The following is a 57,671-nucleotide window of genomic DNA, read 5'->3' on the forward strand; positions in this document are numbered from 1 at the left end:
CTCCAGCACTTGCTGGTGGCGTTTCTGCCAGTCGGCCTTGATCTGGGCAATCTGCTCAGGGGTCGGGTCTTCCAGCGAAGCAACTTCCACTTCCCAGTTACCGCCCAACAGGATGTCGGTACCACGACCGGCCATGTTGGTGGCGATGGTCAGTGCGCCCGGGCGACCGGCCTGAGCAATGATTTCGGCTTCTTTTTCGTGGAACTTGGCGTTCAGAACCTTGTGTTCGATGCCTTCCTTCACGAGCAGGCTGGACATGTGCTCGGACGTTTCGATGGTGGCGGTACCCACCAGCACCGGACGGCCCTGGGTCATGCACTCCTTGATGTCGTTGATGATCGCCGCGTATTTCTCTTCGGCGGTCAGGAACACCAGGTCGTTGTAGTCTTTACGCGCCAACGGTTTGTTTGGCGGGATGACCATGACCTGCAGGCCATAGATCTGGTGGAATTCGAACGCTTCGGTGTCCGCGGTACCGGTCATGCCGGACAGCTTGTTGTACAGACGGAAGTAGTTCTGGAACGTGGTCGACGCCAGGGTCTGGCTTTCGGCCTGGATGTTCAGCCCTTCCTTCGCTTCGATGGCCTGGTGCAGGCCTTCGGACAAACGGCGACCCGGCATGGTACGGCCGGTGTGTTCGTCGACCAGGACGACCTGACCGTCCTGCACGATGTATTCGACGTTGCGGTTGAACAGCTTGTGTGCGCGCAGACCGGCATAAACGTGGGTCAGCAGGCCGAGGTTATGCGCCGAATACAGGCTCTCGCCTTCAGCCAGCAGGCCGACGCGGGTGAGCATGTCTTCGATGAACTGGTGACCGGCTTCGTTGAGTTCGACCTGACGGGTCTTCTCGTCCACGGTGTAGTGGCCAGCCTTGGTGACTTCGCCTTCGACTTCTTCGACGTGCAACTCCAGCTGCGGGATCAGTTTGTTGATCTCGATGTACAGCTTGGAGCTGTCCTCGGCCTGACCGGAAATGATCAGCGGGGTACGGGCTTCGTCGATGAGGATGGAGTCGACTTCGTCGATCACGGCAAAATTGAGTTCGCGCTGGAATTTTTCTTCCATGCTGAACGCCATGTTGTCGCGCAGGTAGTCGAAACCGAATTCGTTGTTAGTGCCGTAGGTGATGTCGGCGGCGTAAGCAGCGCGCTTTTCTTCCGGCGGCTGGAATGGGGTGACCACGCCGACCGTCATGCCGAGGAATTCGTAGAGCGGACGCATCCAGTTGGCGTCACGGCGGGCCAGGTAGTCGTTCACCGTCACAACGTGCACGCCCTTGCCGGACAGCGCGTTGAGGTAAACGCCCAGTGTCGCCACCAGGGTCTTGCCTTCACCGGTACGCATTTCCGCGATCATGCCTTCGTGCAAGGTCATGCCGCCGATCAGCTGGACATCGAAGTGACGCATCCCCATGACACGCTTACCGGCTTCGCGGGCGACCGCAAAGGCTTCTGGCAGCAGCTTGTCGAGGGTTTCCCCTTTGGCGAGGCGGGCCTTGAACTCGTCTGTCTTGGCACGCAATTGATCGTCCGAAAGGGCCACCATTTGCTCTTCGAAGGCATTGACGAGCTGCACCGTCTTGAGCATGCGCTTGACTTCACGCTCGTTCTTGCTTCCAAAAAGTTTCTTTAACAAAGGCGCAAACATATCGGCAGGATCTTCCACACTAAAGGGATGGAGGGCGGCCCCGTGAGTCGCCCGTGCAGCCCTCATGGCCGCATGCGAACGAGTATTCTACCCGGAAACGATGGTGAGGAAAGTGGCGTTATTCCACGATGCATGCACTGCGCTATGACGGGGCTCACTTAAAATAAGGGCATTTTGCTGAACTTCAACCCATCAAGGGCACAAGTTACTTGTTGATTTAATGGGTAAAGCGCTCGCAAAGCAATGGGTCGGGGGCAGCGGGTGCTTTCTGTTACCATGGCCGCTCTGTTACTTCAGGTGTCTGATCATGGCATTTCGCCCTCTCACGGCCAGAGCACCCGCCGTTCTGCTTCGCGAAGCCAAACCGCTGAAAGCCATTTTTGGCCACGCTCAACGCCTGGGTCATTTACAACGTCTGGTGGAAAGTCAGTTGCAGCCAGCAGCCCGCGAGCATTGCCATGTGGCGTCGTGGCGCGAAGGCAGTTTATTGCTGATTGTCACCGACGGTCACTGGGCCACCCGCCTGCGTTATCAACAAAAGCGTCTGCAACGGCAGTTACAGCTGTTCGACGAGTTCGCCAGCCTGACGCGGATTCTGTTCAAGGTTCAGCCGCCTACCGTTCAGCAAGGGGCTGCGGGGCATACGATAAATTTATCGACCGATGCGGCGGCGACCATTCAGGCGACGGCCGATGGTATTACCGACCCGAACCTGCGGGCGGCCCTCGAACGGCTGGCGGCTCACGCCAAGCCCAAGGTGTGACATAGAACCCATGTGGGAGCGGGCCTGTGGCGAGGGAGCTTGCTCCCGCCGGGCTGCGAAGCGGCCCCAAAATGGGACTGCTTCGCAGTCCAACGGGAGCAAGCTCCCTCGCCACAAGCCAGCCCCCACACTATCGGCGTTTGCTGCCACCGAGCAATGAGCCCATCAACCCGCGTACCAATTGTCGGCCCAATTGATTCGCCGCCTGTCGCATCGCTGATTTCAATGCCTGGCCTGCCGCTGTGCCGAGGAATTCCCCGGCCTGCTCGGTGAAACTCGGCTCTTCAGGTGCAGGTTTGCCCGGCACGGCTTCGGGATCCGGCGCCAGGCCTTTGCGCCCCATCAGCACTTCATAAGCCGATTCGCGATCGACCGGTTTGTCGTAACGCCCCTTGAACGGCGAACCGGCAATCAGCACGGTGCGCTCGGTCTCGGTCAGCGGCCCGATCCGCGATTGTGGTGGTGCAACCAATACACGCTGGACCATCCCGGGTGTGCCCTTGTCCTGCAAGGTGCCGACCAGTGCCTCGCCGATCCCCAACTCGGTCAAAACCGACAAGGCTTCAAATGCCGGGTTCGGCCGGAAACCGTCGGCCACCGCGCGCAGGGATTTCTGCTCTTTGGCAGTAAACGCACGCAAACCGTGCTGAATGCGCAGGCCCAGTTGAGCCAGTACATCATCCGGCAAGTCGCCCGGCGATTGGGTGACGAAATACACCCCCACGCCTTTCGAGCGAATCAGTCGCACCACTTGTTCCAGACGCTCCTGCAACGCCTTGGGCGTACCGGCGAACAACAAGTGCGCTTCGTCGAAAAACAGCGCCAGCAGCGGTTTCTCGGCATCGCCGCGCTCCGGCAGTTGCTCGAACAGTTCGGCCAGCAGCCACAGCAGGAACGTCGCATAGACCTTCGGTGCTTCATGCACCAGACGGCTGGCATCGAGCAAGTGAATGCGCCCGCGACCATCCACGGCCGGTTGCAACATGTCTTCCAGCTGCAGCGCCGGTTCGCCGAACAACGCTTCAGCGCCCTGCTGTTCCAGCGTCGCCAGACGGCGCAACAGCGCCTGGCTGGAACCAGTGGTCATCAACGCGGCGTCATCCCCCAACAACTCGGGGTTGTCGCGCAGGTGATTGAGCAGCGCCTTCAAGTCCTTCAAATCCAGCAGCAGCAACCCCTCGCGGTCGGCCACTTTGAACGCGGCATAGAGTGCCGACTGCTGGCTGTCGGTCAGTTCCAGCAGGCTACCGAGCAACAACGGGCCCATTTCGCTCAAGGTCGTGCGCAGTGGATGACCGGACTGACCGTTAATGTCCCACAGGGTCACCGGATACGCCTGAGGCTTATGGTTCAGCCAAGGCATGCCGGCGATCCGCTCGGCGACTTTGCCTTGAGGGTTGCCGGCAGCGCCCAGGCCGCACAGGTCGCCTTTGATGTCTGCCGCGAATACAGCCACGCCGGCATCGCTGAAGGCTTCGGCCAGGCGCTGCAAGGTGACGGTTTTACCAGTCCCGGTAGCGCCCGCTATCAGGCCGTGACGGTTGGCCAGGCGCATGGCCTGGGCGATGGACTGGCCCGCGAGATCGGCGCCGATAACGAGTTGCAATGAGTCAGGCATTTTGTCACCCATGGTTAATCTTTGATCCTTCATGGCCGATAACAAGCGAGAGACCAGACTGAAAATAGCGTCGGTAATTCCCTAAGGAGAGGTGGAAATATCAGCTTACTTTCAACACTGCCCATTTTGCGCGCCTTTATAAAAGCACGCCCTGGACATTAAGACTTTAGCGGACCCCCAAGCCATGAATAAAAATCTGCGCTTCAGCCATAAAATACTGCTTGCCGCCGCCCTCATCGTTATTGCTGCCTTCGCCTCGTTCACACTGTACAACGACTATCTGCAGCGTAATGCGATACGCAACGACCTGGACAACTACCTGCAAGAAATGGGCAGTGTAACGGCCAACAATATCCAGACCTGGCTGGCCGGACGCAGCCTGTTGATCGAGAACCTGTCACAAAACGTCGCACTGAACGCCGACACCGACAACGTCTCCAAACTACTCGAGCAGAAGGCGGTAACCTCGACTTTCATGGGCGCCTATCTGGGCAACAAGGATGGCACCTTCATCATCCGCCCTGACAGCAAGATGCCTGATGGCTATGACCCTCGCGTCCGGCCTTGGTACAAGAGCGCCCAAAGCACCGGCGGCTCGGCACTGACCGAACCGTACATCGACCTGGCGTCCGGTCAACTGGTCATTTCCATCGTCAACAGTGTGCTCAAGGACGGTCAAAGCATCGGCGTGGTCGGTGGCGACTTGAGCTTGCAGGTGATCGCCGACAGCCTCAACGCGCTGGACTTCGACGGCATGGGTTACGCCTTTCTGATCAGCGCCGATGGCAAGATTCTGGTGCACCCGGACAAATCCCTGGCGATGAAGTCCCTGAGCGAGGCGTACCCGAAAAACACCCCGCGCATCAGCAGCGACTTCAGTGAAATCGACGTCGACGGCAAGACCCGCATCGTCACGTTCACTCCGATCAAAGGCCTGTCTTCGGTCAATTGGTACATCGGCCTGTCGGTGGATAAAGATAAAGCCTTCTCGATGCTCAGCGAATTCCGTACCTCGGCGGTCATTGCGACCATAATTGCCGTGGCGATCATCATCGCCTTGCTCGGCATGCTGATCCGCTTGCTGATCCAGCCGCTGCACGTCATGACCCGCGCCATGGAAGACATCGCCGACGGTGAAGGCGACCTGACCAAGCGCCTGACCATCCAGAATCAGGACGAATTCGGCATCCTCGGCACGGCGTTCAACCGTTTCGTGGAACGGGTTCATACCTCGATCCGCGAAGTGTCCTCGGCCACCGGCCAAGTCAACGAAGTAGCCCTGCGTGTAGTGGCCGCCTCGAACTCGTCGATGTTCAATTCCGACCAGCAAGCCTCGCGCACCAGCAGCGTTGCCGCGGCAATCAACCAACTCGGCGCCGCCGCCCAGGAAATCGCCCGCAACGCCGCGCAAGCGTCAAGTCAGGCCAGCGACGCGCGCAGCCTGGCCGAAGATGGTCAGCAAGTAGTGGATCGCAGCATTGCCGCGATGAATCAGCTGTCGACCATGCTCAGCGCTTCGAGCACCAACATCGAATCGCTGAACAGCAAAACCGTGAACATCGGGCAGATTCTCGAAGTCATCACCAGCATCTCCCAGCAAACCAACCTGCTGGCGCTGAACGCCGCCATTGAAGCGGCACGGGCCGGTGAAGCCGGGCGCGGTTTTGCCGTGGTGGCCGACGAAGTGCGCAACCTGGCGCACCGCACACAAGAGTCGGCGCAACAGGTGCAAACCATGATCGAAGAGCTGCAAGTCGGCGCCCGGGAATCGGTCAGCACCATGAGCGACAGCCAGCGCCATAGCCAGGACAGCGTGGAAATCGCCAACCTGGCCGGCGAACGCTTGAACAGCGTGACGCTGCGCATCGGCGAAATCGACGGCATGAACCAGTCCGTGGCTACGGCGACCGAGGAACAGACGGCGGTGGTTGAATCGATCAACGTGGATATCACCGAGATCAATACGCTGAACCAGGAAGGCGTGGAAAACCTGCAATCGACGTTGCGGGCATGCTCGGACCTTGAACAGCAGGCTTCGCGATTGAAGCAGTTGGTAGGCAGTTTCCGCATCTAGCGTCTGATTACGGACACTGTGGCGAGGGAGCTTGCTCCCGCTGGGTCGCGAAGCGCCCCCAAAATCGGGATCAAAGGTGTGTCAGATTGAACACACCGGCTGATTTGCGACTGCTTCGCAGCCGAGCGGGAGCAAGCTCCCTCGCCACACCCCCATCCAAAGCCCTTGGCTTCGCCGCAAAACCCCAACCGAACATCTATCCTTCATATAGGTCAACCAAAGGGAGAACAACGGTCCCGGAGGGATGTTCATCGTGCATATCGCTGACATAACCATGTTCTACGCCCCTGCCAGCGGTGGCGTGCGCACTTATCTGGATGCCAAACACCGTCGCCTGGGCAGCAAGCCAGGCATTCGTCACAGTTTGCTGATTCCTGGGGCTCATTTGAGTGAACAGGATGGCATTTACACGGTTCCGGCCCCTGCCCTGCCCTTTGGCAAGGGTTATCGCTTCCCCCTCCGCCTCGCGCCGTGGCGCAATGTCCTGCAGGATTTGCAGCCTGACCTGATTGAAGCCGGCGACCCTTACCTGACTGCCTGGGCCGCTTTGGACGCCAAGCGGCAGCTCGATGTGCCGGTGATCGGTTTTTATCACTCGGATCTGCCGCTGCTGGTCAGCAATCGCATGGGCAATTGGGTTACACCCAATGTCGAAGCTTATGTCAGCAAGCTTTATAGCAACTTCGACCGGGTTCTGGCACCGAGTCAAATCATGGCCGATAAACTGATCGGGTTGGGCGTAAAAAACGTTTTCGTACAACCGCTGGGCGTCGACCTGCAAACGTTCAACCCCAGTGCACGGGATCCAGGTTTGCGGGCCGAATTGGGCATCGATGAAAATACGTACCTGCTGATCTTCGCCGGCCGTGGGTCCAAGGAAAAAAACCTGCCTGTGCTGCTCAAATGTATGAAACGCTTGGGTCGTCGTTACCATCTGTTACTGGTGGGTTCATCAATGCCGACCCTGGTACCGCGCAATGTCACCGTCCTCGATGAGTTCTACCCGGCGGCGCAAGTCGCGCGCTTGATGGCCAGTGCCGATGCGCTGGTGCATGCCGGTGATCAGGAAACCTTTGGCCTGGTGGTCCTCGAAGCCATGGCCAGTGGCATTCCGGTGGTGGCCGTGGCGGCCGGGGCTTTTCAGGAAATTGTCACCGATCAATGCGGCCTGCTTTGCGCGCCGAACAATCCAGCAGCGATGGCCAACGCGGTGCGCGAACTGTTCAGTCAGGGCAGCACCGCACTGGGCAAACAAGCCCGCCGCCATGTCGAGCAGCATTACGCCTGGGATATCGTGGTCGACAGCCTGCTGGGGCACTATCACGCGGTACTCGGCACTCAATGGCCGCTGATCGCCAATGGTTGAGCCCATGAACGCGCCCAGCCTGTTACTGGTATTGCACGACGTTGCACCGCAAACCTGGCCCGATTACCAAGCCTTTGTCGAATCCGTCGACGCACTGGGTGAAGTGCCGATCACCTGGCTGGTGGTGCCAAATTTCCACAAACATAACGACCTGGCCGCGTATCCGGCGTTTCGACGTTTGCTGACCCATCGCGTCGCTCGCGGCGACGAACTGGCACTGCACGGTTACTTTCATTGCGATGAAGGGCCAATCCCCATCACTCCCCGAGACTGGTTCATGCGCCGAATCTACACCCATGAAGGCGAGTTCTACGACCTGCCTCTGGAAGCCGCCCTCTCCCGCCTGCATGCCGGAATCGAGGTGTTTCACCGTTATAACTGGCCACTCGAAGGTTTCGTCGCCCCCGCCTGGCTGATGAGCGAAGGCACCCGCCAGGCCTTGCGCCAGTTACCCCTGCGCTACACCAGCGACTCGCAGCATCTGTATCGTTTGCCGGATTTCACCGCGATCGATGCCCCCGGTCTGGTCTGGAGCGCGCGCAGCGCCTGGCGCCGCGGCCTGTCGAAAATCGTCAGCGATCAGCGCGAGCAACGTTGGCGCCAGGCGCCGGTGATTCGTCTCGGCCTGCACCCCGTGGACATGCGCCATGAGTTTTCGCGTCACTACTGGCTGCACACCCTCAAACGCTTGCTCGACGAGGGACGTGTGCCGATGACCAAGGCCAACTGGCTGGCACAGCAACGCGACGTCGTCGGTCGCGCCGCATGAGCCGCGGGATTCTGCTGGTCGTCGCCCTGCTCGCTGCGGTGCTCATCCCGTCGTTACTGGGCGGCGGCGAGACATGGTCGCGGCTGCAAAGCTTTCCGCTGAAATGGTTGTTGGTCATGTTCGGCATGATCCTGCTGTGCTGGATGCTCAACACCCTGCGCTTGCGCCTGTTGCTGGGAGATCAGCGCGGCAAGATCAGTCACGTCAAAAGCCTTGGGGTGGTGATGTCCGCCGAATTCGCTTACTGCGCCACCCCCGGTGGCAGTGGCGGACCGCTGACCATCATGGCCCTGCTGGCACGCCACGGCGTACGACCGGCCAGGGGCAGCGCCGTGTTCGCCATGGATCAGTTGAGCGATCTGCTGTTTTTTCTCTGCGCGCTGAGCGGGATTCTGATTTATGCACTGTTCCAGCACCTCAGTCAGCGCATGGAATGGCTGCTGACCGTCAGCGCCATCTCGATGTTCGGAGGACTGTTCAGCTGCGTATTGGCGGCTCGCTACCACCGCTCGCTGATTCGTCTGAGTGGTCGGTTGCTCGCTCATCTCAATGTCAAAGGCACCACCCGGATGCGCTGGGCACGAAAGCTCCTGCACTTCCTGGCGGCGTTCACTGACACACTGAAGTTGCCCTTTCAGACATTGATCACGGTATTTGCACTGACCTGCCTGCATTGGCTTTTGCGCTATAGCGTGTTGTATCTGGCGTTGCGTGGGCTGGGCATGGACTTGCAGTGGGCCTGGTGTTTTCTGATCCAGATGCTGTCGCTGAGTGCAGGGCAGTTCAGCCTGTTGCCGGGCGGGGCCGGAGCGGCGGAATTGACATCGGCGGCGCTGCTGGCGCCTATGGTCGGGAAGTCCACCGCGGCGGCGGCGATTCTGATCTGGCGGACAGTGACTTATTACTTCTACCTGGTGGTCGGTGGTCCGGTGTTTTTGCTGATGCTCGGGCGGCCATTGCTCAGGAAGCTGATGAAATTCAAACGGGCTTAAAAGATCGCCTGTGGCGAGGGGGCTTGCCCCCGTTGGGCTGCGAAGCGGCCCCCGGCATTCCTTCAGGTATACCTTGTGAGCTGATCTTGCGACGGCTGCGCCGCCGAACGGGGACAAGTCCCCTCACCACAGTCCTGCAACTGCTCCCACAACTCGGCGGCACCGGGGAACTCCGTGCCGTCTTCGGCGCTCAGGTCATCCGGGTCATAGCGACTCAAACAGCCCTCACCCAATGTGGCGGGTGCTTTGGAAGTGGCTTTGTCCAATGGATCGGCCATGGTCATGTTCTCAGTGCAAAAAACGGCGAAGGGCCTGCAGCGATTGAACGCCCAGGCCCTTCGAATTTCAACCGTATGGCTATCAGAACACCACGGTTTTATTGCCATGCACCAGCACCCGGTCTTCCAGGTGATAACGCAGACCACGGGCCAGCACCATTTTCTCGACATCACGGCCGAAGCGCACCATGTCTTCAATACTGTCGCTGTGACTCACGCGCACGACGTCTTGCTCGATGATCGGACCGGCGTCCAGCTCTTCGGTGACATAGTGGCAAGTGGCGCCGATCAACTTCACACCGCGCATCGAAGCCTGGTGATACGGCTTGGCACCGACGAACGACGGCAAGAAGCTGTGGTGAATATTGATGACTTTATGAGCATATTCGCTGCACAACTCGGGCGGCAGAATCTGCATATAACGGGCAAGTACCACCACTTCGGCCTCGTGCTGTTTAACCAGACGCGAGACTTCGGCGAAGGCCGGCTCCTTGTTCTGTGGATTGACCGGGACATGGTAGTAAGGAATACCGTGCCACTCGACCATGCTGCGCAAATCATCATGGTTGGAAATCACGCAGGTGATTTCACAGTCCAGTTCGTCGCTGTGCCAGCGGTGGAGCAAGTCGGCCAGACAGTGAGATTCACGGCTGGCCATCAACACCACGCGTTTCTTCTGCTCGGTGTCGGTGATGCGCCAATCCATCGAGAACTCTTCGGCGATCGGTGCAAACGCTTCGCGAAAGGCTTCGATACCGAAAGGTAGCGAATCGGCACGAATTTCGTGACGCATGAAGAACCAGCCACTGAGATTATCCGAGTGATGGCTCGCTTCAGTGATCCAGCCATTATGTGACGCCAGAAAGTTACTGACTTTAGCAACGATGCCGACGCGGTCCGGGCAAGCAATCACCAGCCGAAAAGTGCGCATGAGGGGGAAACTCCAGAACTTCGCAAAGGCCGCCATTCTAGCGATTGCGCAGCAAAACTGCAGTATTGATGACGTATGGCGTTGCCTGCAGGTCCCGTACAGGTTCTGCAAGCAGACGCGGCCCCACGCGATGGTGTTCTTGCGGGCATTCTTCAAGAGGTCAACTGAGAATATTTGTGACGCTATTTAACTATCACTCCAATGTGTGTCCTATTCCGCAACTAATTTAAATAAAACTCCGGTTAAATGTTTACTTGATGAAACACCCTGACTATTATTGTCGCACTGTCACCTGCCATCCAGCGCCCAACATAAGGTAGTCCTCATGTCCTTGATCAACGAATATCGCGCCACCGAAGAAGCTATCAAAGAGCTGCAAGCCCGTTTGAAGAATCTGTCCCAAGACGACAAACTGCAAACCGAGCTGGAATTCGAAGGCAAACTGCGCACCCTGATGGGCGAATACTCCAAATCCCTGCGCGACATCATCGCGCTATTGGATCCAGAGTCCAAAACCAAGGCTCCACGTGGCGGCGCAGTAAAAACTACTGGCACCAAGCGTGCTCGCAAAGTTAAACAATACAAAAACCCGCACAATGGCGAAGTCATCGAAACCAAAGGTGGCAACCACAAGACTCTGAAAGAGTGGAAAGCCAAGTGGGGCGGTGATGTGGTTGAAGGTTGGGCTACCCTGCTGGGCTAAGCCGCAAGCGTGTCGCAGACTGATCCGCGACCAAAAGAACGCCAGCAAATGCTGGCGTTTTTTTATGCCTGAAATTCAAGCGCGGATTATTTTCGTTTTCAAAGATTCAAACGTTTGCGTAATGACTGGACATGATTCTGCCATTCATCCAGAACCTCTCGCTGAAACGATGTAGCACTAGTCATCAATTGAGCAGCCGCCTCCAGAAAACTATCCAGCGTATTTGGCGCGCCCCACTCAGGTGCACACAAACGTTTCTGACAGAATATTCGCCAGCGTTCTTGCTCTTCCAGGCTCAACGTATCGGGAAAGTTGCGTGCGCGATAACGAAACAATAATTCAGGCAAACGTTCATCATCGAAAGGCCACTGTTCATGTGCTAATTGCGCAGGGTCGGCAGCTCTGACTTGCTCACATAGACGCCGGTCCCGATCACCGATAAAACCGTCGTATAACTGTTGCTCGGGGTCTTGGCTCGGAGAAAAATCGTCGCTGGCGTAAATGTCTGCCACTTTATCTCGCCAAACTTGTTGTGCGTCACTTAGCCGCAGCGCCCGCTCCTGATAAAGCGCCATATCCAGCCCCAGACGTTGCTGATCTACAGGACGGAGTACCGATAACGGCGCCACTACCGGGCACTTGTTTATGTGTATGAGCTTGAGCGGCACCGGCAGTTCGCCTTCGGCCAAGTCATCGCGGCGGGTATAAAGCCGCTGACGCAAGGTTTCGGCATCCAGATCAAGCAGCCCCTGAGGGTCCAGGTGCAAGTCACAGACAATCAGCGCGTTGCGATTACGTGGATGCCAGGCCAATGGCAGTACCACACCCACATAGTTGCGGGCCGCCGAGAAGCGCCCGGAAATATGCACCATCGGCTGCAACAGCCGAATTTGATCCATGACCTTTTGTTTACTGCGCAGTTGAAACAGCCAGTCATATAACTTCGGCTGTTTTTCCCGAATCAGGCGCGCCAAAGCGATAGTGGCGCGCACATCCGACAGCGCCTCGTGCGCATGCCCATGATCGATACCATTGGCGGCAGTCAGACGCTCGAGTTTGAGCGTGACCCGCCCTTCGTCGTCCCTGGGCCAGACGAGGCCATCGGGACGCAAGGCATAGGCCGCGCGCACCACATCGATCAAGTCCCAGCGGCTGTTGCCGCCCTGCCACTCCCGTGCATAAGGATCGAAAAAATTTCGATACAGGCTGTAACGGGTCATCTCGTCGTCAAAACGCAGCGTGTTGTATCCGGCCCCACAGGTGCCGGGCGCCGCGAGCTGGGCATGAACCCGTGTCATGAAATCGGCTTCGCTCAAACCTTGTTCGGCCAGACGCGCGGGCGTAATACCGGTGATCGCACACGCCGCCGGATGCGGCAGGATGTCCTCGCTGGGCTGGCAATAAAGGTTGACCGGTTCGTCTATTTCATTGAGATCGAAGTCGGTGCGAATCCCCGCCACTTGCAGCGGGCGGTCGCAACGGGGGTTGATGCCAGTGGTTTCATAGTCGTACCAGAAGATCGAGGTCACGGGCTGTTCCTGAACTGAAGACCGGCGAAGTCTAGGCGCACATAGGCCGCCCCGACCAGAAATCTTGTCATTCAATCACCTCTGACCACGCACCGTGCAATACATAGTTATGTCGTTTTCCCCCGAGAGGCTGCTAGCATCCGACGGACCAGGCCACATCAAGGTTGCCCATGCTCGACACCACAGCACTGCCAGGGAAAGCGACGCTGTCCCGGCCACTGGACACGCGGTATCACGTCGAAACGCCCGAAGGCATCGACTTGCCGCTGCGCCCGGCCGGGTTGATAGTACGTGCGCTGGCGTTCGCCATCGACCTGGGCCTGCGCGGGGTGATGCTGGGCCTGCTGTTCATTGTGTTGGCGTTCCTGGGAAAACTGGGCGCCGGGCTGGGTTCGATTCTGCTGTTCGTGGTGAGCTGGTGGTACATGGTGCTGTTCGAGGTGCTCAATCAAGGCCGCTCGCCGGGCAAGCAATGGATGGGATTGCGCGTAGTACATGACGATGGCACGCCGATCGGCTGGTCCGCGTCCTTGCTGCGCAACCTGCTGCGATTTGTCGACATGTTGCCATTCGGCTACTTTCTCGGAGCAATCAGCTGCCTGCAACATCCCACCTTCAAACGCCTCGGCGACCTGGCCGCCGGTACGCTGGTGATCTACCGCGAACAACCGCTCACCCGACCGCAACTGCCCGACGTCCCGCCACGGCGCGTAGCCTTCGCGTTGACGCTGACCGAGCAGCGCGCCATCCTCGGGTTTGCCGAGCGCCAGGGTGAACTCTCCGAAGCACGGGCCAACGAGCTCGCCTCGATACTCGCGCAACCGTTGCAGGTATCGAAGCCGCAGGCGGTGGCCGAACTCAACGGCATCGCCCGCGGACTGTTGGGCCCGACATGAAGCAAAGCCTTTTCGAAAGTCGCCACAGTGCCGAATGGGAGCAGTTTGCACTCATGCTTGAACGGCTGGAACGCGACAAGGACGCCTCTGGAGTCGCCAGTTTCCCCAGTGATTATCGACGGCTCTGCCAACACCTGGCCCTGGCTCAGGAACGCGGTTACAGCAGTTTCCTGATCGATTCATTGCAACAACAGGTACTGCGCGGACATCAACAGCTTTATCGGCATCGCAGTCGACTGGGTGCCAACGTGTTGAGTTTCATCCTCGCCGATTTCCCGCGACTGGTGCGTGAGCAATGGCGTTTCGTGCTTGCCGCCAGCCTGATGTTTTTTGGCAGCCTGATCGGCTTCGCGTTGCTGGTGTATCTGTTCCCGGACCTGATCTACAACCTGATCCCGGCCGAGCAGGTCAGTGAGATGCAAAGCATGTACGACCCCGTCGCCGGCCACCTGGGACGTTCGGCCGAACGGGCGGCCAGTGAAAACTGGGTGATGTTCGGTTACTACATCATGCACAACATCGGCATCGCGTTTCAGACCTTCGCCAGTGGTTTGCTGTTTGGCCTGGGCAGCGCGTTTTTCCTGTTCTTCAACGGTTTGATGATCGGTGCGGTGGCCGGGCATCTGACGCATATCGGCTATGGCCAAACCTTCTGGTCGTTCGTGATCGGCCATGGCGCCTTCGAACTGAGTGCCATCGCCCTGGCTGGCGCCGCAGGCCTGCAACTGGGCTGGGCCTTGATCGCGCCGGGGCGTTTGCCTCGCGCCGAAGCCCTGCAGTTGGCGGCGCGCAAAAGCGTGTTGCTGATTTGCGGGGTCATGCTGTTTCTGCTGATTGCGGCGTTTATCGAAGCCTACTGGTCGTCGAGGACCGGGCTCGCGCCGCTGACCAAATACCTGGTCGGCGCGGCGCTCTGGTTGTTGGTGGCGACTTATCTGCTGTTTGCCGGACGGACTCGCCATGCGCCTGAGTGATGCCAGTGTGGTGATCCGCCCGCGCACGACCTGGGAAGCCATGGACCTGGGAGTGCTGCTGAGTCAGCGCCATCGACGCCTGTTGATGACCAGTTGGGCCATCGTGACCTTGCCGATCTTCGCTCTGCTCACCTTGCTGTTGTGGGATTCGCCCTCCCTCGCCGTGTTCCTGTTCTGGTGGCTCAAACCGGCGTTCGATCGGCTGCCGCTGTACATCCTGTCCAAAGCCATGTTCGGCGAAACGCCCACACTGAAGCAGGCCCTGCGCCAATGGCCGCGCCTGCTCAAACCGCAATTGCTGGCCAGCCTGACCTGGCGTCGCCTGAGCCTGAGCCGCAGTTTTCTGATGCCGGTGGTGCAACTCGAAGGTCTGGCGGGCGAAGCACGCCAACAACGTTTGCGCGTGCTGCTGCAGCGCAACGCGGGCGCCGCCCAATGGCTGACGATCATCGGCGTACATCTGGAAACCGCGCTGTGGATCGGCTTGATGGTGCTGTTCTACATGCTCTTGCCGCAACAGGTCGAACTCGACTGGGGCTGGCAGACCTTGATTACCGCCGCCACCCAAGACTGGCGCTGGCTGGAACACCTGACCAATACCTTTTACGTTCTGGTGCTGATTGTCTGGGAACCGATCTATGTGGCCTGCGGTTTCAGCCTTTATCTGAACCGACGCACGCGGCTGGAAGCCTGGGATATCGAACTGGTGTTTCGCCGATTGCGCCAACGCTTGACCAGCACGGTCGTCACGCTGCTGCTGGCCGCGATGCTGCTGGTGCCGACGGCGAAAAGTGGCTGGGCCGCCGAACCGAATACTTCACCGGAATCTGCCCGCCTGTTGGAGCAACCACTGACCAGTCAGGCATCCCGGGACAGCATCAAGGCCATCCTCGATCAGCCCCCCTTCAAGAACAAGGAAACGGTCACGCGCTATCGTTTTGGCGAAGACAAACCCGCCGCCAACAACGCGGACGAAGGTCAAACACCCGCCTGGCTGAAGGCGCTGTTCAGCTTGCTGGACAGCCAACGCTTTGGCGTATTGGCCAGCCTGATCGAAGTGTTGCTGTGGGGCACAGTGATCGGCGCCATTGGGCTATTGATCTGGCGTTACCGCGACTGGCTGCAGGCCTTTGTCAGCCGTCGACCCACGTTAAATCGCAAAGTCGCGCGGCCATCACCGCAGCAGGCGTTCGGCCTGGACCTCAACCGCGAAACCCTGCCTGCCGATATTGCAGCCAGCGCCGAAAGCCTCTGGCAAACCCATCCCCGTGAAGCCCTCGGGTTGCTCTATCGCGCCCTGCTCAGCCACTTGCTGCACGACTTCAACATGGCGCTCAAGCCCGCCGACACCGAAGGCGAAGTTCTGCAGCGCGTTGAACAACTGCAACAACCTGCCTTGCTGGCCTTCAGTAAAAACCTCACCGGGCACTGGCAGAACATGGCCTATGGGCATCGTCTGCCACCGGCGCATTTGCAGCAGGAACTCTGTGACGGCTGGCGCGCGTTATTCGGCCCGGGAGCGGCCCGTTGAACCGGCGTTTGTGGCTTTCGGCCGGCGCGTTCATCGCCCTGCTCGTGTGTGCGCTGAGCGTTTACCTGTATTTCAAGGCCATGCCCTATCAGGCAGAAATCGATCACGGCCCGTCCCCCGAAGCCCAGGCCAACCCCTATCTGGCGGCCGAGCATTTTCTGCGTAAACAGGGCCTGACTGTCAGCCACGCCAACAGCCTCGACATCTTGCCGACGCTCGAGCCTCACCAGCACAGTTTGTTGTTGCTCGGCGATCGGTCGAACATGTCACCGCGACAGGTGGATCAGGTGTTGAACTGGACCCGGGCCGGTGGACGTCTTTTGTTCGTCGCCGAAGCCCTGTGGGATGAGAAGACCGGTCAGAGCAATGACCTGCTGCTCGACCGGGTGCAGGTGCACCAGTCCCTGAGCAAAGACCTCAAGGAACCGCCGCCCGATCTCCTCGACGACCCCTACCCCAAACTGACCAAGCTGTACCTGGAAAACGAAGAGGCGCCGGCCTACGCCGGCTTCGATACCGCGTTCCACCTCGACGACCCGAAAAACCTCGCGCAGGCCTGGGCCAACAGCGGCAAGGCCACGCACATGATGCAACTGGCTCACGGGCTGGGTTCGATCACCGTGGTCACCGACGCCGACCTCTGGAAAACCCCGGCCATCGACCAGTACGATAACGCCTGGCTGCTGTGGTACCTGACGGCCGACACAGACGTGACCCTGCTGTTCAATACTGATCACGACAGTCTGCTGACCTTGCTGTGGCGCAACTTTCCACAAGCACTGGTGGCCCTGATTGCCTTGATCGCCTTGGGGTTCTGGCACGTTGGCGTGCGCAACGGCCCATTGCTCGAACCTGCCCCAAGGGCGCGTCGTCAACTTCAGGAACACCTGCGTGCCAGCGCCGATTTCATGCTGCGTCGCAACGGCCAGCACAGCCTGTTGCAAGCCTTGCAACAAGACATCCTGCGTCGTGTCCGTCACCGTCATCCCGGTTTTGAACAACTCGGCGTTGCCGAACAATGGCTGGTGCTCGCACGCCTGACTGGCCAACCCACACGCGCCATCAGCCAGGCCATGAGCCCGCGACCGAAGCAGCGGCTGTCCAGCGCTGAATTCAGCCGTCAGGTCGCCCAGCTGCAAACCTTGAGGAACGCCTTATGAGTGAACAGATCGAGCCCGGCACACAGACCCACGCCGCCCAGCAGCGCCAGCGCGCCAGTCAGTTGGCCCAAGCGGTAAGAACAGAATTGCAAAAAGCCGTGATCGGCCAGAACACTGTGATCGACGACGTGCTCACCGCCCTGATCGCCGGCGGCCATGTGCTGCTCGAAGGCGTGCCGGGGTTGGGCAAGACGTTGCTGGTGCGCGCCCTCGCTCGCTGCTTCGGCGGTGAGTTCGCACGCATCCAGTTCACCCCGGACCTGATGCCCAGTGATGTCACCGGGCACGCGGTGTACGACTTGCAAACCGAGCAATTCAAACTGCGCAAAGGCCCGCTGTTCACCAACCTGCTGCTGGCCGACGAGATCAACCGCGCCCCGGCGAAAACCCAGGCGGCGCTGCTCGAAGCCATGCAGGAACGCCAGGTCACCCTCGAAGGCCGCGCCCTGCCGATCGCGCAACCGTTCATGGTACTCGCCACCCAAAACCCGATCGAACAGGAAGGCACTTACCCGTTGCCGGAAGCCGAGCTCGACCGCTTCATGCTCAAGGTGCGCATGGACTACCCCGATGCCGAGCAGGAACTGAACATGGTGCGCCAGGTTAGCCGCTCGACCCGCGCCGACATGCTCGACGTGCAACCGTTGCGCACCGTGTTGCAAGCCAAGGACGTGCTGGCCTTGCAACGCATTGCCAGTGATCTGCCCATGGACGATCAGGTACTCGATTACGCCGTGCGCCTGGCCCGCACAACCCGGACCTGGCCGGGGTTGACCCTGGGCGCCGGGCCACGCGCTTCAATCGCGCTGGTACGTTGCGCCCGCGCCCGGGCCTTGTTGCGCGGTGGCGAGTTTGTGATTCCCGATGACATCAAAGGTTGTGCGCTGGCCGTTCTGCGTCACCGTGTGCGAATTGCCCCGGAGCTGGACATCGAAGGGCTGGAAGTCGATCAGGTACTCCGGCAGTTGCTCGACCAAGTGCCGGCGCCGAGGCTGTGACCGACACTCCCGTGGCGAGGGGGCTTGCCCCCGTTGGGTTGCGGAGCAGCCCCAAAACCCATCGACGCATAATGTCAGATAAAACGCGTCTACCTGTTTTACGACTGCTTCGCAGCCGAACGCGGGCAAGCCCGCTCGCCACAAAGGTACTGTGCCAGATGGTTGAACGTAGCCCTTACCAAGGAATCGCGACGCAATGAAACCCTCGCGCCTGCTGCTGATCTGGCTCGCGGCCCTACTGGCCATCGGCATCGTGCTGGGCACGTTGCGAGCCTTGGACATCGCCATTCCATCCAGCCTGTTATCGATCAACTGGGGATTGCTCCTGGCGCTGCTGGCCCTGGCGATACTCGATGCCATCCGCCTCAAACGACTGCCCTCGCCTCGTGTGCAACGGCATATGCCCGGCAGTCTGGCGCTTGGTCGATGGGGCGAAGTACGGCTGGAGGTCGAGCATGATCTTGCCCAGCCCTTGAGCATTCAGCTCTTCGACCATGTGCCGGACGGCCTGAGTTTCGAAAACCTGCCACTGCCAGTCGAGCTGCAACCCGGCCAGCGCAGCCACATCGGCTATCGGCTACGCCCCCTCAAACGCGGCCACTTCACCTTTGAACACTGCGAAATCCGCCTGCCAAGTCCATTGGGTCTGTGGCTCGACAAACGCATTCTGAACCTGACTCACCACACCCGCGTCTACCCCGACTTCGCCCACCTCTACGGCGGCCAACTGTTGGCGGTGGACAACTGGCTCAGTCAACTCGGCGTGCGTCAGCGTCAACGCCGTGGTCTGGGTCTGGAATTTCACCAGTTACGGGAGTTCAGAGAAGGCGACAGCCTGCGTCAGATCGACTGGAAAGCCACCGCGCGCCAACGCACGCCAATTGCCCGGGAGTACCAGGACGAACGCGATCAACAGATCATGTTCCTGCTCGATTGCGGCCGGCGCATGCGCAGCCAAGACGGTGAACTGTCGCATTTCGACCATGCACTCAACGCCTGCCTGCTGCTCAGTTATGTCGCGCTACGTCAAGGTGATGCGGTGGGCCTGTGTACCTTCGCCGGCGATAAGGCTCGCTACCTCGCTCCGGTCAAGGGCACAGACCAGCTCAACGTGTTGCTCAACACCGTCTACGACCTGGCCGGCACGCAACGCCCTGCCGATTACCCAGCCGCCATCAACCAGCTGCTGGCCCGACAAAAACGCCGGGCACTGGTGGTACTGGTCACCAACCTGCGAGACGAAGACGACGAAGAACTGCTCACTGCCGTCAAACGCCTGGGCCGTCAGCATCGAGTGCTGGTGGTCAGCCTGCGCGAAGAGGTGCTCGACCACTTGCGTCAGGCCCCCGTGCAAACCTTGCCTGAAGCCCTGACGTATTGCGGCACGGTGGAGTATTTGAACGCGCGAGCCGAACTCCATGAGCAGTTGCGTGCTCATGGAGTGCCGGTGCTGGATGCCCGGCCCAGTGAACTGGGCACGGCGTTGGTGACGCGGTATTTGAGTTGGAAGCGGGCTGGGGTGATTTAGAGAGACTCCATGACAAAACACCAGAGACTCAGCTCATTACCGCCATCTTCGATCACAGCCTCATTCACGAAACCATCATTGATTCACTGGCCAAGGGCGATTCATAGCGGTCAGGTCATAGTATTTCTCACTAAGAACAGTACCCTGCGGATCCCTTACCTGAGCACGGATGCGTGTCCCTCCAGCGGGGAGAGGTCCAAAGTTTTTACTCGCCAAGCCATCCGAATCGGTATGCGTCGCCGGTGGTGCCTGATTTTCATTTCTAAACCAAAATACTTCTACTCCTTGCGCAGGCTGCTGAGTGAGTCTAGAAACAACAATGGCTCGAACCGTTGCATACCCGCCAATAGGGTAAAAATTTCCGCCCAAAGACCATACCCGCGTTATCTCGACATGCCACGCTTCCATGATGGTAATCCGTGCAACGGAGCTCGGGTTACTGCTCTCCAGCGTGGCGGTAAGGTCGTAGACTCCAAGCTTGTCAGGCTTGAACATGACCCTTGCGATCCCATTTTTATCGGATGACGAAGGCAGCAACACCTGATCTGGAAAACGCCAGGCAACCTCAACATTCTCCATTCCAACACCGCCATTGCGGCCCACCACTTTCACCCATGCGATCACGTTGTCACCCAGACGAATCGTCGGGGTATCAGTGGTAATGTCTTCAAGCACCGGCTCATCTTCAACCACCGTAAACACCAATCGAGCCGAATCCCACCCCGTTTCTCCACCACGCACCGAAGCGATCAAGGAACGCTCACCTACGGCCACAGGTAGTTTGAAGTGAACATTGGCCTTGCCATCGGCCCCTGTCAGCGTCGGCTCCAGCGACACACCCTCGAATCGCCACATGACCTCCACGCCCTCAAGCGCTTTACCGCTGAGGCTGACCACCGTCACCTGTGCACTGACCTCGTCACCGGGGTAGCCGCTCAACTCGGGGCTGGAAATGTCTTGAATCCGCCGCGGTTCGTTGACCGTGAAATTGATGGTGATCGAGTCCGAATGCACGGCGTCACCGGCGGTGGCCGTCAGCGCCATGAGCCCGGATTTGACAGGGACAAAGCTGACAGTCGCCACACCATGGAAATTGGTCGTGGTCCGAATCGGTTCCAGACCCTGGCTTTCCCACACGACGGATACCCCCGCCAAAGGCTTGCCGGTAATGACCGAGACCAACGTCACTCGGGCCTTGAATTCGGTTCCCCAATCAATGACCTGAAGGATGCTGTCCATCGCCTTGAACTTGATGACCTGCGACGTCGTCCCCAGCGACACGGCATGAAGCGGTGAACGCTCCAGCAGCCGTGAGGCGGCCAATCGCAACGAGAAGCCGGCGTCCTTGATGTCCCCGGCTTTCAACGTGAACGGCAGGCCGGCGGCAGTGAGCTGTCGAGGTACGCCCAGTGCCACTGGCCCAGGCTCAAGGGCTAGTTCGGCCGGGCCTGTGCCCGTCAGCCCCAGTGTCAGGGTTTGCCCGTACAGTACGCTGTCTTCGTTCGCCGAAAGCAGGAAGTTGAATTCGCTGTCACGACGGGGAAAGAAGGTCGATTGCGCCCAGGGTTGCGGCAACTGGTCGTCGGTGTGGACCATCAGGTCAAGCCACGGATCGGTCTCCAGGGCATTGACTTCAAAAGTCTCCCCGGCTTGAGTTCCGTCATAAGGGTTGTCAACCCGAGCAGTCACCTGATTCGGCCCAGCAGCCTGCGGCCGACAGGCATAACCGGCCCAGCCTTCCGGCCCGGTCAGCGAAGTGCCGGGTTGCCCCAAGCCTTCTTGCCATTGAACCGATGCCCCTTCTACAGGCTGATCCGTGAAAAACGACAGGTACTGGATTTCCAGCCTCGCACTTTCGTTCTTGCTCAGCACCGGGTCCGTCGCGGCATTGTGGATGGCGCCGACCTTGAGTTTGTTGTGGGCCAGTTTGAAAGGAAAATCAATTGTGCTCCAGTCCAGTGGTAAATAATTAAAGCCGAAAAACACCCTAAAATCGCCTCCTTGCTGGGTGGCACTCAGATCAAATTGAAATCGCCCTCCACCAGCGGTGATCGAAGGTGGCTGGTTGATAGGTGGCGTGATGATCCAGTCGGGTGGCACGCCCCCCCACCCTATCCGCAAGCCATGCAGCGGGCTAAACGCAGGGGTCCACAACGTGATGTTGTGAATAGCCCCAATGCAGGGGTAAACGGCACCACGGTCAGGCACTGCAGGCGTCTGATCCAGCACCAGCGTCGCTTCCTGAGCCAGGCTCGAAGCAAACAGTCGCCCGTTCAGCTCGCGCTTTTCCGGCAGATGGTTGCTATGCACCTCCAGCCCGAACAATCCGCTGATGTCGGAGCCGGAGCTGATCTCCCACTCCAGCCCCTCGTCCGTCAGTACCCGCTCTCCCCCCAGGTCGGGAGTAAAAACCAGCCCAAGCCCCGGGTGCACACCGCCGTGCCCGTTCAAGGCAATCCGCTGCCCGATAAAGGCGCTGCCGGGGCTTGGCTCAAGTCGCAATACATGACTGCGCCCACGTAGACAAACCACCCCAGGCTTGAAGTTCAGACCAGCGGGAATAACGTCTCGCCCATCCAAGAAGAACGTCACTTCATCCTTCCACTGACTGCTCGCCAGCGCCAAAACCTGGAACTCGCGATCGAGCGTACTCCCATCGTCACGCACCTTGACCTGCGCCGTCAGGCTATAGCCTCCAGGCTCGGTGGGCTTGTCGATCACACTGGCCCAGCCCCCCTCGCCGGTGTAGGAGGTGACCGTGCCACGCGGGCCGACCCAGTCCACCCGCGCATTGAGTACCGGCTGGTTGTTGAGCGACAGCACTTGCAGCATGCAGTACACATCGTCGCCTTCATCCACCACCGGGGATTTGTTGGCCTCGCGCACCTCGCCAATCTTGACGCTGTTGCGCGCCAGCGACATGGCGTTGGGGACGGTGGTCCGCAGCAGCCTGGAGCAACCCAGACGCAAGCCGAAGCGTCCGTCCTTGATGTCGCCGCAGTGCAGCACCCAGTCCAACCACTGCTCCCCCCCGACCGGCACCCCAACCGGTACCGCCAAATCAGGACTCACAGTCACCGCCAGTTCAGCGTGGGGCTCCCCTTCCCACAGCAACCACACCTCCGTGCCCTGCAATGGGCTGTTGCTCGAAAACCCTGCACCGAGACGATAATCCCCGCCGCGATCGGGGTAGCCAGTCTTTTCCCCCCAGGTAGCAATGTTGGTGTTATTGAACGAGACCCCCACACTCTTCCATGGATCACTCGCCAACGCCCGAACCTGCAACGACTGAACCACCTGACCGCTCTCGTAGTAAGGGCTCGCCACAGACGCTTCGATGTCCTGAACACCCGCCGTGGCGGGCCGATAGTCGAACCTGGCCTTGCCCTCTCCATCGGTAGTGCCGCGCTGCAGCACCTCATCACCGAGGCGCCAGATCACCTCCTGTCCCGAGACCGGCGCTTGGGTGTAATGCGAGCGCACCAGAACAACCAGCTCGACCGATTCTTCATACTCGATGACCGGGAAATAAGCGGCCTCCTGCACCACCTCCATGACCAGTCGATGGTGCCCCAGCGATACCGCAATCGGGAAAGGAGGCGCGGTGTACTTGCTATAGAGCTCAAGGGTCAACAGGCGGGCTTCATCGCCTTCCAGGTCTGGGCAGTCGATCGTCCATGGCAGCTCGATCCGTTGGTTTTCCCCCAGTGCCGGCAACGTGGTGATCGCCTCCAGTGGATTGTCCTCACTCCACAGCGCCGCTTCGGTGTCCAGCCATGGGCTCTCCTCATCCGGCACAACACCCAGCTCATGGCTGAACGCCCCCGCGGCCCCAAGGCACAAGTACATCGTCTGGCCCGCGGTAAAATGCTGACCGTCGATGTGCCACTGCAGCAATTGCAGAGGGTCGAGTTCAAGGTGAAGCCTTATGCGAGCAAGGCGTATCTGCTGACTACCCAAGCTACTCGGGCTGATCAGGGTGACGCGCAGACGGTCGCCCTGGCGGATATCAAAGTCCAGGTAGGTGGTGAGTTCGATAAGGTTGAGGTCCAGGCGATTGACCGTGTCCTGGGGTGAACCGGCAGGGGGCAGCAGAAGTTCCAACTCCTGAGTGCTGTCTTCCTTACCAATCTTTATCGTGCCGGGTTCCGTATGAACGGTCTCGTATAAAACGCTCATGTGGTAACGCGCAGAGGCGCCACCGTCCGCCGGGATTTCCAGCGTTTGATAAACAGACGCCAGATTGGTCAGGGACATGAACTTGATGCTCTCACCGCCCCATTGGCCCGTCGAGACAGACACGCCCAAAGGATTGAAGAGGTCGATCCAGTGCTCGTAATCCTCCTGGAAATCGCCATTGAGCACCAGATTGGTATTCGTGTTGATCGCACGTTCATTCATGACTGTTTCCCCTTTGAAAGAGGTTGCACATCCTTTGCCTCGACCAGCGCCTTAGCCTTTTGGGAAAATGAGGCATCGCCCACCTTGGCCGTATAACGAACCTTCACGATAATGTCGGTCAACGACGCCAGCATCTCGAATTGTTTCAGCCGTCGAGGCCAGGGAAAGGTCAGCTTCCAGCGCGAAACGGCTCCCGTATTCTCGAAGGGATTGAGCAAACCTTCATCAGGCTTAAGCGCAGCCCGGCCGGTATCGTCCAGCCCGCTGGACAACGCCACCTGCTGGCCGCTGCTCAAGTTGAACAGCACGTCGGCTGGCGCAATAGCGTTAGCCGGATCATGCAGGTATTCAAGCGATTGAATCGAGGGCTTGAGGGCCGTGACACTGCCGACCTGCAACAGGGTTGCCCGAGCGTTCTCGAAAGGCGCGACGACCATTGGCAGCGTCACTTCAACCGCGCTGATCTGCCGGCAATAGTGATCGTGGAAGTCGCGGTCGAACAGCAGCTGGGTGAGCTTGAAGTTCAACGTACCTTTGTCCCGGAGATCGCGCAGTGCATCAGCCCAGGAACCTGTCTCCTGCGGGTCTGTCGCGTCATCAAACAGTTCGCGCAACGATATGACCTTGACCAGCTCAAGGCGCCGCTGATAACGCTGCAAATAGTCTGACTCCATCCGCAACAGGTCCAGGCGCAGGGAATCGCCCGCCGTCAGCCCATGGCGACTGTCGAGCCAGACGTCCGGGCGAATGCTGCTCGATTCATATTCACCGGTTTCTGCCTGCAGAGCGGCCTGAGCACTCAGGCATAAGCCGACCACCGCATCATATGCCTGAAAATGAACAGTCTTGAGCTGGCCCAGTAACCAACGAAACAACTCAACATTAGTGGCCCGTTTTTTAAGGAACTCGTACACATTCAGTGCCTGGGTGTTGGCCCTGAGTGTTTGATCATGGCTCGCCTGCACCGCCTTGATCGCGTGGCACTGAGCCTTGATCTGTTTGTCGATCGCGTCCTTTTCGGCGGCTGCTTGGTCACGGGCATGGCCCCACTCCACACGCCTGCGGCGATAGTTTTCAGAGATCAGTTTTTTATCGGCATCCTTCATGATGACATCGGCTGCCGTTTGAATCCCGTAGGCCACGGCCCTGGGTACCCCACCTAATTGCCAATTGCCGTTAGCCAGGCCAAATATTTTTGGAGGTACATCGAGGAGAGAGCCCGCCGCGTGCAAACCATTGCTGACCCCCATAAGAATTTTCGCGAGGTCATTGGCGGACATGGATTCGTATTCCGAATCGGAAATGTGATCGTCATAGAGTTGCAAATAGTGCTCGCAGCGCTCATCGGCCAGCGCCTTGCTCTTGCATAGCGCGTCCTTTGTGGCCTTCATCTGCTCCAGGTTTTCCTCTTGCACCTGTCTGGCGAACTCCCCCAATTCGATCAGATGATTCTGCTGCAACTCTTCCTGCTCGCCACGATCCTGTTGCTCCTGCAGGCGCAGCACCTGATTGCCGAACTCCTGCAGGGTTTGCACCCCGCGCATCGCCGCCTCGAACAGCACCCGCCAACGGAATGCCGCCACGCGCAGCTGCCCGCCCATGGGACGTACCGAGCCCGCACCACCGGCCGCCAGGCTGCGCAGCAGATCTCGGGGGTCCATGGTGCTGAATAGCGGAATCGATAACGGCTTGCCGTCGAGTGTCAGGTTATGACGCAGGTTATAGAGCCGACTTGCCGGCAGTTCGTAAGACTCAAGCAGGCGTGCACTGACCGGGAGCTTGAATCGCTCGGTACCAATCATTCCCGGGTCTTCGAACCAGGCGGTCTTGACCGGCAAGTGTCCGGCATCCAGTTGCAGGTTTTTTTCGAACGCATCCAGCTTCGGACGGGTATTGGCTTCTGCCACCAGCTCTTCCAGGGTTGCCGGTGTCCAGCGATTGAGGGTTCGGGTATCCGGCGGCTCCCCCATCAGCGTCTGAGCACGCACATACTGCAACTTGGCAGTCGCCAGGCTGTCGCGTGTCAGCTGTCGATATAGCCAGTCTCCCCAGGCGATGATGTTGTTGACGTAGTCGAGAAAAATCAGGATTTGATAATGCCGCGGTGACGAGTAGGCGATCGCATCCGGGTCGGTGGGCGCATTCGCTTCGTAGCAAATATCTTTATCAACGACCTGGACGTCCAATGGCCGGCATCGCCAGTAAGCGGGTTTGGAATCTTTGGCAGGCGCCTGCGGGTCGAAAATATAATGCAGCCACTGCTGGGCCTCGAGAAAACGCTGCTCGGCAGTTAAGCGCGAGGCCACCAGATGAGGCAGGTGGAAGAACAGCTCCCAGAAAAACAAGCCGTTACAACCATCGAACGGCCCGTTCGGTTCGACACCTTTTCCGGGTAGCGGCGGCTCGGCCGGGAACTGGGTCTCCCAGTCGAGCACTGCGTCCATTGAGACGTTGGAACGGGTAACCAGTTCAGGACCGATCAGGGTGTTCAACCGAACAAACTTGAGGTTCAGGTTGTTTAGAGGGAGGGCTAGAAACTGTGCGCCTTTTTCATTGGTTTTATGGATGAACGGCAGCGGGGGGTTAGCGGGTACTGAACCGATGGTAATTACAAACTTACGGGTTCCCACAATCTCCGAGGAACCCAACGTGAAGGTAACGATGGCAAACGAACTTCTGATGACTTTCATCCAGGCCGTCGACCAACCGCCATTTCTCGAATGCGCCTCCTTAATAGGAACCGGATCTCCTTCCGCCCCATTTTCAAGGGTTAATTCGAATAGAACTGAATTGCCATTCTCGGCCGTCTTTACAGCAGAGCAATGTCCCTGAATATATAGCGCGTACTTTCCCTGTTCTGGAACGATATAAACCTTGAGTGAATAGTGATCGATTAATGTGCCATCGTTAACCACTGTGCTGGACATCGAAGGATAGTCACTGGGCAATACCCGTTGCTGAACAGTGACGGGATCAACAAACAAGACATGGGCCAGATGGTCCATGACAGGCCGCTCATCCGCCACTTTACGAAACAGCGAATCTCGTGTTTCGTAGATTTCCACCGGAACGTGATCTGCGGCCGGGTCGGCTGCCGTGCCATTGGTCAGGTGCACCGCGAGCCTGCCCTTCGGATACTCGGTATCAATCTCATCGCGCAAGGCCACCGCCACCAGCCTGCACCCTGCTGACACCGGCTTGTCGAACTGAGCCAAATGCAGCCTGATGGGCGACGACCATTGTCCGTTCAAGGCGACGAACGCCACTTTGATTTCCAGCTCGTAGGGTTTTTGCATGACGGCATCAGGATCGAATAACGCCTCACGCCATTCCACCCACACCAGGCACAACCGCCCGCCCCACCACACCAATCTGCTGTCCAGCACCTGTTCGTCAGCCGGAATGTCCGCGGGTTGCCACTCGCTCCAGGCGGTCGGGTTGACCGCGACAGATTCGTTTTCAAGCAGGATCTCGGCCCGGCGCCAAAAGTAGCGATGCGGGGCAATACGTTCCCGACCGACAAAGTAATAGTCGGCGCTGCGAGGGTCATTGCCATCCATGTAAGCCGTGAGCACTTCCAGGTTGCAGGTTTCTTCAAATCCGCGCAGATACTCCTGCACCGCCCGTTGCACCGAATCGATGGTCAGTCGCGCCTGGCTCAGGTTGTTTTCAAGGGTCTTGAACAGACTGGTCTTGCGAATGCGGGCATAGGGCGTGATGTAATCTTCCGGCAGGCACTTGAGCAACTGGCTGGCCGACCAGACCGGATAGTTGCTGGCAATGTCCCAGTCCCGTAGATGCTTCTTGTCGAATTCCACCCCTTCATAACCAGGCTCAAGTTTCTGATACACGGCGTGAATGTACTGCTGCAGACAACTGACGGCCTCCGCCACCCAGGACGTCTGCACCTGGTCACTGTCCAGAGGATCGGTGCGCAGCCATTCGAACAGATCGTTGGCGTTTTTCAGGGGCGATTCATCCGAAGGATCGTCATCGACGTCTTTCATACCGATACTGAAATCAATCAAGGCGTCCCGCTTCAGGGCTGCCAGTTCACCGAGCTGTTGCTTGATCATCACCATCTCCTGTCAGCTTGAAGTGGCCGCGGTCTGGACGAAACAGCACCTGGGCGCGCAGCGAGCCATTGAATGTCACGGGGTAGCCACGAACTTGATATTGCGAAAAACGACGCTGGTGCTGCCAGTGCCCAGGGTGGCCGTGGCTTTGACAACAGCAGGTACAACACGGGTGAAAGTGATTTCGGCGACACCCTGGCGGTTGGTCCGCGTTTCAAAAGATTCCACAAGATCCGTGGTGCCCACGTTCTCAAGCGTCCAGTTCACCGTCTCGCCAATACCCGGGTTTTTATAGCGATCCATCAAGGTCACCGACAAGGTGACCGGTGTTCCAACAGCTCGCTCGACAGGCTCCGGGGACTTACGGAACTGAAGCGACGATCGCTCAGTGCCAATCACCACCGGCGGCGCGGATTGCTTCTTGCCCAGGTCGAGTTCATAGGAGGCGATTTCTTTACCCATGCTTTTGCCGGAGTATCGGACGGTGGTCCTGCCATTCTCTCCGGTGGTCGTCATCGAGGACTCAAAAAGCCCCAGCTCCGACGTCCAGTGCACATTGACGTTCCCCTGCGGTACGTTCGCACGGCTCTTCACGGTCACCGTAAAGGTGGCGACATCGCCGGGTTTGTTCGCCACCAAAGAGGCAGGGGTGACGGTGCAAGTGGTCAATACATCTTCGGTGACCGCCTCTACATCCTCGGCGCGGATTGCCTGCTGGGCATCGGACAAACTGGCCGTTACCCGGTCAGCAACTTTCTCGTAGTTTTCGTAAGTGTCATCAGCCGGCAACGTACCCATCGCCAGAATCGCCTCGGCATCCAGGCCGCTGCGCTCGGCGAAGGCCCGCACACGCGTCAGCAGGTCAAGGTGGGCCAGGCTGCGAACAATGCCATTGCCCGAGCCATCCCCCGGATTTGCACGCTTGGCGCAGGCGCTGACCTCCTGAGTACTCCAGGCAAAGAGCTCCGCAAGAAGCTTCGCCGCCCTCGCCTTGACCAGACGCCCACCGTCGCCGGTGAGATCGGGCAATGCGTTGACGCGCTGCAGATAGTCGAGCAATTGCGCTTCGGGCTTGCCGGTCAATTTGACCGCGCGCCGGTAAACCGTCAGGTGGTACAGGGTGGTGAGATCGAAGGCCTGCGCCTGCTGCAGGCCGACCCATTTGTCGTACCCCACCTTCAGGTACAACTCCAGAAACCCGGGGCTCAACTCCAGCGTCAACGCCACGGCACTGCGCCGCACAAAATCGGCCAGCATGCCCAGGAAAGGATCGCCGGGCAGGTTGGAGTCCCGGCGTCCGGTCGTCGCAACCTCGGTGATCGGCGCACGCTCCAGCACCTGCGCCAGTACGTCATGCACATTCCCGCCGGACCACGTCAGCACTGGCAGGACCCGCTCTGCATCAAGTTGCGCATACACCGCCAGGCTTTCTTGCACCACGCTGTACTGGCCGGCCCGACTGCGCAGCAACACCGCCAGGATTTTCCCGACGATGGTGATAATGACCGCCTCATCCTCTTCTCCCGAGACCGCCCTCACTGCACGGTCGATGAGCTCACGGGCATGAGTTTCGTAGGACTGATCAGCTGATTCGACAAAGTGACTGACCAACCCATCCTCATCCACCAGCGCCCGCAATGCCCCCAGCCACGGGCGATTGTTCGGCAGCGGCGAGACCCCGGCCACCATCAAGGCATTTTCGGTAAAGAGCACCGGGGGGAGCCGGTTACGCAATTGGGCGAACAGCCCCAGTTCTGCCTCGCCGGGCCGCGAAGGCGCGATGATCGGCGTCACCTGCTGCACCACCCAATGCACCGATAGCTCACTGTCGCGGCACCAGCGAACACAGTCCGTCAAGGCGTGAATCACACTGAGGGCGTCGGGTGTCTGCGCTACCTTGTCGGTGCTGATCCGCGGCGCTCCTCCCAGTGCAGTGAGCCAGTTTCCGCCCCCCACTGCATTGAGCAGCACAACCCCCTCGATCGGGGAGATCCCGAGCAGGCGAGGCAACTTCACCAACCGGTAGAAACTGGAGAGAATCGGCAGGCTGCGAGCCAACTCGGTCACCCCGAAGGCCCTGGCGACCACATGAGCCAGGTAAAAATAGGTCTCCAGATCGACGCCCAGCCCGGTGCGCAACTGGTTGACGGTGAGCATGTCCGCCTCGGTCAGCGGAATGATCGGAAACGCTTGATTATCGATTTGCAGGGGCCGAGGGAACAGGCTGCGCTCGTTGAAAATACGGTCGAACTGAGCGCTCTGGGTACCCCGGCCGAAAACGGAAATTAGCCAAAGGAACGCGGCGAAATCCTCGGCGCTGCACTGGTGGAGTTCGCGCAGCTCCTGAAACAGGCCCAATGCCCGGATCGTGTTGGGTGTCATCCAGTAACTCGGGGCTTGTTTCGTATTGCTTTCAGCTTTGATGGCCGCGACGATCAGCGCATCGACCTCATGGCTGGGCAACGCCAGCCACTTGTCCAGCCGCAGCTTGCGGTTCATGCGGTCGAATCTGGAGTGTGAGCCCTGCTCGAAAAAGTTGAGGAATTCAACAATGGAGCTCCTGATAGACAGCGCTGGACTGACCCCGCCATTGATGAACACTGAGCCCGAATACGCACCGGAAACTGGTGATACGCCCGAGTCGAGCGCCGGTGCATTATTGGATAACGTGGTGACGAACCCCCTAATAGACAGAAGCGCCTCGATACCCGGCCGATCAAGCTTCGTTCTGCCGTTGAAAAAATCCACCTGATGGAGATTCCCAGGGCCGTGGGCCCCCACTACCCCGAAGTTCTCCCTATAAAACTCGGCATTAATTATGTCAGGCGGAAAATAGGGGGGTTCAGTCAGCAGCTCCCGCTGACTCGGACTAAGCCTGGACGCAAAAAGGAATGCCGTATCCGATTCAGCGCTCCAGGGGGCAGGCCGAATGAAATACGGAAACTGCGGATCACATAGGCGCATCACACTCCCGACGGACTCGGCACTTTGCTTCGCCACATAATCCAGCGTGACCCACGGGCGGTGGAATGGCAGCCCGTTGGGGTAACGTCGATAACTCAGTTCTTTATCCAGGTTTTGGACTTGGCCGATGGACTCCTTGATGAAGGTCTCCAGCACATGGGTAACCACCTCCACCGAGGACACCGAACCATTGACCGTGACGGTGTCGATGGTCAGGTCATTAAGGTCGCTACGCCGCCCATCGAGGGGTAATACGTTTGCATCCCCCCCAGGAAGCCGGTTCTCGGACCATTTCTTGAGCGCCACCAAATAGGAGGCTGGGCCATGAATAGCCTCGATCGCATCAGACGGGCACATGTTATTGAAATTAGGGCTGAACAGACCGTCATAAGTGGGCCCGCCTACCAGCGCCAGCAACCCCTGCCGAAGGTTCGCCGGCTGCGGTTCGCCACCGCTCAACTCATGCTCGATAAACCGGCGCAGCACCAGCGTCGCCAGACCGTTGATTCGCCACAACAGTGCCTGGGCTTGCTGGGCGTTCAAGTCGTAGTCACGCACCAACCCGGCGACCCCTTTCTGCGCCAGTGCACACACCGAACCGCCCTCATCGAAATACTGACCGAGTTTTGGCAATGCTTCGCGCTGCGACTCATCGACAATTTGCTCGTAGACCTGCCGGGCGAGCTGAAGGGGAGAGTGCTTCATCCTGATGCTCCTGCGTTCAACGATTTTGTCCGGCGCACTACGCGAAAGCGCTTCGCGGCCTGACCTTTGCGGTTGGGGTTATTGGGCGCCGCCGGAGCCGGGGCGTCTACTGTCAAAACTGACAGTAGACGCTACCGTTGGTCGGGCCTTTTTCAATAGAATGAATCAGGAGCCGGGTGAGCCTTCAGGCGGCAAGACTTCGAAGCGATCACTGTCGCCCCAGTCCGACACCGGCCCGCCATCACCGTCCGTTTGCCGGGCCATTGCCCACCCCGCTCCCCAAGGCAAGTCCTGTTCGGACTCGGTCTGCCAATCACCGCTCCCCGTGTTCGGGACATCCGGGGCCAGCACCTCGTCAGCGTTGTACCAGGCCACCAGCTCAAGAGGCGCGCCAGGACGGACTGTCCCTTCGAACACCGGCCTTGCAGGAACCCATTGGCCCGGTTGCGGCGCGGTGAACGTCGGCGGATCGCTGCGCAGCACAATCGGGCGCTCGCCCGACCAGCCCGAGGGATACCCGTCAAAGCCTTGTTGAGCGACAAGCCGACGCTCCCCGGCCGAACCCTCGAGTTCAACCCAAAACGACCAGGTGCTGTTTTCTTGCACCACAGCAGAGCCCAAGGGCCTGTCGAGGGCGTCGGCCCATGCCCCCGTGACCGTATCGCCGGGGTAACCGAACCCGGAAATCGCCAGCCGCCGCCCGACCGCTTGCCCGGCTGCCGGCGTTTCGATCATCGGTTTGGCCGGGACCACCCGCAGTGCATGATCAGCGCCGAACCCGGACTCTTTCTCGCCGTAGAATTGCTTGACCCGCAAGGTATAAGGGCCCAGCGGCAACGTCGCGTCATACCGCCAGAAGTCGTCGTCCCTGACCGGAACACGCGCCAGCGGTTGGGTGCTCCCCTCCAGCCACACTTCAACCTCTGCACCCGGTCTGCCACGACCTTCGATCCTGAAAGTGCGCGCCACATCGTCTCCCGGTTGCGGAACGTCGATGTCCGGTGCCAGCAGCACCACCTCGAAGCTGACCCGCTCGCTTTTTTCAGAACTTGCGACACCGAAAAACTGCTGGGCGTAAACCGTATGAGGTCCAAAAGCCAGCGGGTTGAGTCTTACCGACCAGCCGTCCTCGGTCACAGCTGCTTCGCCCAGGAGAAGCTCGGTCACATAATCGAAAACCCTCATCACCGCTCCGGCGATACCGCCACCGCCTTCGACGATGGGCCTGTAATCCACCTGCTCGTCAATCGGCCGGGTGATGACGGGTTGTGGGACGGCCACGGTGAACGTTCCGGACACCGGGTTTGAGGTTTGCCCGCCGAAGGTTTGCGTCACCGTGACCCGGTGCTCCACTCCCGGTACAAACGCGGTATCTCGCCGGAACGCCCAAGTGCCCGCGGTCACCTCCGCCAGGTGGACGGTGACGTTGTCGCTGAAGGTGACATTGACCACTGCCCCCGGCCAGCACGTACCGGAAATCCGTGGAGAAAGCGCCTCAGGGAGGATGCTCATGATAGGCAGCGGAGCCGGGATGATCATGTTGCCGGACCATTCGACCCAGTCAGATACCTTGTTGCCGAACACTTGACGCGCCTTGACGCGATAGGAACCGGGGGCGATTTCCTGGGTGGCGGTGACCGACCAACTGCTGCCGTTGACAGTGGCTTGTGGTACTGCCGCATGAGCGGTGTCGTTGAGCGAGATATCGACTTTCGTCGCCGTTTGGTTCGGCCATGTCGTGCCCGTACCAGAGAACCTGGGCTTTTGACTGGGCAAGTCGGTGGGCTGATTGAGGGTCGGTTTGGGCACGGGCACCGTAACGGGCACAGCGTCTGACCACTCAGAGTAAATCGGGGTACCGTTATCAGTGACAAACTGTCGTATCACCATCACATAACTGCCCGGCAACCAGTCGGTGACGTCTTTCTGCCAGCTACTGTTAACCACGGAGGCGGTCCACTGAACGCCGCCAGCTCCTCCTCTGTACCAAATCTGAACCGTGGCGCCTGTGTACCCGACGCCTGAAAACCGAACGGTTTTATCGTCTGGGTAGGTAACATTGACCAAGAGCTTGGGGGGACGGATTTTGAAGAAGCGAGCTGTGCTGCGCCCGGAACTTACGCCATCTAAAACTTGCTCGGCGACTAATGAAAGAGGGCCTGGAGGCACGGTAACCATTACACTCCAGCTACCGGCGGCATCTTCCACTATGCTTGAGCCATATTCTTCAGATTGCGAAAAATCTTTGAGTAGATGGACCTTGGCGCCACTTAATCCATTGGATCCACCTACCTGAAAGTTGATGTCTTGAACAGAACCCGCTGAAGGATACGAAAAGATTGGCTTGCCCAATATAGAATACCAGACAATCAATGTAGAACCGGGCGGAGAAGTAGATCCGCTAAAGTCAGCCCGCACCGGCACAAGGCTACTGGGTTGCATGGTAACCAGGGACGCTTCCCATGTCTCATCTCCTTTTACTGTTGTGTCTTCAGTCAATTTGACAGAAGTGTCATCCCTGAACACTCGTATCGTAGTTCCGGGAAGGCCTATACCCTTGAAGACATTGCCATGTACAAGCACGGAGCCAGGAGTGGGCGCAGTAATAGCAGCCAGGTAGGCGGTCGAGTGGATGGACTCTCCAGAGAACTTGCTGCCTATTTTCTGCTTGGCATAAAAAGTCATGGAATTTGCGCCGCTTGGCAAAGAGATATCTGCTGCCCAGCTGCCATCAGGCTGGATAACAGCAGTACCTAGCTCAGCATGGCCACTGGCATTATAGAGGTATATTGTACCGTGCCCATATACTCCTTCCGCCCCCCTAACAGTAAATGTTCGATCCCTAATATTTCTGGTCTGATAATCGAGTGTCGGGGTATTGGGTTCGAAATATACCCATCTATCCGTTTCCCCGGTTGGATCCGTTTGACCTGATCTATCGAATATATATTTAAATATTATACAGGCTTGCTCAACGTTGCCAACTACGCTCCCGCCACCATTAATGCTGTGCCAAGCACCATCTTGGACAGCGCTAGAGGTTAGTTCCGTTTCACCCCAATAGTTCGAGGAGTAAAAACGAAGTTTAATATTGCCGGAATCTCCGCCAATATTGCTAACCCTATACCTTATTACATAGCAAGAAAATGTTCTTCCATCCGCACCCCACGAATACTTAATTTCAAGATCAGCCCAGAGCGTTTTCCAAATCGCCGTCAAAATCACAATTTTTTCCGATAACGAGGGAAGCCGATCAATATCGCTTTGTTTAGAAACCTCAACTTCTGAAGTTTCAACTAATCGTTCGGAACCTTCATTTTGTCCAATCCCGTTGCTAATGGACACGTTCTTGGACATTTCGCCAGGCTCATTTTTTACATCGTTATCAGTCTCCATCGCTTACTCCCTAATTTGTCGTGTCCATGCGGGCACAATGTGCTGGCGATGTGGCCAGAAATCGGTGAATCATTGAATGCCAATCTCTTTCGCACGAACACCTGTTAGTTCTGACAGTCCAGACGAACGGTAACGTCCCGCCCCGACGCCTTCGCGCAGGTCCTACAAAGTTTGGCAAGTGACTACACGACCTTGCGCCGCTGCCTACAGATCCGCCAGAATCCGCCGGCTTGTGCACTTTGGTCATGCCCCGTAACTTGATCCGCGTCGCTGCTCATCAGCGATCGGGTTTAGTCGCCCGGTGGTTTCACGAATGTGTATAAGCGTCATCCAGTCGGGTATTCCCTATCCCCGCACTTGATGGTGGCTGTTCGCAGGGCGCCCTCGGGCGCGCCGGTTTTTCGTGATTCCTCCGGTCGACTAACCTGCGTCCAGCCGCCACCCCTCGTTTAGTCGCGAGACGGTGGTAGCCCCATTAAGGAATCGCGAATATGTTCAAAGCAACACCCAATCCCCCACCCGAAACCGACCCGGTTTCCCCCTACGCCTCCCTCGATTCAAAAAAGCTCCACGCCGCCGCCGAAAAGGCCCTCGACCACTACCTCAAACCCGCCATCGAATCGCTGCGCCCATCCCAGGACCGTGCCATGAAAATGTTCACCGTCGTACCTGATGCAAACCCCGAAGCCCTCATCATCCAGACCTATGAAACCTTTTCTTCGGTGAGCCTTCTGCTGCTGGACCTGGCGGACAGCCTGGAAGACAAACAGCGGCATCTGGCGATGGCGATTTATCAGATGAGCGAGATGGGGTTGATGCTGGCGGAGCGGTCGCTGGATATCGAGCGGGCGATCAGCCCGACGTAGATTTAACCGTTGACGCTGTGTCGACTGTACTGACGCCATCGCGAGCAGGCTCGCTCCCACAGGGGATTTGGGTTGAACACATGTGTTGTGATCAACGCCTGCCACTGTGGGAGCGAGCCTGCTCGCGATGGCAATTGCAAAGGCGCCGCAGAGTTCAGGCCGAGGCTGGCAACGGCTGAAAACTGAAGTACTGCTTCAACGCCTCCACCAATTGCCCATATTCCGGCGGTGCCCGTTGCAGGCTGAAGCCAGCGTCATAGTGGTGGGGGGTTGCGTCTTCGTGACACCACAGGCAGCAGGCATTGAGGTCGATCACCTGCTGACAATGGCCATCCATGGGGATTTTCAGGCGCAGATTAAAATCGGCGCCCACCATCATCGGCAACTGGCTGATCAACATCAGCCCGTCCTCAGACAGATTACCCAGAAAGCCGATGGGCTTGTCGGTGACGCTGTTGAACACTTTGAGAAAATACGGCAGTTGATGCCGCTCGATCCGGCGGTCAGTGAACATGCTGATTTCGCTACGCAAGGCCCTTAAGCAGGGCCGCACCAATACTTCGGAACGGGCCTGCTCTATTGTTTTATAGGCATCAGCCGCGCTCTCCCCGATCCTGGTGCGACAGTCCTTCCAACCGCTGTCGCTTACTGCTGCCGATCACAGGTGTTACCTCGAATTAGAGGCAAGGCTCTAAACCGATCCATTGGACTATAGCTCACCGCTGTCGCATGACAATCAGAACCGGGTTGGACGCACCGCCGCCGCGCTGCGGGTCGGGTAATGGCCCAGGCTCTGCAAGGTTTCCAGACGGGCACGGGCACGGTAGGCGTATTCGCTTTGCGGGTAAGAGGCCATGATGAACTGGTAAGTCTGCGCCGCATCGATAAACAGCTTTTGCCGTTCCAGACACTGGCCGCGCATCATCGACACTTCCGGCCACACATAAGGCCGCGCGCGGCTGGCACGCTCGACCTTGGACAGCTCGAGCATCACTTGCTCGCAGTTGCCGCGCTCATAGGCGCTGTAGGCATTATTCAAATGATGGTTCATCGACCAACGGGTGCAGCCCGTGACACTGAGGGCACTGATGGCAAGGGCGGCAATGAGCACGAATCGCATGGGGGATCTCCTGTCTTGAGCTCTGTATCGACCCTTGGGCGGAAATCTTCAGGACGGTTTGTGCCGATTGTCGCGTTCAATAAAGAAACTAATAAGTAGTGCAAACGAACAATGACTACACCCAAAGACCATAGTAGCCTCTGCTAGCGCTTGAACTCAGGAGTCTATGCATGTCCGTCCGTCGCACCAAAATCGTCGCTACCCTTGGCCCGGCCAGTAACTCGCCGGAAGTTCTCGAACAGCTGATTCTGGCTGGCCTGGACGTCGCCCGTCTGAACTTCTCCCACGGCACCCCCGACGAGCACAAGGCTCGCGCGAAGCTGGTGCGTGACCTCGCTGCCAAGCACGGCCGCTTCGTCGCCCTGCTGGGTGACCTGCAAGGCCCGAAAATTCGTATCGCCAAATTCGCCAACAAGAAGATCGAGCTGAAGATCGGTGATCAATTCACCTTCTCTACCAGCCATCCGTTGACCGAAGGCAACCAGCAAGTAGTCGGCATCGACTACCCGGATCTGGTGAAAGACTGCGGCGTGGGCGACGAGTTGCTGCTCGACGACGGCCGCGTGGTGATGCGCGTTGATACCGCCACCGCCACCGAGCTGCATTGCACCGTGACCATCGGCGGCCCGCTGTCGGACCACAAAGGCATCAACCGTCGCGGCGGCGGCCTGACCGCACCGGCCCTGACCGAGAAAGACAAGGCCGACATCAAGCTCGCAGCCGAAATGGAAGTCGACTACCTCGCGGTGTCCTTCCCGCGCGACGCCGCCGACATGGAATACGCCCGTCAACTGCGCGACGAAGCCGGCGGTACTGCCTGGCTGGTGGCGAAGATCGAACGCGCCGAAGCCGTGGCCGACGACGAAACCCTCGACGGCCTGATCAAAGCCTCCGACGCGGTGATGGTTGCCCGTGGTGACCTGGGTGTGGAAATCGGCGACGCCGAACTGGTGGGCATCCAGAAGAAAATCATTCTGCATGCACGCCGCCACAACAAAGCGGTGATCGTTGCGACCCAGATGATGGAGTCGATGATCCAGAACCCGATGCCGACCCGCGCCGAAGTCTCCGACGTAGCCAACGCCGTGCTCGACTACACCGACGCCGTGATGCTCTCGGCCGAAAGTGCTGCCGGTTTGTACCCGCTGGAAGCCGTGCAAGCCATGGCGCGCATCTGCATCGGCGCTGAAAAGCACCCGACCAGCAAGACCTCCAGCCACCGCATCGGCAAGGTCTTCGAAAGCTGCGACCAGAGCATCGCGCTGGCGGCCATGTACACCGCCAACCACTTCCCGGGCGTGAAGGCGATCATCGCGTTGACCGAAAGTGGCTACACGCCGTTGATCATGTCGCGCATCCGTTCCTCGGTGCCGATCTACGCGTTCTCCCCGCACCGCGAAACCCAGGCCCGCGCGGCCATGTTCCGTGGCGTCTACACCGTACCGTTCGACCCGGCGTCCTTGCCGCCTGAGCAAGTCAGCCAGGCTGCGATCGACGAGTTGCTCAAGTTGGGTGTGGTCGAGAAAGGCGACTGGGTCATCCTGACCAAGGGCGACAGCTACCACACCACCGGCGGCACCAACGGGATGAAAATCCTGCACGTTGGCGACCCGATGGTCTGAGTGATCAAGCGCTGAAAAACAAAAGCCCCGCCATGTGAATGGCGGGGCTTTTTAGTGATCGTTCCCACGCTCTGCGTGGGAATGCAGCCCGGGACGCTCCGCGTCCCAAGAGCGGACGCGGAGCATCCATTGAGGCATTCCCACGCAGAGCGTGGGAACGATCGGACTCAATGCCGTTTGATAAACCCGGTCAACGCCACCATCGCTTCCGGCGAACGCAGCCGCTGGGTGAACAACGCGCCCTCTTCTTCTATCACCTTGCGTATCTGTTCCCGATCCGGCGCTTTCATCAATTGCTTGCTGATGCGCACCGCTTCCGCCGGCAACGATTCAAATCGCAACGCCATCTCCCGCGCTTTGGCCAATGCCGCTTCGCCACTGCCCAAGGCTTCAGTCGCTATCCCCCACGCAGCCGCCTGTTCACCACTGAACCCCTCGCCCAGCAACAACAGCTCCGCCGCTTTGGCATGCCCGAGCATTCGCGGCAGGATCAGGCTGGAGCCGAACTCAGGGCATAACCCGAGGTTGACGAACGGCATGCGCAACCGGGCGTCGGTGCTGACGTAAACCAGATCGCAATGCAGCAGCATCGTCGTACCGATCCCCACCGCCGCGCCGGCCACGGCGGCGATGACCGGTTTGCGGCACTCGAGCAAATTGAGCATGAAGTGGTACACCGGGCTGTCGAGGATGCTCGGGGGTTGCTGGAGGAAATCAAAGATGTCGTTGCCAGCGGTGAAGCACTCAACGCTACCGGTGATCAGCACCGCATTGATTTCGGGGTCGCTGTCGGCAAGACGCAAACCCTCCGCCAGTTGGCTGTACATGGCACGCGTCAGGGCGTTTTTCTTCTCGGGGCGATTGATGCGCAGGGTCAGCAGGCCGCGCTCGCGTTCAAACTGGATGGTATCGGGCATGGTGAGTCCTGATCTGAGAGAGGATCAACTGTGGCGAGGGGGCTTGCCCCCGTTCGGCTGCGAAGCAGTCGTAAAACCGGCACGCTCGGTTTGTCTGATACACCGAGGTGGCGTCTGTTTTTAGGGGCCGCTTCGCAGCCCAACGGGGGCAAGCCCCCTCGCCACAGCAAGCTCGCTCGCCACAGATATCAGCGCTCAACCACGGGGTAGAAAGACATCCGCCAGCAGTTGATTGCGCGGCAAACCCGCCAGGTACAGGCGCCGGGCAAAGGCGTCGACGCTGTCGGGGGCCCCGCAGACTAAGGCCAGGGTTTGCCGCGAAACAAGGCGCAGTTGTGCCAAAGCCGCGGGCAACTCGGCCGCGGTCCACAGCTCGATGCTAAGGTTTTCACGGCCGTCGGCCATGGCTTGCAGGGGTTTGGCCAGATAATGCTCACCCGCATCATGGGCCAGGTGAATGACGCGGATGGGGCCCTGGTGATCCTGACGCAAGGCTTCGCGCAAAATACCGAATAACGGCCCCAGACCGGTGCCGGCCGCCAATAACCACAGCGGTCGGGTGTGCCAGTCCGGGTCGTAATGCAACGCTCCACCGCGCAACTCGCCGAGGCGGATCGGATCGCCGATTTTCAACTGGCGTGCCGAATCACTGAACTCCCCCGGCTGACGGCAATCGAGGTGAAACTCCAGAAAGCGGTCTTCTTCCGGCAGGCTGGCCAGGGAATACGGCCGCGCAATCTGGCCCGCCCACAACACCAGATGCTGCCCCGCCTGATAGCGCAACGGTCGCTCACTCGTCAGGCGTAAACGCAAAACGCTGGGGCTCAGCCAATCGCTGGCGGCCACTTGAGCGGCAAGTCCATCACGCAGCGGGTCAAAGGTTTCGACTTGCAGATCGTCGACCACCTGGCACTGACAGGCCAGCCGCCAACCTTGCTGACGCTGCTCATGGCTCAAGGCATCGGGACGGCTGTCGCTGGGCAAGCCCTCGACACATTTAACCAGGCACGCATGGCAACTGCCGGCGCGGCAGCTATAGGGCACCGACACGCCGTTCTGATTCAAGGCATCGAGCAGGTTGCTGCCCGCCGCCACCGTCCATTGGCGTTCGCCGACCCGTAACTCAGGCATCGACATTCTCCCAGGCCGCCGCGCAACGGTTACGGCCATCGCGCTTGGCGCGATACAGCGCCTGATCCGCGCGGTGCAAGGCGTCATCCAGATCGTCGCCGAGCGCCAACAAAGTCATGCCCACCGACAGGCTGAGGTTGCGCACATCCAGGCCGACCAATTCGACATCCATGAACGCTATGCGCAACCGCTCACAACACGCCGTCAGGCGCTCGGCATCGCAATCGGGCAACAGCACCACGAACTCTTCACCGCCATAACGGGCCAGAACATCGCCATCGCGCAGGCAGGCGGTGGCCACTCCGGCAAACGCTTGCAGCACCTGATCGCCGGCGGCATGGCCATGAACATCGTTGATGCGTTTGAAGTGATCGAGGTCGATCAACGCCAGGCCATGCACCACATCGGCTTCCATGGCGTTCAACTCCCGGGAGGCCAGGCGCAGGAAATGCCGGCGGTTGAACAGCCCGGTGAGTTCATCGGTCGCCACCAAACCTTCGAGCTGGCGCATCATCCCGCGCAGGGTGTCCTGATGCGCCTGCAAGGCAAACCGCCGCTGACGCATACGCTGGCGCGACATCTGGACGTAACGGGCGTAAAGCACCAGCCACGCGAGTACCACCAACAGCACGCACACCTGCAACAGGGCCAGCGTCGGGTCGGGCAGCTGAAAGTGGTAGCCCTCCCACAAGGTGATGGCGCTGAAACTGAAAAACACCAGAAACGCGCAACGGGCGAAAGCCGTGCGCGAAAGATGAAACAGCCCGAACAACAGAATCAGCAGGTAAAACACCAGAAACACGCCACGCGCCTCGTCCAGGTGGGCGATTAGCCAGGTTTGCCAACCCAGCCCCAGCAGTATTTGCACTTCGGTCAGGCTCGGATCGGAAAAACGCAGATTGCGACCGCTCGAGAACACCGCGAACAACACCGCCTGGCTGAGCACCACCAACGCGCTGCCGATCGCCATACCGGCGATGGATTCATCGTAATGGCCGGTGAAAAACGCCAGCCACAGCAGCAGCAAAGCCAGGGCGTAGGTGCCAGCTGCGAGGGCAAAGCGTTTGAGCAAAAGCCGCTGGATGGCGTTATGGGTCAATCGTTGATTCACCGTGGGAAAGGAGGCTGATCGAGTGTCCTACTCTACAGGCCGGATGCCACTTTAGTGGCGAGTCTGATAAATGACCATTCAATTTTCGGGGCAGAAAACTGGCGTCAAAGCCATGACCCGAACTCAAGGAAAAAATCCTGTGGCAAGCCCCCTCGCCACAAAATCCGGCGCGTGTACAGGTCATCGAGGCGCGGTATACTGCCGCGCCTTTTTAGCGTCGCGCCAGCATGCCCGGCGTGCCTTGAAAGGTGCTTGCAACCGACCGATGCACCCAAGCTGCAAGCACCTTATTGAATGTTCCCGTCTTTTAGAGGAGCGCGACTCATGACCGTGATCAAGCAAGACGACCTGATTCAGAGCGTTGCCGACGCCCTGCAATTCATTTCCTACTACCACCCCGTGGATTTCATCCAGGCGATGCACGAGGCCTACCTGCGAGAAGAATCGCCGGCGGCTCGCGATTCCATGGCGCAGATCCTGATCAACTCGCGCATGTGCGCTACCGGCCACCGCCCGATCTGCCAGGACACCGGTATCGTTACCGTGTTCGTGCGCGTGGGCATGGACGTGCGTTGGGATGGCGCCACTATGGGCCTGGACGACATGATCAACGAAGGCGTACGCCGGGCTTACAACCTGCCGGAAAACGTCCTGCGTGCTTCGATCCTCGCCGACCCGGCGGGCGCTCGTAAAAACACCAAGGACAACACCCCGGCCGTTATTCACTACTCCATCGTTCCGGGTAACACCGTGGAAGTGGACGTGGCGGCCAAGGGCGGCGGTTCCGAGAACAAGTCGAAAATGGCCATGCTCAACCCGTCCGACTCGATCGTTGACTGGGTACTGAAGACCGTTCCGCAAATGGGCGCCGGCTGGTGCCCACCGGGTATGCTCGGCATCGGCATCGGCGGCACCGCCGAGAAAGCCGCCGTCATGGCCAAGGAAGTGTTGATGGAATCCATCGACATTCACGAGCTTAAAGCACGCGGCCCGCAGAACCGTATCGAAGAGATGCGTCTGGAGCTGTTCGAGAAGGTCAACCAACTGGGCATCGGCGCCCAGGGCCTGGGTGGCCTGACCACCGTGCTCGACGTGAAGATCATGGATTACCCGACCCACGCCGCGTCCCTGCCGGTGTGCATGATCCCTAACTGCGCCGCCACCCGTCACGCGCACTTCGTGCTTGACGGTTCCGGCCCGGCCTCGCTGGAAGCGCCACCGCTGGACGCCTACCCGGAAATCGTCTGGGAAGCCGGCCCGTCGGCCCGTCGCGTCAACCTCGATACCCTGACGCCGGAAGAAGTGCAGAGCTGGAAGCCGGGCGAAACCGTCCTGCTCAACGGCAAAATGCTCACCGGTCGCGACGCGGCGCACAAGCGCATGGTCGAGATGCTGAACAAGGGTGAAACCCTGCCGGTGGACCTCAAAGGTCGCTTCATCTACTACGTCGGCCCGGTCGATCCGGTGCGCGAAGAAGTGGTTGGCCCGGCCGGCCCGACCACCGCGACGCGGATGGACAAGTTCACCCGTCAGATCCTCGAGCAAACCGGCCTGTTGGGCATGATCGGCAAATCCGAGCGCGGCCCGACCGCGATCGAAGCGATCAAGGACCACAAAGCCGTTTACCTGATGGCTGTCGGCGGCGCGGCTTACCTGGTGGCGCAAGCCATCAAGAAATCCCGCGTGGTCGCGTTCGCCGAACTGGGCATGGAAGCGATCTACGAGTTCGACGTCAAAGACATGCCTGTGACCGTTGCGGTCGACAGCAAGGGCGAGTCGGTACACATCACCGGTCCTGCCATCTGGCAGCAAAAGATCAGTGAAAGCCTGGCGGTGGAAGTGCAGTAAGCGCAACCCTCTCCAGACGGCCGGGTCATCCCCCAGATGACCCGGCCGTTTTTTTTCCAACACCACAAAACCCATTGTGGGAGCGGGCTTGCTCGCGAAAGCGGTATGCCAGCCGCAAAATATTTATCGGATGTACCGGCTTCTTCGCGGGCAAGCCCGCTCCCACAATGATTTGGCGTGTCCTGCAATCGCGATAAAAAGCCACGCCTTGCAACCCAATCATTCTAAAAAAACCACCTTCACCTGTCAGATCTGACAGGTTACGTCTCTCCCCCTTCTTGATAGCGTTAGTCCACCCACGCCCACCGTGCGCATTGGATTAAACCATGGCAGATCAAGACCTCAGCATCACGACGCCGTCCATCGCAAAAAGCGCATCGATCGCCACCATCGGCAAAAGCTGGGTCGCCGTGGGCCCGACCGGGGCGGCAGCCTTCGAACTGCCGATACCGGCTTCCGCAGGGCGGGGTTGGGATCCGCAACTGTCCCTGAGTTACAGCAGCCAGGCGGGTAACGGGCCGTTCGGCATCGGCTGGAACCTGGGGGTCGGCCAGATCAGCCGCCGCACCCACAAAGGTGTGCCGCGCTATACCGATCATGACGAAATCATCGGTGACGACGGCAAAATCTGGGAGCCCGTACGCAACTCAGACAAAACACTCAAGTCCCGCCTCGAAAGTAGCTACAACGGCGTCGACATCGGCCCGCACAGGGTGGTGCGTTATAGGCCACAGGGCGAAAAGGGCTTTGCCCTGCGAGAACGCTGGCAACGGGTGAGCCGGTCAAGAGAGGCGAATCCACCAACATTCTGGCTGGTGCACAACGCCGATGGCTCACTGCACGTGTACGGCAAAACCGCGTCTTCGCGCCGGGCCGATCCCGACGACCCGCTACGCGTGGGCACCTGGCTGCTGTGCGAAAGCATGAACGCCCACGGCGAACATATTTGCTTCGATTACAAAGCCGATGATCAAGACGCCGACCCCGTCCATGACTACCGCGCCCAGCGCTACCTGCATCGGGTGTTCTACGGCAACTTCACGGCCAGCAAGGATTTGTATGCCTGGACGATGGAAAACCCGGCCGATCTGGACTGGCATTTTCATCTGCTGTTCGACTACGGCGAGCGCAGCACGTCGCTGACCGAAAAACCCGTATATGACGGCGACACACTGCAACCCTGGCTGACGCGCGCGGACGCCTTCTCGACCTATGGGCAGGGCTTTGAAACGGGCACGCGCCGACTCTGCCGGCAAGTGTTGATGTTTAACCACTTTCCTGCCGAGGACGAGCTTGGCGACGCGCCAGTGCTGGTTCGGCGCCTGTTGCTGGAATACTCGAAAAGCACACCGGGATGGACCTTCAGCCAGATAACCGCAGCCCACTATCAGGCCTACGGCACCAGCGGTGCCGTGGAAAACAGCCCACCGGTGGAGTTCGACTACTCGCCATTCGAGATCAATCAAACGCCCACACGATGGCTTGAAGCGGACAACATGCCAGGCCTCGAGGATGGCCAGTACTACCAGAGTGTCGACCTGTACGGTGAAGGCGTGCCAGGCGTTCTCTGCCGCTATGACCAGAGCTGGTACTACCGAGAACCGATGCGCGCCCTGTCAGGGCCCGATGACATCGGCTACGGGCCCTGGACCGCGCTGGACAAAATCCCCGTCGCGAACCGCAACCAACCCGTGCATCAGGTACTCACCGACCTGACTGGGGATGGCCGCCTCGACTGGATCAGCGCCCAACCGGGCATGAGCGTTTTCCGTACGCTGAAGGCCGATCGCAACTGGGCAGAATCCATTGCCTTTAATGCATTTCCGCTGGAGTTTTTCAACACCCTTTTCCGCTTGGGTGATTTTTCGGGAGACGGGCTCAATTCCCTGGGGCTGATCGGTCCCCAGTGCGTGCGCCTGTACGCCAATCGTCGCGAGCAAGGGTTTGCCCCGGCCGAAGAAACGCCGCATGAGCCACTGGATGACCGGCTCCCTCTGTTCAGCAATTCCTCCAGTGAGCTGGTGCTGCTGGGCAACCTGCTGGGCAGCGACATGACCGAGCTGTGCCGCATTCGACATGACCAAATCGAATGCTGGCCAAATCTGGGGCACGGCAAATTCGGCCAGGGACGGGTGATCAGCGCCTTGCCGTTCGAGTACGGCGAATTCGATTCCGCACGGGTGCGAATCGCCGATCTCGACGGGTCCGGCGCACCGGCACTGATCTATCTGAAATCCACTGCGTTCGAGATTTACCTGAACCGTGGCGGCAACGGGCTGGAGCAGACGCCGATCGTTGTGCCCTGGCCGCAGGACGTGCGTTACGACCCTTTGTGCCAGGTCACCTTCGCCGACCTGCAAGGCCTGGGCTGTGCCAGCCTGATCCTCACGGTGCCGCACATGAAACCGCAGCATTGGCGCTACGACTTTGTCGCCGCCAAACCGTACCTGCTGACGGCCAGCAACAACAATATGGGCTGCAGCGCCCGGGCGGTCTATCGCAGCTCCGCGCAGGAATGGCTGGACGAAAAGCAAGAACGGCTCGTGGCCAACCCGACAGAGGTCCCTGCGTGCTTTTTACCCTTCCCCGTCCAGGTCGTGCATCAACAGCGCCAGCTGGATGAAGTCACGGGCAATTGCCTGACCCAATCGTTTGCCTATCGCCAAGGTGTTTACGACGGCAAGGAGCGCGAGTTCCGCGGCTTCGGCCAACTGCGACAAACCGACAGCGAGACCGCCACGGGCGACGACGATATTGGCTTCACGGCACCGGTACGGGTGTGCACCTGGTTCCATACCGGGCAGTCCATGGACAGGCCGCGCGATGGCTATTTCGATCGCGACACCGAGGCCTTCCCCTTGGGCGACACGCTGTTCAGCCGTTATCACGCCAATGATGAGTGTGATGAGCCCGTGACGCCCCCCGACGATACCACCCGCTACGAAATCGCCCGGGCGCTGGTTGGCTCGGTCGCCAGAATCGAAACCTATGCCGCTCAGGATGACCCGGCCACGGCGCAGCCTTACTCGGTGCAAGAGCACCGCTACCTGGTTCGCGAAGTACGGCCCCGCGGTGAACTGTATGCCGCGGCGGTGCTGCTGCCCCTGGCACTGGAGACGATCAGCTACCAGTACGACCACTTTATCGACGACCCGCTGTGCCGTCATGACGTGACCCTGCGGTGGAACGCCTACGGCCTGCCCACCCACGCGCTGACCATCAGCTATGCGCGGCGCCGGACCGCAGCGGACGCGCCACCCTTTACCGATCCCGATGAACAGCAGTGGTGGCGGGACGCTCATGACGAGGCTCAGCAGTTCTTTTATCTGAGCGAAACCCGCGCCCGGTTCATCGATCTGGATGAGGATCCGCAGCACTGGCGGCTCGGGTTACCCTGGGAGCAACGCAGCAATGCGCTGGTATTGCCCAAAGGCACACTACCGTCGGGGCTCAACCCAAAGGAAGTGTCGTACAAGACACTGGCAGAGCATCACAACTCGCACGAATGGAACGAGCTAAGGGTGTTGACCGGGCAATCGATACAACGCTACCTCAAGACCGAAGACGGCACTGTATGGCCCGATGACCCGGACAAAGGCTCAGCCGATTTCGAAGCCTTGGCCGGCCCGGTGGAAGTGGCGCAAATGGACAAGACCGCGCTCGATGCTTATGGCGACCTGCCGCCGCCCTTCGACATCCGCAACGAACTGGCCAACATCGGTTATACGCCCATGCCGCTTCTGTTCGAGCCGTCGCTCCCGGCAGACAACGAAGAGAACCTGTGGTCCGCCCACTACGGTTTCGCCGAGTACGACAGCCTCAATGGTTTTTACAACGTGCGTAAATACCATGAGACACCCAGTCACGGCGTGACCAAGGCTCAATACGATCCCTATTGTCTGGCGATCATCAGCGTCGAATTGCCGGACGGTTGCACCACCCGGGTCGAATACGACTATCACGCGCTGCAACCCCTGCGCATCATCGATGCCAACGACAATGTTCAGGAAGCCATTTACGAACCGTCCGGCCAGCCCCTGGCGATCAGTTTTTACGGCACCGAAAATGGCAGTACCGCCGGCTTCGGGCAGCTGAGCGATTACGATCCACCAGAGGATTATCGGCCGGACCCGGCCATCGAGAACCCGGTGGATGCCATACAAGAAGCTGCCAGTACGTTGCGTAAGGATTTGTTCAGCTGGATGGGACAGCCTCCTCCTTTCGCCAGCGAGACCGTCCAATGGCGCGACGCCTGGATCGCAGACGGTTATGTTCTGCCCAGCGGGCACATCCGCGCCAGCGCGCGCCAGCGGTTGCGGCAACGCAGCCCGCTGACGATGGCGGAACAGGCGTTGAGCCGACTCATCGACACGGTTCACCGCGAGCCGGTGCACAGCGTCATCCTCAGCGCCGACCGTTATCCCAGTGACAGGGAACCGGCACAGATTCAAATCGTTAAAGCCTGCGTGGACGGTTTTGGCCGGGCGCTGCAAACCCAGCAACTGGTGGAGCCCGGCATGGCCTACGCGGCGGATGCCGACGGCAAACTGATCATCGAGAATGGTCAATTTCTCGAGGAATTCGCCGACCCGCGCTGGCGCATCAGCGAACGGGTGGACTACAACAACAAAGGTCAGGCCGTGCGGCAGTATCGGCCGTTTTTTGCCAACACCCATCACTACGTCAACGACCAGTCCCTGCGCGAGCTCGGCTATTTCGATCAACTGTTCTATGACGTACCGGGCCGGCCGATCAAGCTGATCAATGCCAAAGGCTATTTTTCCCGCGAGACCTATCATCCCTGGTACCACGTCAGCGAAGACTTCAACGACACCGATCAGACCCTGTCGAGGCCACCGCCGGGCGCATCGTCATGACGACCAGTGTCCATCGGCGCACGCCCCTGCTCACGGTGAGTGACGGCCGTGGCCTACCGGTCCGCCAGGTCGCCTATCTGCGTACGATTGCCAGTGACACGGCAACTGCCCTGGTGACCCGCCAGCATTACGATGCGGCCGGCCGCCTGGCGGCGCAATGGGATCCGCGCTTGTTCGGCAACCCCAAACCCAACCTTGCCCGTGTCTACGGTCTTGCGGGCGAGTCGCTCAGCGTCGACAGTGTGGATGCCGGCTGGCGCCTGAGCCTGCCAGGGCTGGCAGGGGAAGCACTGCACCGTTGGGACGCGCGCGGCAATCACTGGCGCACGACTTACGATAACCAGTTGCGGGTGATGGCTGTGGAGGAAAACGCCCAGCCGGACGTCGAAACCTTCACCTATGCCACAGCCGCGGCCGACGCCGGCCACAACCTGCGCGGGCAGTTGCTCGAACAGGTGGATCCGTCGGGCAGCGTGCGCCTCGACAGCTACGGTCTGAACGGTGAGCCGCTGCGCGAAACCCGTACCTTCCACGACCCCCAGACGTTTGTCAGCCGCCGCAGCTACAGCCCCTTGGGCACCGTGCTCGAGCTGGTTGATGCCGGCGATCATCGGCAGCAATCGCGTTACGACCTCGCCGGGCAGCTCAAACAGGTGCAGTTGCAGCTCAACGGGCAAACGGGCTGGCAACCGGTGTTGCTGGACGCGCAGTACAACGCCGCCGGACAAATCATTGAGCAACATGCGGGTAACGGGGTGATCAGCCGTTGGCGCTACGACTCGGCCGACGGGCGCCTGCTACGGCACTACTCACAGAAAAACCAGGCGCCGGCCTTTCAGGACTTCGAGTATGTCTACGACCCGGCAGGCCACCTCACGCGCCTGCTCGACCATGTTTTCACGCCCCGGCATTTCGCCAACCAGCGCATCGATGGCCACCGCGAGTTCAGCTATGACTCGTTGTATCGACTGCACAGCGCCAGCGGTTACGACGACGGCCCGCCCTCGGACATTCCAGGCCGCCCACAACCCACCGACCCCACCAACCGGCTCAACTATACGCAGACTTACCAGTACGACGACGGCGGCAACCTGATCAAACTCTGCCATGTGCGCGAGGGTGCCAACCATACCCGCGAGATGTTCATCGATCCCGCCAGCAACCGTGGCGTGCGCTGGGTCACGGGCGATCCCGCGCCGGTGTTCGACCGCCTGTTCGACCGTCACGGCAACCTCCAGGCCTTGCAGCCCGGGCAAAACCTGCAGTGGAACGCGCGCGATCAATTGGCATCGGTGACACTGGTCGATCGCGACAATGGCCCCGACGACGTAGAGCATTACCGCTACAGTCAGGGGGTGCGGGTCCACAAGCGCCTGGAAACCCATACCGCCACGATCAGCCATTTTCACGACGTGCGCTACCTGCCAGGACTGGAGATTCGCACCCGGGACAACGGTGAAGAACTGCACCTCATCACCCTCGCCATAGGGTTCGGCAACGTACGATGCCTGCATTGGGTGACCGGTAAACCGCCGGGTATCGACGCCGATCAACTGCGCTACACCCTGGATGACCACTTGGGTTCATGCCTGATGGAGCTGGATCAACAGGCCCGGCTGATCAGCCACGAAGGTTACTACCCGTTCGGCGCCACCGCATGGATGACGGCATCGTCGGCGGTGGAGGCCGATTACAAGACCGTGCGCTATTCGGGCAAGGAAATGGATGTCAGCGGGCTGTACTACTACGGCGCCCGGTACTATGCGCCGTGGCTTCAGCGCTGGGTGAGTGCCGATCCGGCGGGGGATGTGGACGGGCTGAATCTGTATGGGTTTGTGGGAAACAACCCGCTGCGCTATGTGGATCCTGACGGGGCAAACAAAGCAGAAAGCGTGATTTTCAATTACTCGAAATTTATTTCCGTTCTCGGTGGTTATGCCGATCAGACACTCCAGCAACTGGACAACGTCATCCATCAAAAGAACAACCTGCCCGAACTTGGCAAGAACCTGCTGGGCGAGACTATCAATGGGATCATCGGCTATGAGGGCGGAGTTTTTGGTAGTTCACAAGCCAGCACATTCCTTCCGCAATTCTCTCATTACGCCGCCTTTAAACCGCAGACGGCAGTGCCTTTCCTCGAAGGATTAACCGGCGGCAACGCCGGCGGAGACATGGCCGGAGGAATGAACGCTCCCTTTACCAATAACTTGGGCCTGATCCGCCCACTGATACCGCAAACCTCGACCATTTCAGTTGCAGCAATTGATAAAAAATTAGGTCTCGCTAAAGATGAAGGCATTAACTGGCGAGAGCTTCCCGGTAAGGTGCTCAACCCTGATTTTTTAATGAACAGGGTGATCGCCACGGTCGTATCAATCACCGGTGGTGCTCTTGGTATGGGCTCTCGGGTTCAGGAAGCCGAGGACATCAACAACCGGCTCGACCCGGTCAAGATCAATAAAATCGAGACGATGCTCAGCGACTGGAAAGCCGCTACCGAGCAACGTTGGGCGCACGCCGAAGCCGCCTTCAATGCGTTGGGTGCCAACGTTATCGACCCGGCCAACCAGCTCTCTAACGTCAACCACATGACACCCAAAGAAATGCTCGCACCGATTCACCGCTCGGTATTGCAACAGCAAACCAGAACCACCCTTGACTACATAGATCGCGCTCAAAAAGGAATGGCTTACTACAAAGAGATGGGCACCACAGACAATCAGTTTTCATTGCGCCAAGCGCGAACCGCCTCACGAAAGTCCTCTAGACGATGACCGACTCTCGGAGTGCCAACGCGTGAACGATCACTGCATTTGCATACGCCTACCCTGCTTGTCCAAGACCCTCGAACGCTAACGGTGAGGCAAGTGGACTATTTGCGCACGACAACCACTATTGAAAGTCTTGTCACTCGCCAACACCACGACTCCGCCGGACGATTGATCGCACAATGGGATCCGCGCCTGTCCGGCACCGCGCCCAAGGCCAATCTGGCCAAGGTCTACAACCTGACCGGCGGGCCGCTGAAAGTCGACAGCGTCGATGCCGGCTGGCTTGAGCCTGCCGGGGTTGGCGGGCGAAGTGCTGCAGCGTTGAGATCAGCGCGGCCATCACTGGCAGACCCGCTACGACGACCAGTTACGGCCGGTCGCCATCGAAGAACATACGCAACCGGACGTCGAACGCTTCAGCTATGCCGACAGTAACGCGGACCCAGGCTATAACCTGCGCGGCCAACCGATAGAACAGCGCGATATCGCCGGCCCCCTGAGTTTCAGCAACTATGAACGGGCCACGCCCGGCAACATGTTATGGTGCGCGCCCGTATTGCTGACTGTTTTCAACGCCATGCTTGCGACTTCCCGAACGTTACGCCTGACGCTGTACACCCTGCTGATCGTCGCCGGTGCGGTTCTGGCTGCCACCTTTGCCATCCGCCACGCCGAGCGCCAGGCGCTGGAAGAAGACGCCGCCCGCGCCAGTCAGCAATTGGCGTTGTACGCCAACTCCCTGCACACGCTGATTGAACGCTACCGCGCCCTGCCCGCCGTGCTGGCGCTGGACCCGCAATTGCGCGACGCGCTAAACGGTGAAGTGAGCCCCGAAGAGCAGCTTGCATTGAATCGCAAACTGGAAAAAATCAACGGCGCCGCGCAGTCCTCGACCCTGGAACTGCTCGACCGTACCGGCCTCGCCGTGGCCGCCAGCAACTGGCGCCTGCCCAGCAGTTACGTCGGCCACAACTACGGCTTTCGCCCCTACTTCAGTCAGACCCGCACCCAGGGCACCGGGCGCTTTTATGCGGTGGGCGTCACCAGTGGCATTCCCGGTTACTTCCTGTCCAGCGCAGTGACTGGTGACGACGGCGAGTTCCTCGGCGCGATGGTGGTGAAACTCGAATTCCCGGAACTGGAGCGCGAATGGCGTCAGGGCAGCGACACGTTGCTGGTGAGCGATGCGCGCGGGATCATCTTCATCGCCAATCAGCCGGGCTGGCGCTATCGCCTGCTGCGGCCTCTGAGCGCCAGCGATCACACCGAACTCAAGGCCACGCGCCAATACGACAAACAACCGCTGACCCCACTTGAGTATCGTTCGGTGCGGCGCTTCGACGACAACAGTGATTTGACCCGGGTCAATGGCCCCGAGGGGACGGCGGATTACCTCTGGGAATCCCTGCCGCTGGCCACCGAAGGCTGGACGCTGCACTTGCTGCGCCGCCCGCAGGTAGCCTTCGAAGACCTGCGCAACGCCGGGCTCGCGGCCGCCGGGGTGTGGCTGGCCGTGGTGTTTCTGTTGCTGTTCCTCAATCAGCGTTGGCGGCTGGCGAAATTGCGCCAGCGCAGCCGCGAAGAACTCGAACGACTGGTAGAAGAACGCACCCGCGATTTGCGCACCGCCCAGGACGGCTTGGTGCAATCGGCCAAACTCGCGGCACTAGGGCAAATGTCGGCTGCGCTGGCCCATGAAATCAACCAGCCGCTGACTGCCCAGCGCATGCAACTGGCGACCTTGCGCCTGCTGCTCGATCATGGTCGGGTTGAGGACGCTTACAAGGCGCTGAAACCGGTGGACGATATGCTCACCCGCATGGCCGCGCTCACCGGCCACCTGAAGACCTTCGCCCGCAAAAGCCCCAGCGGCCTGCGCGAACGGCTGGACCTGGCGACGGTGGTCGATCAATCCTTGCAGTTGCTGGATACGCGCTTGCGGGACGAAAACGTCAGTCTCGTGCTGCACCTGACGCGCCCGGCCTGGGTGCGTGGCGATGCGATTCGCCTGGAACAGGTGCTGATCAACCTGCTGCGCAACGCCCTGGATGCGATGCACGACAAACCCTGCAAACGTCTGGAAATCCGCCTCGAAGCCGATGAACAATTGTGGCGCCTGACCGTCGCCGATAACGGTGGCGGCATTGCCGAAGAGAATCTGGCACAAGTCTTCGATCCGTTCTTCACCACTAAACCGGTGGGCGATGGCCTGGGTCTGGGGCTGGCCGTATCCTTCGCTATCGTTCACGAAGCGGGCGGACGTTTGAGTGCTGACAATGGCGAAAACGGCGCGGTATTCACCTTGACGTTACCTATTGATCTGGAGATCCCTGCCTGATGCTCAATTCGGTGATGGTGGTCGATGACGAAAGCAGCATCCGCAGTGCTGTCGAGCAATGGCTGAGCCTGTCGGGGTTCGAGGTGCAGCTGTTCAGCCGCGCCGACGAATGCCTGGCGCAACTGCCCAGACATTTCCCCGGGGTGATTCTCAGCGATGTGCGCATGCCCGGCATGACGGGGCTGGAGCTGCTGGCTGAAGTCCAGCGCCGCGATGCCGATTTGCCGGTGATCCTGCTGACCGGTCACGGCGATGTGCCAATGGCCGTCGAAGCCATGCGCGATGGCGCCTACGATTTCCTTGAGAAACCCTTCAGCCCGGAAGCCCTGATGAGCAGTCTGCGTCGGGCGCTGGACAAGCGTCGACTGGTGCTGGAAAACCGAGCGCTGCATGAGCAGGCGGACAATCGCGCCAAACTCGATGCCACCCTGCTGGGGGTGTCCCGTGGCTTGCAGACCCTGCGCCGCCAAGTGCTGGATTTGGCAATGCTGCCGGTCAATGTACTGATCCGTGGCGAAACCGGCAGCGGCAAGGAATTGGTTGCCCGTTGCCTGCACGACTTCGGTCCGCGCGCCGACAAAGCCTTCGTGGCGCTCAACTGCGCAGCGATTCCCGAGCAGTTGTTCGAGGCCGAATTGTTCGGTCATGAGAGCGGCGCGTTCACGGGCGCCCAAGGCAAACGCATCGGCAAGCTCGAATACGCCGACGGCGGCACGCTGTTTCTCGATGAAATCGAAAGCATGCCGCTGGCCCAGCAGGTGAAACTGCTGCGGGTGTTGCAGGAGCAGAAGCTTGAGCGCCTGGGTTCCAACCAGAGCATCCACGTGGACTTGCGGATCATCGCCGCGACCAAACCCGATTTGCTGAATGAAGCCCGGGCCGGGCGTTTTCGCGAAGATCTGGCCTATCGATTGAACGTCGCCGAGTTGCGTCTGCCGCCGTTGCGTGATCGGCGTGAAGACATTCCCCTGTTGTTCGAGTTCTTCGCGCGAAGTGCCGCCGAACGTTTGGGGCGCACCTTTGCGCCCTTGAGCGGGCCGCAACTGAGCCATCTGCTGAGCCACGACTGGCCGGGCAATGTGCGTGAACTGGCGAACGTCGCCGAACGACAAGTGCTGGGCCTCGGCGAACCGGAACCGGCGGGGATCGATCCCGGCCAGTCACTGGCGGCGCAGCAAGAAGCGTTCGAAGCGCATTGCCTGCGCGCGGCACTGACCCGGCACAAGGGTGATGTGAAAGCGGTGCTTGAAGAACTGCAACTGCCGCGCCGTACCTTTAATGAAAAGATGCAGCGGCATGGGTTGACGCGCGAGATGTTTTTGCAGGACAGCTGACTGATCGTTCCCACGCTCCGCGTGGGAATGCAGCCGGGACGCTCTGCGTCCCAAAAGCCGAACGCGGAGCGTCCGTTGAGGCATTCCCACGCGGAGCGTGGGAACGATCAATCGGCGAAAATCCGCTCATACTCACGCACACCTTGAGCGACTATCCGCTCAACAAAACCGCCTACCCCCCTCTAAACCGGCCCTCCTCTCCTTGGCACAGCTCCTGCTATAGCTCCAGCAGGCTGCGTTTTAACGCGCTCCACAAAAACAATTAAACGAGGATCCTTCAATGGATAACTCCAACACCCTGCCCCTTGGGTCGGCTGCCCTGCCGGTCAAAGAAAGAACCACTGCCAGCCGGATCAAATCGATCTTCAGCGGCTCTGTCGGCAACATGGTCGAGTGGTACGACTGGTACGTCTATGCCGCCTTCTCCCTGTACTTCGCCAAAACCTTCTTCCCCGCCGGTTCCTCCACCGCACAGCTGATGAACACCGCTGCGATCTTCGCCGTGGGCTTCCTGATGCGTCCGATCGGTGGCTGGCTGATGGGCCTCTACGCGGACCGCGCCGGTCGTAAACGTGCGTTGATGGCCTCGGTGTATCTGATGTGTTTCGGCTCGCTGCTGATCGCCTTGAGCCCCAATTATGAAACCATCGGTATCGGTGCGCCGATCCTGCTGGTGTTCGCTCGCCTGCTGCAGGGCTTGTCGGTTGGGGGTGAGTACGGCACCTCGGCGACGTATCTCAGCGAGATGGCGACCAAGGAGCGTCGCGGTTTCTATTCCAGCTTCCAGTACGTGACCCTGATCTCCGGCCAACTCATCGCCCTGGCGGTGCTGATTGTGCTGCAACAGACCCTGACCACCGAGCAACTCTACGCCTGGGGCTGGCGCATCCCGTTCGCCATCGGTGCGCTGTGTGCCGTGGTCGCGCTGTACCTGCGTCGTGGCATGGAAGAAACCGAGTCGTTCACCAAGAAAGAGAAGGCCAAGGAAAGCGCGATGCGCACCTTGATGCGCCACCCGAAGGAACTGATGACCGTGGTCGGCCTGACCATGGGCGGCACCCTGGCGTTCTACACCTACACCACCTACATGCAGAAATACCTGGTGAACACCGTCGGCATGAGCATCACCGACTCCACCAGCATCTCGGCAGCCACGCTGTTTCTGTTCATGTGCCTGCAACCGATCGTTGGTGGGCTGTCGGATAAAGTCGGTCGCCGGCCGATTCTGATTGCCTTCGGTATCCTCGGGACGTTGTTCACCGTGCCGATCCTGACCACCCTGCACACTGTCCAGACCTGGTGGGGCGCATTCTTCCTGATCATGGCGGCGCTGATCATCGTCAGCGGCTATACCTCGATCAACGCGGTGGTTAAAGCTGAACTGTTCCCCACCGAGATCCGTGCGCTGGGCGTCGGTTTGCCGTACGCGCTGACCGTGTCGATCTTCGGCGGTACCGCTGAATACATCGCGCTGTGGTTCAAGAGCATCGGCATGGAAACCGGTTACTACTGGTATGTCACGGCGTGCATCGCGGTGTCGTTGCTGGTGTACATCACGATGAAAGACACCCGCAAACATTCGCGGATCGAGACGGACTGAGTCCACTCATACAAAAAGGGGGCAGATCCGGCAACGGTCTGCCCCTTTTCATTTGGCGCCAGCCCCCGTAGAAGCGATCGGCTGCGAGCACAAATACCGGAATCAACACAAAACCCTGTGGGAGCGAGCCTGCTCGCGATGGCGGTGTAACAGTCGAAATCTTTATCGAATGTTAAGCAGTCATCGCGAGCAGGCTCGCTCCCACATTGATCGAAGATCGACTGGAATTATGTCGCAAGCCCTTGCACCATGGCCCTCTCCCGAGATCCCCAGGAATTCACTGTATGCCCGACGATATCCATTTCTACGAACCCGCCAACGGCCACGGCCTGCCGCATGACCCGTTCAACGCCATCGTCGGCCCGCGTCCTATCGGCTGGATTTCCTCCCAGGACGCCAACGGTCGCCTGAACCTGGCGCCCTACAGCTTTTTCAACGCCTTCAACTACATTCCGCCGATCATTGGTTTTTCCAGCGTCGGGCGTAAAGACAGCCTGAACAACATCGAGCAAACCGGCGAATTCGCCTGGAACCTGGCGACCCGGCCGCTGGCCGAGCAGATGAACCAGAGCTGCGCCATGGTCGGGCCGCAGGTCAATGAATTCGAACTGTCCGGGCTGACCACTGCGGCGTCGAAAATCATTCAGGTGCCACGGGTTGCCGAAAGCCCGGTGTCCTTTGAATGCAAAGTCACGCAGATCATTCAGTTGCAGCGCGCCAACAAGGAAGTGGTGCCGAGCTGGCTGATTCTCGGCGAAGTGGTCGCCGTGCATATCGCCAAGTGGCTGTTGAAGGATGGGGTATACGACACCGCCGCGGCAGAACCTATTC

The 57,671-nt window shown here is 59.4% G+C and carries 36 protein-coding genes and 1 pseudogene (2 of these 37 cut by a window edge); 23 read left to right on the top strand and 14 right to left on the bottom strand.

The genetic code is table 11. The features are described from left to right. Nucleotides 1-1,650: the 5' portion of a preprotein translocase subunit SecA gene (secA, locus tag ACQKPC_RS01825; protein ID WP_123495523.1), read on the bottom strand. It extends 1,086 nt beyond the left edge of the window; the window shows 1,650 of its 2,736 coding nt (coding positions 1-1,650); it begins with the start codon at nucleotides 1,648-1,650; its stop codon lies off the left edge, out of view. A 307-nt stretch (nucleotides 1,651-1,957) separates the two neighbouring features. Here secA and ACQKPC_RS01830 point away from each other — a divergent pair, with 307 nt between their 5' ends. Further along, nucleotides 1,958-2,413 carry a DUF721 domain-containing protein gene (locus ACQKPC_RS01830; protein WP_123357942.1) on the top strand — a complete coding sequence of 152 codons (456 nt, stop codon included), beginning with the start codon at nucleotides 1,958-1,960 and terminating at the stop codon, nucleotides 2,411-2,413. A gap of 130 nt (nucleotides 2,414-2,543) precedes the next feature. Here ACQKPC_RS01830 and ACQKPC_RS01835 read toward each other — a convergent pair whose 3' ends face one another. After that, complete coding sequence (locus ACQKPC_RS01835) at nucleotides 2,544-4,031, bottom strand: helicase HerA-like domain-containing protein (RefSeq protein WP_427622908.1); 1,488 nt, start codon at nucleotides 4,029-4,031, stop codon at nucleotides 2,544-2,546. A 184-nt stretch (nucleotides 4,032-4,215) separates the two neighbouring features. On the opposite strand from ACQKPC_RS01835, the pseudogene ACQKPC_RS01840 reads away from it, so the two are divergent. From ACQKPC_RS01840 to ACQKPC_RS01860, 5 genes and pseudogenes are all read left to right on the top strand, one after another. Then, nucleotides 4,216-5,247: pseudogene (locus ACQKPC_RS01840) on the top strand (HAMP domain-containing protein); the annotation flags it as partial. Nucleotides 5,248-5,340: 93 nt separating this feature from the next. Next, nucleotides 5,341-6,105 carry a methyl-accepting chemotaxis protein gene (locus ACQKPC_RS01845; RefSeq protein ID WP_427623017.1) on the top strand — a complete coding sequence of 255 codons (765 nt, stop codon included), beginning with the start codon at nucleotides 5,341-5,343 and terminating at the stop codon, nucleotides 6,103-6,105. Between the two features lie 244 nt (nucleotides 6,106-6,349). Next, nucleotides 6,350-7,471, top strand: a complete 1,122-nt coding sequence (locus tag ACQKPC_RS01850; RefSeq protein ID WP_427622909.1) for a glycosyltransferase family 4 protein — start codon at nucleotides 6,350-6,352, stop codon at nucleotides 7,469-7,471. Next, the gene (locus ACQKPC_RS01855; RefSeq protein ID WP_427622910.1) at nucleotides 7,464-8,240 is read left to right on the top strand and encodes a DUF2334 domain-containing protein; all 777 of its coding nucleotides are present in this window, start codon (nucleotides 7,464-7,466) and stop codon (nucleotides 8,238-8,240) included. The genes ACQKPC_RS01850 and ACQKPC_RS01855 overlap by 8 nt, the downstream gene beginning before the upstream one ends. Beyond that, entirely contained in the window at nucleotides 8,237-9,232 is a 996-nt protein-coding gene (locus ACQKPC_RS01860; RefSeq protein ID WP_427622911.1) for a lysylphosphatidylglycerol synthase transmembrane domain-containing protein, read from the top strand. The genes ACQKPC_RS01855 and ACQKPC_RS01860 overlap by 4 nt, the downstream gene beginning before the upstream one ends. A gap of 62 nt (nucleotides 9,233-9,294) precedes the next feature. On the opposite strand, the gene ACQKPC_RS01865 is transcribed toward ACQKPC_RS01860, so the two are convergent. After that, nucleotides 9,295-9,510 (bottom strand): hypothetical protein, encoded by a 216-nt coding sequence (locus ACQKPC_RS01865; RefSeq protein ID WP_427622912.1) that lies wholly within the window; start codon nucleotides 9,508-9,510, stop codon nucleotides 9,295-9,297. An 82-nt stretch (nucleotides 9,511-9,592) separates the two neighbouring features. Next, on the bottom strand, nucleotides 9,593-10,441 hold the full coding sequence (gene purU / locus ACQKPC_RS01870) for a formyltetrahydrofolate deformylase (RefSeq protein WP_008072448.1): 849 nt from the start codon (nucleotides 10,439-10,441) through the stop codon (nucleotides 9,593-9,595). A 325-nt stretch (nucleotides 10,442-10,766) separates the two neighbouring features. Between purU and mvaT the strand changes: the two genes are divergently transcribed. After that, nucleotides 10,767-11,144 (top strand): histone-like nucleoid-structuring protein MvaT, encoded by a 378-nt coding sequence (mvaT, locus tag ACQKPC_RS01875; RefSeq protein WP_007933316.1) that lies wholly within the window; start codon nucleotides 10,767-10,769, stop codon nucleotides 11,142-11,144. Between the two features lie 98 nt (nucleotides 11,145-11,242). On the opposite strand, the gene sbcB is transcribed toward mvaT, so the two are convergent. Beyond that, the gene (gene sbcB / locus ACQKPC_RS01880) at nucleotides 11,243-12,673 is read right to left on the bottom strand and encodes an exodeoxyribonuclease I (protein WP_427622913.1); all 1,431 of its coding nucleotides are present in this window, start codon (nucleotides 12,671-12,673) and stop codon (nucleotides 11,243-11,245) included. Nucleotides 12,674-12,843: 170 nt separating this feature from the next. On the opposite strand from sbcB, the gene ACQKPC_RS01885 reads away from it, so the two are divergent. The 6 genes from ACQKPC_RS01885 (at nucleotide 12,844) to ACQKPC_RS01910 (ending at nucleotide 19,760) form a co-directional block, all read left to right on the top strand. Continuing rightward, nucleotides 12,844-13,569: an RDD family protein gene (locus ACQKPC_RS01885; RefSeq protein WP_427622914.1), complete on the top strand. Its 726-nt coding sequence runs from the start codon at nucleotides 12,844-12,846 to the stop codon at nucleotides 13,567-13,569. Then, the gene (locus ACQKPC_RS01890; RefSeq protein WP_427622915.1) at nucleotides 13,566-14,543 is read left to right on the top strand and encodes a stage II sporulation protein M; all 978 of its coding nucleotides are present in this window, start codon (nucleotides 13,566-13,568) and stop codon (nucleotides 14,541-14,543) included. The genes ACQKPC_RS01885 and ACQKPC_RS01890 overlap by 4 nt, the downstream gene beginning before the upstream one ends. Then, on the top strand, nucleotides 14,530-16,074 hold the full coding sequence (locus tag ACQKPC_RS01895; protein ID WP_427622916.1) for a DUF4129 domain-containing protein: 1,545 nt from the start codon (nucleotides 14,530-14,532) through the stop codon (nucleotides 16,072-16,074). Before ACQKPC_RS01890 ends, ACQKPC_RS01895 begins: the two co-directional genes overlap by 14 nt. Further along, nucleotides 16,071-17,234 (top strand): DUF4350 domain-containing protein, encoded by a 1,164-nt coding sequence (locus ACQKPC_RS01900; protein ID WP_427622917.1) that lies wholly within the window; start codon nucleotides 16,071-16,073, stop codon nucleotides 17,232-17,234. The genes ACQKPC_RS01895 and ACQKPC_RS01900 overlap by 4 nt, the downstream gene beginning before the upstream one ends. Then, on the top strand, nucleotides 17,231-18,232 hold the full coding sequence (locus tag ACQKPC_RS01905) for an AAA family ATPase (protein ID WP_427622918.1): 1,002 nt from the start codon (nucleotides 17,231-17,233) through the stop codon (nucleotides 18,230-18,232). The genes ACQKPC_RS01900 and ACQKPC_RS01905 overlap by 4 nt, the downstream gene beginning before the upstream one ends. 196 nt (nucleotides 18,233-18,428) lie before the next feature. After that, nucleotides 18,429-19,760 (top strand): DUF58 domain-containing protein, encoded by a 1,332-nt coding sequence (locus ACQKPC_RS01910; protein WP_427622919.1) that lies wholly within the window; start codon nucleotides 18,429-18,431, stop codon nucleotides 19,758-19,760. Nucleotides 19,761-19,835: 75 nt separating this feature from the next. On the opposite strand, the gene ACQKPC_RS01915 is transcribed toward ACQKPC_RS01910, so the two are convergent. From ACQKPC_RS01915 to ACQKPC_RS01930, 4 genes are all read right to left on the bottom strand, one after another. Then, a complete protein-coding gene (locus ACQKPC_RS01915; protein ID WP_427622920.1) occupies nucleotides 19,836-24,161 on the bottom strand; it encodes a hypothetical protein in 4,326 nt (1,441 codons plus the stop codon). Further along, nucleotides 24,158-28,237 (bottom strand): neuraminidase-like domain-containing protein, encoded by a 4,080-nt coding sequence (locus ACQKPC_RS01920; RefSeq protein WP_427622921.1) that lies wholly within the window; start codon nucleotides 28,235-28,237, stop codon nucleotides 24,158-24,160. The genes ACQKPC_RS01915 and ACQKPC_RS01920 overlap by 4 nt, the downstream gene beginning before the upstream one ends. A gap of 75 nt (nucleotides 28,238-28,312) precedes the next feature. After that, a complete protein-coding gene (locus ACQKPC_RS01925) occupies nucleotides 28,313-31,834 on the bottom strand; it encodes a Tc toxin subunit A (protein ID WP_427622922.1) in 3,522 nt (1,173 codons plus the stop codon). A gap of 237 nt (nucleotides 31,835-32,071) precedes the next feature. Beyond that, entirely contained in the window at nucleotides 32,072-35,302 is a 3,231-nt protein-coding gene (locus ACQKPC_RS01930; protein WP_427622923.1) for a hypothetical protein, read from the bottom strand. A gap of 491 nt (nucleotides 35,303-35,793) precedes the next feature. Between ACQKPC_RS01930 and ACQKPC_RS01935 the strand changes: the two genes are divergently transcribed. After that, nucleotides 35,794-36,168, top strand: a complete 375-nt coding sequence (locus tag ACQKPC_RS01935; RefSeq protein WP_427622924.1) for a DUF6124 family protein — start codon at nucleotides 35,794-35,796, stop codon at nucleotides 36,166-36,168. 154 nt (nucleotides 36,169-36,322) lie between these two features. Here the strand turns inward: ACQKPC_RS01935 and ACQKPC_RS01940 are convergent, their stop codons facing one another. Both ACQKPC_RS01940 and ACQKPC_RS01945 read right to left on the bottom strand, forming a co-directional pair. Continuing rightward, nucleotides 36,323-36,682, bottom strand: a complete 360-nt coding sequence (locus tag ACQKPC_RS01940) for a PilZ domain-containing protein (protein WP_192343845.1) — start codon at nucleotides 36,680-36,682, stop codon at nucleotides 36,323-36,325. A gap of 222 nt (nucleotides 36,683-36,904) precedes the next feature. Next, nucleotides 36,905-37,288 carry a tetratricopeptide repeat protein gene (locus ACQKPC_RS01945; protein WP_192343844.1) on the bottom strand — a complete coding sequence of 128 codons (384 nt, stop codon included), beginning with the start codon at nucleotides 37,286-37,288 and terminating at the stop codon, nucleotides 36,905-36,907. 170 nt (nucleotides 37,289-37,458) lie between these two features. Here ACQKPC_RS01945 and pyk point away from each other — a divergent pair, with 170 nt between their 5' ends. Beyond that, complete coding sequence (gene pyk / locus ACQKPC_RS01950; protein ID WP_218397966.1) at nucleotides 37,459-38,910, top strand: pyruvate kinase; 1,452 nt, start codon at nucleotides 37,459-37,461, stop codon at nucleotides 38,908-38,910. Nucleotides 38,911-39,077: 167 nt separating this feature from the next. Here pyk and ACQKPC_RS01955 read toward each other — a convergent pair whose 3' ends face one another. From ACQKPC_RS01955 to ACQKPC_RS01965, 3 genes are all read right to left on the bottom strand, one after another. Beyond that, entirely contained in the window at nucleotides 39,078-39,827 is a 750-nt protein-coding gene (locus ACQKPC_RS01955; RefSeq protein ID WP_427622925.1) for an enoyl-CoA hydratase-related protein, read from the bottom strand. A gap of 195 nt (nucleotides 39,828-40,022) precedes the next feature. After that, on the bottom strand, nucleotides 40,023-40,958 hold the full coding sequence (locus ACQKPC_RS01960) for an iron-sulfur-binding ferredoxin reductase (protein ID WP_401174128.1): 936 nt from the start codon (nucleotides 40,956-40,958) through the stop codon (nucleotides 40,023-40,025). Beyond that, nucleotides 40,951-42,057, bottom strand: a complete 1,107-nt coding sequence (locus tag ACQKPC_RS01965; RefSeq protein ID WP_427622926.1) for a diguanylate cyclase domain-containing protein — start codon at nucleotides 42,055-42,057, stop codon at nucleotides 40,951-40,953. Before ACQKPC_RS01965 ends, ACQKPC_RS01960 begins: the two co-directional genes overlap by 8 nt. 336 nt (nucleotides 42,058-42,393) lie before the next feature. Here ACQKPC_RS01965 and ACQKPC_RS01970 point away from each other — a divergent pair, with 336 nt between their 5' ends. The 8 genes from ACQKPC_RS01970 to ACQKPC_RS02005 form a co-directional block, all read left to right on the top strand. Then, nucleotides 42,394-43,917: a fumarate hydratase gene (locus ACQKPC_RS01970; RefSeq protein ID WP_427622927.1), complete on the top strand. Its 1,524-nt coding sequence runs from the start codon at nucleotides 42,394-42,396 to the stop codon at nucleotides 43,915-43,917. Between the two features lie 326 nt (nucleotides 43,918-44,243). Then, the gene (locus tag ACQKPC_RS01975) at nucleotides 44,244-48,794 is read left to right on the top strand and encodes a SpvB/TcaC N-terminal domain-containing protein (protein ID WP_427622928.1); all 4,551 of its coding nucleotides are present in this window, start codon (nucleotides 44,244-44,246) and stop codon (nucleotides 48,792-48,794) included. Then, nucleotides 48,791-51,571 (top strand): RHS repeat-associated core domain-containing protein, encoded by a 2,781-nt coding sequence (locus tag ACQKPC_RS01980; RefSeq protein WP_427622929.1) that lies wholly within the window; start codon nucleotides 48,791-48,793, stop codon nucleotides 51,569-51,571. The genes ACQKPC_RS01975 and ACQKPC_RS01980 overlap by 4 nt, the downstream gene beginning before the upstream one ends. A 93-nt stretch (nucleotides 51,572-51,664) precedes the next feature. After that, a complete protein-coding gene (locus ACQKPC_RS01985) occupies nucleotides 51,665-52,003 on the top strand; it encodes a hypothetical protein (RefSeq protein WP_427622930.1) in 339 nt (112 codons plus the stop codon). A 142-nt stretch (nucleotides 52,004-52,145) separates the two neighbouring features. Beyond that, the gene (locus ACQKPC_RS01990) at nucleotides 52,146-53,906 is read left to right on the top strand and encodes a sensor histidine kinase (RefSeq protein WP_427623018.1); all 1,761 of its coding nucleotides are present in this window, start codon (nucleotides 52,146-52,148) and stop codon (nucleotides 53,904-53,906) included. Continuing rightward, nucleotides 53,906-55,240, top strand: coding sequence for a sigma-54-dependent transcriptional regulator (locus ACQKPC_RS01995; RefSeq protein WP_427622931.1), 1,335 nt, complete (start codon nucleotides 53,906-53,908; stop codon nucleotides 55,238-55,240). Before ACQKPC_RS01990 ends, ACQKPC_RS01995 begins: the two co-directional genes overlap by 1 nt. A 280-nt stretch (nucleotides 55,241-55,520) precedes the next feature. After that, entirely contained in the window at nucleotides 55,521-56,840 is a 1,320-nt protein-coding gene (locus ACQKPC_RS02000) for an MFS transporter (RefSeq protein WP_427622932.1), read from the top strand. A gap of 284 nt (nucleotides 56,841-57,124) precedes the next feature. Then, nucleotides 57,125-57,671, top strand: partial view of a flavin reductase family protein gene (locus tag ACQKPC_RS02005; protein ID WP_427622933.1) — the 5' portion only. Its footprint extends 83 nt past the window's final position; only the first 547 of its 630 coding nucleotides appear in the window; the start codon lies at nucleotides 57,125-57,127; its stop codon lies beyond the right edge, outside the window.

The sequence above is a fragment of the Pseudomonas sp. NPDC089918 genome, assembly GCF_050280605.1.
Lineage (GTDB): Bacteria > Pseudomonadota > Gammaproteobacteria > Pseudomonadales > Pseudomonadaceae > Aquipseudomonas.

Bases quoted from the DNA above. Each gene is read 5' to 3' on its own strand.
- ACQKPC_RS01990 (WP_427623018.1), top strand. From the start codon at position 52,146: ATGCTTGCGACTTCCCGAACGTTACGCCTGACGCTGTACACCCTGCTG.
- ACQKPC_RS02000 (WP_427622932.1), top strand. From the start codon at position 55,521: ATGGATAACTCCAACACCCTGCCCCTTGGGTCGGCTGCCCTGCCGGTC.
- ACQKPC_RS01905 (WP_427622918.1), top strand. From the start codon at position 17,231: ATGAGTGAACAGATCGAGCCCGGCACACAGACCCACGCCGCCCAGCAG.
- ACQKPC_RS01890 (WP_427622915.1), top strand. From the start codon at position 13,566: ATGAAGCAAAGCCTTTTCGAAAGTCGCCACAGTGCCGAATGGGAGCAG.
- ACQKPC_RS01850 (WP_427622909.1), top strand. From the start codon at position 6,350: ATGTTCATCGTGCATATCGCTGACATAACCATGTTCTACGCCCCTGCC.
- ACQKPC_RS01915 (WP_427622920.1), bottom strand. From the start codon at position 24,161: ATGAATGAACGTGCGATCAACACGAATACCAATCTGGTGCTCAATGGC.
- ACQKPC_RS01865 (WP_427622912.1), bottom strand. From the start codon at position 9,510: ATGGCCGATCCATTGGACAAAGCCACTTCCAAAGCACCCGCCACATTG.
- ACQKPC_RS01960 (WP_401174128.1), bottom strand. From the start codon at position 40,958: ATGCCTGAGTTACGGGTCGGCGAACGCCAATGGACGGTGGCGGCGGGC.
- ACQKPC_RS01940 (WP_192343845.1), bottom strand. From the start codon at position 36,682: ATGTTCACTGACCGCCGGATCGAGCGGCATCAACTGCCGTATTTTCTC.
- ACQKPC_RS01910 (WP_427622919.1), top strand. From the start codon at position 18,429: ATGAAACCCTCGCGCCTGCTGCTGATCTGGCTCGCGGCCCTACTGGCC.
- ACQKPC_RS01945 (WP_192343844.1), bottom strand. From the start codon at position 37,288: ATGCGATTCGTGCTCATTGCCGCCCTTGCCATCAGTGCCCTCAGTGTC.
- ACQKPC_RS01895 (WP_427622916.1), top strand. From the start codon at position 14,530: ATGCGCCTGAGTGATGCCAGTGTGGTGATCCGCCCGCGCACGACCTGG.
- ACQKPC_RS01935 (WP_427622924.1), top strand. From the start codon at position 35,794: ATGTTCAAAGCAACACCCAATCCCCCACCCGAAACCGACCCGGTTTCC.
- ACQKPC_RS01835 (WP_427622908.1), bottom strand. From the start codon at position 4,031: ATGCCTGACTCATTGCAACTCGTTATCGGCGCCGATCTCGCGGGCCAG.
- ACQKPC_RS01995 (WP_427622931.1), top strand. From the start codon at position 53,906: ATGCTCAATTCGGTGATGGTGGTCGATGACGAAAGCAGCATCCGCAGT.
- pyk (WP_218397966.1), top strand. From the start codon at position 37,459: ATGTCCGTCCGTCGCACCAAAATCGTCGCTACCCTTGGCCCGGCCAGT.
- ACQKPC_RS01830 (WP_123357942.1), top strand. From the start codon at position 1,958: ATGGCATTTCGCCCTCTCACGGCCAGAGCACCCGCCGTTCTGCTTCGC.
- ACQKPC_RS01975 (WP_427622928.1), top strand. From the start codon at position 44,244: ATGGCAGATCAAGACCTCAGCATCACGACGCCGTCCATCGCAAAAAGC.
- ACQKPC_RS01970 (WP_427622927.1), top strand. From the start codon at position 42,394: ATGACCGTGATCAAGCAAGACGACCTGATTCAGAGCGTTGCCGACGCC.
- ACQKPC_RS01955 (WP_427622925.1), bottom strand. From the start codon at position 39,827: ATGCCCGATACCATCCAGTTTGAACGCGAGCGCGGCCTGCTGACCCTG.
- mvaT (WP_007933316.1), top strand. From the start codon at position 10,767: ATGTCCTTGATCAACGAATATCGCGCCACCGAAGAAGCTATCAAAGAG.
- ACQKPC_RS01885 (WP_427622914.1), top strand. From the start codon at position 12,844: ATGCTCGACACCACAGCACTGCCAGGGAAAGCGACGCTGTCCCGGCCA.
- ACQKPC_RS01980 (WP_427622929.1), top strand. From the start codon at position 48,791: ATGACGACCAGTGTCCATCGGCGCACGCCCCTGCTCACGGTGAGTGAC.
- ACQKPC_RS01845 (WP_427623017.1), top strand. From the start codon at position 5,341: ATGTTCAATTCCGACCAGCAAGCCTCGCGCACCAGCAGCGTTGCCGCG.
- ACQKPC_RS01930 (WP_427622923.1), bottom strand. From the start codon at position 35,302: ATGGAGACTGATAACGATGTAAAAAATGAGCCTGGCGAAATGTCCAAG.
- ACQKPC_RS01860 (WP_427622911.1), top strand. From the start codon at position 8,237: ATGAGCCGCGGGATTCTGCTGGTCGTCGCCCTGCTCGCTGCGGTGCTC.
- ACQKPC_RS01855 (WP_427622910.1), top strand. From the start codon at position 7,464: ATGGTTGAGCCCATGAACGCGCCCAGCCTGTTACTGGTATTGCACGAC.
- ACQKPC_RS01920 (WP_427622921.1), bottom strand. From the start codon at position 28,237: ATGATCAAGCAACAGCTCGGTGAACTGGCAGCCCTGAAGCGGGACGCC.
- purU (WP_008072448.1), bottom strand. From the start codon at position 10,441: ATGCGCACTTTTCGGCTGGTGATTGCTTGCCCGGACCGCGTCGGCATC.